57 protein-coding genes (1 of these 57 cut by a window edge) are annotated in these 55,309 nt (G+C 62.6%); 15 read left to right on the forward strand and 42 right to left on the reverse strand.

Annotated features, from left to right (window positions below; translation table 11 throughout):
* Positions 1–159: 159 nt before the first annotated feature.
* On the forward strand, positions 160–1,176 hold the full coding sequence (locus ABK249_RS21580) for a zinc-binding alcohol dehydrogenase family protein (protein ID WP_037157437.1): 1,017 nt from the start codon (positions 160–162) through the stop codon (positions 1,174–1,176).
* Between the two features lie 64 nt (positions 1,177–1,240).
* On the opposite strand, the gene ABK249_RS21585 is transcribed toward ABK249_RS21580, so the two are convergent.
* From ABK249_RS21585 to ABK249_RS21595, 3 genes are all read right to left on the reverse strand, one after another.
* Positions 1,241–1,849 (reverse strand): L,D-transpeptidase, encoded by a 609-nt coding sequence (locus tag ABK249_RS21585; protein ID WP_037157440.1) that lies wholly within the window; start codon positions 1,847–1,849, stop codon positions 1,241–1,243.
* A gap of 158 nt (positions 1,850–2,007) precedes the next feature.
* The gene (locus ABK249_RS21590; protein WP_037157443.1) at positions 2,008–2,523 is read right to left on the reverse strand and encodes an EF-hand domain-containing protein; all 516 of its coding nucleotides are present in this window, start codon (positions 2,521–2,523) and stop codon (positions 2,008–2,010) included.
* A gap of 201 nt (positions 2,524–2,724) precedes the next feature.
* Entirely contained in the window at positions 2,725–4,386 is a 1,662-nt protein-coding gene (locus tag ABK249_RS21595; RefSeq protein WP_037157446.1) for an electron transfer flavoprotein-ubiquinone oxidoreductase, read from the reverse strand.
* A 273-nt stretch (positions 4,387–4,659) separates the two neighbouring features.
* On the opposite strand from ABK249_RS21595, the gene ABK249_RS21600 reads away from it, so the two are divergent.
* The 3 genes from ABK249_RS21600 (at position 4,660) to ABK249_RS21610 (ending at position 6,292) form a co-directional block, all read left to right on the forward strand.
* Positions 4,660–5,448, forward strand: a complete 789-nt coding sequence (locus ABK249_RS21600; RefSeq protein WP_037157449.1) for an SDR family oxidoreductase — start codon at positions 4,660–4,662, stop codon at positions 5,446–5,448.
* A gap of 208 nt (positions 5,449–5,656) precedes the next feature.
* Positions 5,657–6,001, forward strand: a complete 345-nt coding sequence (locus ABK249_RS21605) for a hypothetical protein (RefSeq protein WP_037157452.1) — start codon at positions 5,657–5,659, stop codon at positions 5,999–6,001.
* A gap of 87 nt (positions 6,002–6,088) precedes the next feature.
* Positions 6,089–6,292: a hypothetical protein gene (locus tag ABK249_RS21610; RefSeq protein ID WP_037157456.1), complete on the forward strand. Its 204-nt coding sequence runs from the start codon at positions 6,089–6,091 to the stop codon at positions 6,290–6,292.
* Positions 6,293–6,330: 38 nt separating this feature from the next.
* Here ABK249_RS21610 and ABK249_RS21615 read toward each other — a convergent pair whose 3' ends face one another.
* Positions 6,331–6,528, reverse strand: coding sequence for a hypothetical protein (locus ABK249_RS21615; protein WP_037157459.1), 198 nt, complete (start codon positions 6,526–6,528; stop codon positions 6,331–6,333).
* Between the two features lie 261 nt (positions 6,529–6,789).
* Positions 6,790–7,596, reverse strand: a complete 807-nt coding sequence (gene blaOXA, locus ABK249_RS21620; protein ID WP_037157461.1) for a class D beta-lactamase — start codon at positions 7,594–7,596, stop codon at positions 6,790–6,792.
* Positions 7,597–7,700: 104 nt separating this feature from the next.
* On the opposite strand from blaOXA, the gene ABK249_RS21625 reads away from it, so the two are divergent.
* Entirely contained in the window at positions 7,701–8,585 is an 885-nt protein-coding gene (locus ABK249_RS21625; RefSeq protein WP_037157464.1) for a LysR family transcriptional regulator, read from the forward strand.
* On the opposite strand, the gene ABK249_RS21630 is transcribed toward ABK249_RS21625, so the two are convergent.
* Together ABK249_RS21630 and ABK249_RS21635 are read right to left on the reverse strand one after the other, a co-directional pair.
* Positions 8,582–9,850, reverse strand: a complete 1,269-nt coding sequence (locus tag ABK249_RS21630) for a type ISP restriction/modification enzyme (protein WP_348863966.1) — start codon at positions 9,848–9,850, stop codon at positions 8,582–8,584. The genes ABK249_RS21625 and ABK249_RS21630 overlap by 4 nt on opposite strands.
* Positions 9,751–11,664 (reverse strand): Eco57I restriction-modification methylase domain-containing protein, encoded by a 1,914-nt coding sequence (locus ABK249_RS21635; protein ID WP_348863967.1) that lies wholly within the window; start codon positions 11,662–11,664, stop codon positions 9,751–9,753. The genes ABK249_RS21630 and ABK249_RS21635 overlap by 100 nt, the downstream gene beginning before the upstream one ends.
* Before the next feature lie 226 nt (positions 11,665–11,890).
* On the opposite strand from ABK249_RS21635, the gene ABK249_RS21640 reads away from it, so the two are divergent.
* The 4 genes from ABK249_RS21640 to ABK249_RS21655 all read left to right on the forward strand — a co-directional run bounded on the left by ABK249_RS21640 (position 11,891) and on the right by ABK249_RS21655 (position 14,872).
* A complete protein-coding gene (locus ABK249_RS21640) occupies positions 11,891–13,183 on the forward strand; it encodes an Hsp70 family protein (RefSeq protein ID WP_227702280.1) in 1,293 nt (430 codons plus the stop codon).
* Positions 13,184–13,439: 256 nt separating this feature from the next.
* On the forward strand, positions 13,440–14,324 hold the full coding sequence (locus ABK249_RS21645; protein WP_348863968.1) for a uracil-DNA glycosylase: 885 nt from the start codon (positions 13,440–13,442) through the stop codon (positions 14,322–14,324).
* Between the two features lie 181 nt (positions 14,325–14,505).
* Positions 14,506–14,697 carry a hypothetical protein gene (locus ABK249_RS21650; RefSeq protein ID WP_037157473.1) on the forward strand — a complete coding sequence of 64 codons (192 nt, stop codon included), beginning with the start codon at positions 14,506–14,508 and terminating at the stop codon, positions 14,695–14,697.
* Positions 14,698–14,719: 22 nt separating this feature from the next.
* Positions 14,720–14,872: a hypothetical protein gene (locus ABK249_RS21655; RefSeq protein ID WP_348863969.1), complete on the forward strand. Its 153-nt coding sequence runs from the start codon at positions 14,720–14,722 to the stop codon at positions 14,870–14,872.
* A 3-nt stretch (positions 14,873–14,875) separates the two neighbouring features.
* Here the strand turns inward: ABK249_RS21655 and ABK249_RS21660 are convergent, their stop codons facing one another.
* Positions 14,876–15,823 (reverse strand): DMT family transporter, encoded by a 948-nt coding sequence (locus ABK249_RS21660; RefSeq protein ID WP_227702277.1) that lies wholly within the window; start codon positions 15,821–15,823, stop codon positions 14,876–14,878.
* Between the two features lie 313 nt (positions 15,824–16,136).
* On the opposite strand from ABK249_RS21660, the gene pepN reads away from it, so the two are divergent.
* Positions 16,137–18,785, forward strand: a complete 2,649-nt coding sequence (gene pepN / locus ABK249_RS21665) for an aminopeptidase N (RefSeq protein ID WP_348863970.1) — start codon at positions 16,137–16,139, stop codon at positions 18,783–18,785.
* A 15-nt stretch (positions 18,786–18,800) separates the two neighbouring features.
* Here the strand turns inward: pepN and ABK249_RS21670 are convergent, their stop codons facing one another.
* Complete coding sequence (locus ABK249_RS21670) at positions 18,801–19,520, reverse strand: hypothetical protein (protein ID WP_037157484.1); 720 nt, start codon at positions 19,518–19,520, stop codon at positions 18,801–18,803.
* Positions 19,521–19,650: 130 nt separating this feature from the next.
* Between ABK249_RS21670 and ABK249_RS21675 the strand changes: the two genes are divergently transcribed.
* Positions 19,651–20,115, forward strand: coding sequence for a winged helix-turn-helix transcriptional regulator (locus tag ABK249_RS21675; protein ID WP_348863971.1), 465 nt, complete (start codon positions 19,651–19,653; stop codon positions 20,113–20,115).
* Positions 20,116–20,128: 13 nt separating this feature from the next.
* Here ABK249_RS21675 and ABK249_RS21680 read toward each other — a convergent pair whose 3' ends face one another.
* Complete coding sequence (locus ABK249_RS21680) at positions 20,129–20,701, reverse strand: TetR/AcrR family transcriptional regulator (protein ID WP_415926466.1); 573 nt, start codon at positions 20,699–20,701, stop codon at positions 20,129–20,131.
* 99 nt (positions 20,702–20,800) lie between these two features.
* On the opposite strand from ABK249_RS21680, the gene ABK249_RS21685 reads away from it, so the two are divergent.
* From ABK249_RS21685 to ABK249_RS21695, 3 genes are all read left to right on the forward strand, one after another.
* Positions 20,801–22,000, forward strand: coding sequence for an MFS transporter (locus ABK249_RS21685; protein ID WP_348863973.1), 1,200 nt, complete (start codon positions 20,801–20,803; stop codon positions 21,998–22,000).
* 349 nt (positions 22,001–22,349) lie between these two features.
* The gene (locus ABK249_RS21690; protein WP_348864054.1) at positions 22,350–24,689 is read left to right on the forward strand and encodes a PAS domain-containing sensor histidine kinase; all 2,340 of its coding nucleotides are present in this window, start codon (positions 22,350–22,352) and stop codon (positions 24,687–24,689) included.
* A 187-nt stretch (positions 24,690–24,876) separates the two neighbouring features.
* Entirely contained in the window at positions 24,877–25,317 is a 441-nt protein-coding gene (locus ABK249_RS21695; protein ID WP_348863974.1) for an HIT family protein, read from the forward strand.
* On the opposite strand, the gene ABK249_RS21700 is transcribed toward ABK249_RS21695, so the two are convergent.
* The 31 genes from ABK249_RS21700 to ABK249_RS21850 all read right to left on the reverse strand — a co-directional run bounded on the left by ABK249_RS21700 (position 25,261) and on the right by ABK249_RS21850 (position 54,390).
* Positions 25,261–28,224, reverse strand: a complete 2,964-nt coding sequence (locus ABK249_RS21700; RefSeq protein WP_348863975.1) for a bifunctional [glutamine synthetase] adenylyltransferase/[glutamine synthetase]-adenylyl-L-tyrosine phosphorylase — start codon at positions 28,222–28,224, stop codon at positions 25,261–25,263. The genes ABK249_RS21695 and ABK249_RS21700 overlap by 57 nt on opposite strands.
* A 39-nt stretch (positions 28,225–28,263) precedes the next feature.
* Complete coding sequence (locus ABK249_RS21705; protein WP_037159655.1) at positions 28,264–29,655, reverse strand: sensor histidine kinase; 1,392 nt, start codon at positions 29,653–29,655, stop codon at positions 28,264–28,266.
* Between the two features lie 21 nt (positions 29,656–29,676).
* Positions 29,677–30,354 (reverse strand): response regulator transcription factor, encoded by a 678-nt coding sequence (locus ABK249_RS21710; protein ID WP_037159659.1) that lies wholly within the window; start codon positions 30,352–30,354, stop codon positions 29,677–29,679.
* A gap of 155 nt (positions 30,355–30,509) precedes the next feature.
* Complete coding sequence (locus ABK249_RS21715) at positions 30,510–32,084, reverse strand: Do family serine endopeptidase (protein ID WP_037157496.1); 1,575 nt, start codon at positions 32,082–32,084, stop codon at positions 30,510–30,512.
* A 149-nt stretch (positions 32,085–32,233) separates the two neighbouring features.
* Positions 32,234–32,689: a cytochrome c-type biogenesis protein gene (locus ABK249_RS21720; RefSeq protein WP_227702272.1), complete on the reverse strand. Its 456-nt coding sequence runs from the start codon at positions 32,687–32,689 to the stop codon at positions 32,234–32,236.
* Entirely contained in the window at positions 32,686–34,674 is a 1,989-nt protein-coding gene (locus tag ABK249_RS21725) for a heme lyase CcmF/NrfE family subunit (RefSeq protein ID WP_037157501.1), read from the reverse strand. The genes ABK249_RS21720 and ABK249_RS21725 overlap by 4 nt, the downstream gene beginning before the upstream one ends.
* Positions 34,671–35,141 carry a cytochrome c maturation protein CcmE gene (gene ccmE / locus ABK249_RS21730; RefSeq protein WP_037157504.1) on the reverse strand — a complete coding sequence of 157 codons (471 nt, stop codon included), beginning with the start codon at positions 35,139–35,141 and terminating at the stop codon, positions 34,671–34,673. The genes ABK249_RS21725 and ccmE overlap by 4 nt, the downstream gene beginning before the upstream one ends.
* On the reverse strand, positions 35,138–36,274 hold the full coding sequence (gene ccmI / locus ABK249_RS21735) for a c-type cytochrome biogenesis protein CcmI (RefSeq protein WP_348863976.1): 1,137 nt from the start codon (positions 36,272–36,274) through the stop codon (positions 35,138–35,140). Before ccmI ends, ccmE begins: the two co-directional genes overlap by 4 nt.
* A gap of 154 nt (positions 36,275–36,428) precedes the next feature.
* Positions 36,429–36,863 carry a membrane protein gene (locus tag ABK249_RS21740; protein WP_037159662.1) on the reverse strand — a complete coding sequence of 145 codons (435 nt, stop codon included), beginning with the start codon at positions 36,861–36,863 and terminating at the stop codon, positions 36,429–36,431.
* Between the two features lie 281 nt (positions 36,864–37,144).
* Positions 37,145–38,566 (reverse strand): ATP-binding protein, encoded by a 1,422-nt coding sequence (locus ABK249_RS21745; protein ID WP_037157510.1) that lies wholly within the window; start codon positions 38,564–38,566, stop codon positions 37,145–37,147.
* Positions 38,556–39,227, reverse strand: a complete 672-nt coding sequence (locus tag ABK249_RS21750) for a response regulator transcription factor (RefSeq protein WP_037157513.1) — start codon at positions 39,225–39,227, stop codon at positions 38,556–38,558. Before ABK249_RS21750 ends, ABK249_RS21745 begins: the two co-directional genes overlap by 11 nt.
* 42 nt (positions 39,228–39,269) lie before the next feature.
* Complete coding sequence (locus tag ABK249_RS21755) at positions 39,270–39,536, reverse strand: hypothetical protein (RefSeq protein WP_037157516.1); 267 nt, start codon at positions 39,534–39,536, stop codon at positions 39,270–39,272.
* 116 nt (positions 39,537–39,652) lie between these two features.
* A complete protein-coding gene (locus ABK249_RS21760) occupies positions 39,653–39,865 on the reverse strand; it encodes a hypothetical protein (protein ID WP_037157519.1) in 213 nt (70 codons plus the stop codon).
* Positions 39,866–39,886: 21 nt separating this feature from the next.
* The gene (locus ABK249_RS21765; protein ID WP_348863978.1) at positions 39,887–43,687 is read right to left on the reverse strand and encodes a baseplate multidomain protein megatron; all 3,801 of its coding nucleotides are present in this window, start codon (positions 43,685–43,687) and stop codon (positions 39,887–39,889) included.
* 327 nt (positions 43,688–44,014) lie between these two features.
* Complete coding sequence (locus ABK249_RS21770; RefSeq protein ID WP_037157525.1) at positions 44,015–44,458, reverse strand: NlpC/P60 family protein; 444 nt, start codon at positions 44,456–44,458, stop codon at positions 44,015–44,017.
* Positions 44,455–45,330, reverse strand: coding sequence for a DUF2163 domain-containing protein (locus ABK249_RS21775; RefSeq protein ID WP_348863979.1), 876 nt, complete (start codon positions 45,328–45,330; stop codon positions 44,455–44,457). The genes ABK249_RS21770 and ABK249_RS21775 overlap by 4 nt, the downstream gene beginning before the upstream one ends.
* Positions 45,327–45,965, reverse strand: a complete 639-nt coding sequence (locus tag ABK249_RS21780) for a DUF2460 domain-containing protein (RefSeq protein ID WP_037157533.1) — start codon at positions 45,963–45,965, stop codon at positions 45,327–45,329. Before ABK249_RS21780 ends, ABK249_RS21775 begins: the two co-directional genes overlap by 4 nt.
* A 6-nt stretch (positions 45,966–45,971) precedes the next feature.
* Complete coding sequence (locus tag ABK249_RS21785) at positions 45,972–46,508, reverse strand: phage tail tape measure protein (RefSeq protein ID WP_037157536.1); 537 nt, start codon at positions 46,506–46,508, stop codon at positions 45,972–45,974.
* Between the two features lie 193 nt (positions 46,509–46,701).
* Positions 46,702–46,911, reverse strand: coding sequence for a rcc01693 family protein (locus ABK249_RS21790; protein ID WP_348863981.1), 210 nt, complete (start codon positions 46,909–46,911; stop codon positions 46,702–46,704).
* A gap of 62 nt (positions 46,912–46,973) precedes the next feature.
* Positions 46,974–47,324 carry a gene transfer agent family protein gene (locus ABK249_RS21795; protein ID WP_348863982.1) on the reverse strand — a complete coding sequence of 117 codons (351 nt, stop codon included), beginning with the start codon at positions 47,322–47,324 and terminating at the stop codon, positions 46,974–46,976.
* Positions 47,324–47,731, reverse strand: a complete 408-nt coding sequence (locus ABK249_RS21800) for a phage major tail protein, TP901-1 family (protein WP_348863983.1) — start codon at positions 47,729–47,731, stop codon at positions 47,324–47,326. The genes ABK249_RS21795 and ABK249_RS21800 overlap by 1 nt, the downstream gene beginning before the upstream one ends.
* A 33-nt stretch (positions 47,732–47,764) precedes the next feature.
* Positions 47,765–48,163 carry a DUF3168 domain-containing protein gene (locus tag ABK249_RS21805; protein WP_348863984.1) on the reverse strand — a complete coding sequence of 133 codons (399 nt, stop codon included), beginning with the start codon at positions 48,161–48,163 and terminating at the stop codon, positions 47,765–47,767.
* Complete coding sequence (locus ABK249_RS21810) at positions 48,160–48,492, reverse strand: phage head closure protein (RefSeq protein WP_415926467.1); 333 nt, start codon at positions 48,490–48,492, stop codon at positions 48,160–48,162. The genes ABK249_RS21805 and ABK249_RS21810 overlap by 4 nt, the downstream gene beginning before the upstream one ends.
* Positions 48,492–49,061 carry a head-tail connector protein gene (locus tag ABK249_RS21815; protein ID WP_348863985.1) on the reverse strand — a complete coding sequence of 190 codons (570 nt, stop codon included), beginning with the start codon at positions 49,059–49,061 and terminating at the stop codon, positions 48,492–48,494. Before ABK249_RS21815 ends, ABK249_RS21810 begins: the two co-directional genes overlap by 1 nt.
* 128 nt (positions 49,062–49,189) lie before the next feature.
* Positions 49,190–50,458, reverse strand: a complete 1,269-nt coding sequence (locus ABK249_RS21820; RefSeq protein ID WP_348863986.1) for a phage major capsid protein — start codon at positions 50,456–50,458, stop codon at positions 49,190–49,192.
* Positions 50,455–51,048, reverse strand: a complete 594-nt coding sequence (locus tag ABK249_RS21825) for an HK97 family phage prohead protease (protein WP_348863987.1) — start codon at positions 51,046–51,048, stop codon at positions 50,455–50,457. Before ABK249_RS21825 ends, ABK249_RS21820 begins: the two co-directional genes overlap by 4 nt.
* A gap of 342 nt (positions 51,049–51,390) precedes the next feature.
* Positions 51,391–51,708, reverse strand: a complete 318-nt coding sequence (locus tag ABK249_RS21830; RefSeq protein ID WP_348863988.1) for a DUF6107 family protein — start codon at positions 51,706–51,708, stop codon at positions 51,391–51,393.
* A 289-nt stretch (positions 51,709–51,997) separates the two neighbouring features.
* Complete coding sequence (locus tag ABK249_RS21835; RefSeq protein ID WP_227705081.1) at positions 51,998–52,306, reverse strand: type II toxin-antitoxin system RelE/ParE family toxin; 309 nt, start codon at positions 52,304–52,306, stop codon at positions 51,998–52,000.
* Entirely contained in the window at positions 52,306–52,566 is a 261-nt protein-coding gene (locus tag ABK249_RS21840; protein WP_037157548.1) for a CopG family ribbon-helix-helix protein, read from the reverse strand. The genes ABK249_RS21835 and ABK249_RS21840 overlap by 1 nt, the downstream gene beginning before the upstream one ends.
* A 54-nt stretch (positions 52,567–52,620) precedes the next feature.
* Positions 52,621–53,784, reverse strand: a complete 1,164-nt coding sequence (locus tag ABK249_RS21845; RefSeq protein WP_348864056.1) for a phage portal protein — start codon at positions 53,782–53,784, stop codon at positions 52,621–52,623.
* Positions 53,785–53,919: 135 nt separating this feature from the next.
* Positions 53,920–54,390 (reverse strand): hypothetical protein, encoded by a 471-nt coding sequence (locus ABK249_RS21850; RefSeq protein WP_348863990.1) that lies wholly within the window; start codon positions 54,388–54,390, stop codon positions 53,920–53,922.
* 45 nt (positions 54,391–54,435) lie between these two features.
* On the opposite strand from ABK249_RS21850, the gene ABK249_RS21855 reads away from it, so the two are divergent.
* Positions 54,436–54,960, forward strand: coding sequence for a hypothetical protein (locus tag ABK249_RS21855; protein ID WP_348863991.1), 525 nt, complete (start codon positions 54,436–54,438; stop codon positions 54,958–54,960).
* 27 nt (positions 54,961–54,987) lie between these two features.
* Here ABK249_RS21855 and ABK249_RS21860 read toward each other — a convergent pair whose 3' ends face one another.
* A protein-coding gene (locus ABK249_RS21860; protein ID WP_348864057.1) for a DNA-packaging protein crosses the window boundary here: on the reverse strand, positions 54,988–55,309 show its end. It continues 914 nt past the right edge of the window; 322 of the gene's 1,236 nt are visible here — the last part of the coding sequence; its start codon lies beyond the right edge, outside the window; it ends in the stop codon at positions 54,988–54,990.

Genomic DNA, 55,309 nt, shown 5'->3' on the forward strand with positions numbered 1-55,309 from the left:
GGCGTCGAACCGAAAGTGGCGCTCAAATCCGATGGATGTTCTCGACAGACCAAGCCCGCGAAAAGATGGCAAAGTCTTATCCAATACCTTTGCTCAACGAGTCATAATCTCTGGGACGTCACACTAGTTTCCACGCAACGAAACCAAGGAGATTTTGAGATGCGCGCCGTCGGCTTCAACACACCCCAGCCCGTTACAGCCGAAACTTCCCTGCTCGATATCGAGCTGCCCGTGCCGGAAGCGAAGGGCCGAGACCTGCTGGTCGAGATCAAGGCGGTCTCCGTTAATCCCGTCGACACCAAGGTCCGCGCCTCGGCGACTGTCGAAGCCGGCCAATATCGGGTTCTCGGTTACGACGCGGCCGGCATCGTCAAAACCGTCGGGCCCGACGTCAAACTCTTCAAGCCGGGCGACGAAGTCTATTACGCCGGCGCAATCAACCGCCCGGGCACCAATGCGGAGTTCCATCTGGTCGACGAGCGGATTGTCGGTTTCAAGCCGAATACGCTGGGCTTCGAGGAAGCCGCTGCGCTGCCGCTGACGGCAATCACCGCCTATGAGGCGCTCTTTCATCGCATGAAGGTCGAGGACAAGGTGGCAGGCGCGTGGAATGCGGTTCTCATCATCGGCGGCGCCGGCGGGGTGGGTTCGATCGCCATCCAGCTCCTGCGCGAGCTTTCCGACGTTATCGTGATCGGCACCGGCTCACGGCCCCAGACCCAGCAGTGGATCAGGGAACTCGGCGCCCATCACGTGCTCGACCATTCGAAACCCATGGCGACGCAGCTTGCCGAGATGGCGATCGGCGCGCCCGCCTTCGTCTTCTCGACCACCCATACCGACCAGCACATCAAGGACATTATCGAGCTGATCGCGCCGCAGGGCCGGTTCTCACTGATCGACGACCCAAAGGAGCCGATGGACCTGCGCCCCTTCAAGAGTAAGGCGCTCTCCATCCACTGGGAGATGATGTTTGCCCGGCCCGTCTGGCAGACAGCGGACATGATCGAGCAGCACAAGCTTTTGAACCATGTCGCCGAACTGGTGGATGCGAAGAAGATCCGCACCACGCTTTCCGAGGTACTCGGCACGATCAGCGCCGCCAATCTCAAAAAGGCCCATGCGATGATCGAGAGCAACCGCACCAGGGGCAAGCTCGTGCTCTCCGGCTTCTGATCGCGCAGAAGCCCGCCGTGGCTGAAACGGCGGACTCTTGCCCGGCAGGCCTGCGGCCAGTCGATCAGGCCTGGATCACGACCACACGGGCACCGACCTTGACCCGTTCGTAAAGATCGATGACGTCGTGGTTCATCATGCGGATGCAGCCGCTCGACATGGCAAGACCGATCGATTCCGGCTGGTTCGTGCCGTGAATGCGGAAATGCGTGTCGTTGCCGTTGCGGTATAGATACATGGCGCGGGCGCCCAGCGGATTGTTCGGGCCGCCCGGCACGCCCCCGGCGAGCTTCCGGTAGCGGGCTTCCCGACGCTGCATGTTCAAGGTCGGCGTCCAGCTCGGCCATTCCGCCTTGCGTCCGACATAGGCGTTGCCTGCTAGCGCCAGACCGGCGCGGCCGACGCCGACGCCGTAACGGATCGCGCGACCTTCACCAAGGACATAAAAGGCGCGGCGAGCCGGCGTATCGACGACGACGGTTCCGGCGGGGTGCGCCGTTTCATAGGCCACTTCCTGGCGGCGAAGTTCCGGCTTGATCCTGTCGAGCGACACGGCCTTTAACGGGAATTCCTCGTTCGGCAAAGCCGCGTAATTCGCCTCTGGAACGGTGGAAGCGCAGCCGGCCAGCATCAGCGGCAGACCGACCAGAAAACCGCGACGGGAAATCGACATGAATGTGTCCTTGGTGCGTCGGAACGATGACCCAAGACTTAAGAATATTATGGTTAATAGACGTTTAATTCAGCCCGACGCGCCAGCAAACATCCTGCTCTTATCGCAAACCATGAAGAAACGGGGCACCGCAGTGCCCCGCGGTCCGCCGAGGTCGTTCAATTCCACTGCTGGCTACGCCATTCCCACGGCGTCACTTCTCCGTTCTTGTCGGCATCGGCCGCATCGTAATGGGCCTTGGCGCCGGCTATGAACTCGACCTGGGTCACGGTGCCGTTCTTGTCCTGATCCATTTCATCGAAACGCGTGAGCTTCGCCTTCTCGCGGGCAGCCTGCCGATCCTTGTTCCAGCCCATCTGCGGTCCCATCCGCACGGCCATGTATTCGTCCTTGCTCAGATCGCCATTGTCGTCAGCATCCATCGCGATGAAGACGTCCTCGGCGGCGGACGCAGCCTCCTCCGCAGTCACCTTGCCGTCTCCGTTCGCATCGATCATGGCGAATCGCCCGCGGCCAGGCGCGTGCATCATGGGGCCTGAACCCATGCCCATTCCCCAGCCCGGGCCACCGAAACCGCGCCCCCAGGGGCCGTCACCATAGGCTTGCGAATAGGCCGTACCGGCAAGGAGGCCTGTGCTCGCCACGACGACGATTGCTGTCAGTATCCGTTTCATCTCAGTTCTCCCTAGATCAACAGAACCGCGGCCCGACACCATGGACGACCGCATGCCGATGCTAGTCGGTTTGCGGGAACGGGCCTTGCGGCAGATCAAGGGAAAAGGCGGCCCGTTCCGGAGGCTGCGCAATTCGCCGGCGGGGACAGGCGGCGAGCCTGTCTTCCGCAGGGCAGCGGTCGCGAGAACTACCTGCGATGATCACATATTCTGGTAAAGCGGCCCTTCGCCGCCCTGGGGCGGGACCCAGTTGATGTTCTGGTTGGGGTCCTTGATGTCGCAGGTCTTGCAGTGGACGCAGTTCTGCGCGTTGATGACATAGGTCATCTCGCCATCCTTCTCCACCCATTCGTAGACGCCGGCCGGACAGTAACGCGCCGAAGGGCCGCCATAGACGTCGTGTTCGGAGCGCTTCTGCAGGTCCATGTCCTTGACCTTGAGGTGGACCGGTTGGTCCTCCTCATGGTTGGTGTTCGAGAGGAACACCGAGGACAAGCGGTCGAAGGTGAGCACCCCGTCCGGCTTCGGATAGTCGATCTTCTGATGCTTCGATGCGGGTTCCAGGCTCTCCGCATCCGTCTTGCCGTGCTTCAGCGTGCCGAACAAGGAGAAGCCGAAGAGCTGGTTCGTCCACATGTCCAGCCCGCCGAGCGCAATGCCGAGGCCCGTGCCGAACTTCGACCAGAGCGGCTTGACGTTCCTGACCCGCTTCAGGTCCGTGCCGATCGCGGTCTGCCGCCATTCGGTCTCGATCTCGATCGGCTCGTCATTGGCGCGGCCGGCGGCGATCGCCTCGGCGATCTTTTCGGCCGCCAGCATGCCGGACAGAACCGCATTGTGGCTGCCCTTGATGCGCGGCACGTTGACGAGACCGGCCGAACAGCCGATCAGCGCGCCGCCGGGGAAGGACAGTTTCGGTACCGACTGGTACCCTCCTTCCGTGATGGCGCGGGCGCCGTAGGAAAGACGCTTGGCGCCCTCGAACGTGGTGCGGATCGAAGGATGCGTCTTGAAGCGCTGGAACTCCTCGAAGGGGTAAAGCCAGGGGTTCTTGTAGTTGAGATGGACCACGAAACCGACGGCGACGAGATTGTCCTCCAGGTGATAGAGGAAGGAGCCGCCGCCGGTCTTCATGCCGAGCGGCCAGCCGAACGAATGCTGCACCAGGCCGGGCCTGTGGTTTTCCGGTTTCACCTGCCAGAGTTCCTTCAGGCCGATGCCGTATTTCTGCGGCTCGCGGCCGTCCTGCAGGCCGAAGCGGGCGATCAGCTGCTTGGCGAGCGAACCGCGCACGCCCTCGCCGATCAGCACGTATTTGCCGAGCAGTGCCATGCCGCGGGTATAGTTGGGGCCGGGCTCGCCGTTCCTCTCGATGCCCATGTCGCCGGTCGCCACCCCGATGACCGCGCCCTGTTCATCATAGAGCACTTCGGTCGCGGCAAAGCCCGGATAGATCTCGACGCCCAGTGCTTCCGCCTTTTCGGCGAGCCAGCGACAGACGTTTCCGAGCGAGACGATGTAGTTGCCGTGATTGTTCATCAGCGGCGGCATGGCGACGTTGGGCAGACGGATCGCGCCGGCAGGACCCAGGAACAGGAACTGGTCGTCGGTGACCGGCGTCTTGAAGGGATGGCCCTCCTCTTCCTGCCAGCCGGGCAGAAGCCTGTCGATGCCGATCGGATCGACCACCGCACCGGAGAGGATATGGGCGCCCACTTCCGACCCCTTTTCAAGCACCACGACCGTCAGATCCGGGTTGACCTGCTTCAGGCGGATCGCCGCCGCAAGCCCCGCCGGCCCCGCGCCCACGATCACCACGTCGAATTCCATGCTCTCCCGTTCGGGAAGTTCCTGTTCGTTCATATCCAACTCCGCTCGCCGGCCCCTCCCGGCGTCTGTTCAGGCACCTGTTGCGGCAGGCATCCTGTCTTGGCAAAAGCCGCCCCGCTTGTCGAGGCGGGAAAACGTCTTCAGCCTTGCCATTCGCGCAAATCGCCTTTCCGTTTCTTCAACTTACTTTTACGTTCACGTCAACTATAAGGCGCGAACCGAAGAAAGCAAGTTCGGCCTTTCGCGACCAAATGCCCCTGCTATAAAGGCCGACAGTCCGAAGACAGGAATGGAAGGAACAGCATCATGGATCTCGGTCTTACCGGCAAACGCGCTCTCGTGCTCGCCTCATCGCGCGGCCTCGGCCTCGGAATTGCGAAGGCGCTCGCGGCGGAAGGCGCGAACGTGCTGCTCGTCGGCCGCTCAGGCGACCGCCTCGCGGAGAACTGCAAGGCGATCAATGCCGAAGGCAAAGGCAAGGCCGAATGGGTCTGGGGGGATATTGCCGACGACAATTTCGTCGCAGCCATGGTGAATGCTGTCAGGGAGAAGCTTGGCGGTATCGACATCCTCGTCAACAACACCGGCGGCCCGACACCCGGCACGACGGAGGATATGACGGCCGACAAGCTCGACACCTTCTTCCAGTCCATGGTGCTGCGCGTCATCACGCTTACCAATGCGCTGCTACCGCAGATGAAGGAACAGGGTTTCGGCCGCATCCTGACGGTCGCTTCCTCCGGCGTCGTCGAACCGATTGCCAATCTCGCGCTTTCCAACACGCTGCGTTCGGCGCTGGTCGGCTGGAACAAGACGCTTGCGACGGAAGTGGCCAATTTCGGCATCACTGCCAACATGCTGCTTCCCGGGCGCATCCATACGGACCGTATCGATGAACTCGACGGTGCAAATGCAAAGCGCACCGGCAAGTCGCTCGAGGACGTGCGTGCCGCCTCGCTCAAGACGATCCCCGCCGGTCGTCTCGGCAAGGTGGAGGAATTCGCCGCCGCCGGCGCTTTCCTCTGCTCGGTTCCCGCAAGCTATGTCACCGGCACGACGCTGCGGGTCGATGGCGGCGCCTCGCGCTCGATCTGAGCATCGTCGTTCAATATTGATTCGAATTGAGGCCTTTCTCTTCGGAGGATCTCAATTCCCGTGACGTAGGAGACGAGCCGGCCCTGAAACCCACAGCATCGGCCCGAAAATCGGAATCGATTTTCGGAAAGCACGATGCGTAGATTCAAGGAGATAGAGCGTCCTTTGTGCGTCCATTCGGACGCACGGCGCTCTAGGGATCGCCGGCATGATCGAAAGCGTTCCGGAGGTATGCGAAGATTCTTCGCCGGACAGTTCTTCCGCGCCGCATGCGCCGGTCTCCGCCGCCGCGGCGATTGCGGAAATGCTTGCGGCGGGAGACATGCCGGGACGCGATGCCGGCGACCGGCCGGCGCGGCCGATTTCCGCGGCAGCCACGATCGCCAGACCGGCACCCCTTAACGCGAGGCCGCTCGGTGCCTTCGAGGATGCGGTCATCTTCAACCTGCTCGACAACCTCTCGCCTTCGAGCCGCATCGCCGGCTTCGTTCTGTCCGAAAGCGAGGAGCCGGCGCCAAGATCGCTGATCACGGCCTATTACGAAGACGCCTGATCGCCTTCCGATATCACGCAATCGCGTCTCGCGATCCGCCCGGCCCGGGCCTATGATCCGATGTTCCCTGACCCTCGGAGATTTCCCATGAAATTCGCACGACTGGCGCTTTCCGTGATCGGTGTCCTGCTGATTGCTCTCGGCCTTCTCTGGATCGGCCAGGGCAGCGGCATCTTTCCCTACCCGGCCCGGAGCTTCATGATCAACCAGACGCCCTGGCTCATCAACGGCGCGATCGCCGCCGTCATCGGGCTCCTCGCCATCGGGGGCGCACGGCGGTTTCTCCGATAGCGGCATAGATCCGCCTGTCGCGAGACGGTCAGCCGGGATCAGTCGCGATAATTCGACAACCACTTGACGCCCGCTGCGGCCACAGTGACGAACCCCATGAAGCCCGCCCAGGTTTCAACATAGACCGGTGGTGTGGCCGGCAACGTCCCTTCGATGTTGAAGTAGCCCAGGGTGAGCATGCCGGCGCACAGAACGAAAGCGAACGTCGCCCAAATCCATATCCGCAGGTATGACATTCATCTCCTCCTCCGCTGACGCGCGGCAGAAAAATAAACGAACGGCGGCGCCGGGAAAGTAAGCCAATCGACGTAAGTCCTTCAGGTGAAGCAAGGCGTGAGAGTAACCTTAACGAATAACCTGAATATCGAACTCCACTTGCATCGGCGGCCTCCGATGCCGTTTATGGTTGGCGCGCTGCAGCGCTGCCTAGGCGCTACGGGCGGTCGGGCCTGGGGGGCCCGGCCGCTTTCGGTTTTCAGCGCGAGAACTCTTCGAGATCAGAACCCCGCCGCCAGTTTCGGAAAGTCCTCGATCAGCCCGTCCCGCACCACGAAACTGATCGGTTCCTTCGGATACCGTTTGGTATCGACCAGCAGCCTTGCGAAGATGACGCGCCGTTCATCCTTCATCGCCCAGCCGACGAACCAGCCGAGCGGGCGGTCGCGATCCGTCTTGCCGGCCTTGTCGCGCAACCAGCCGGAACCGGTCTTGCCCTGGATGTCCCAGCCGTCGCCCGCTTCGAAATGCGGGGTGATGGCGAGCGTCATGTCGACGGCATGTTCGGAGATCGGCAGGCCGCCGGTCAGGAAACGGCGGATGAACTGCACCTGCTCGTCGGCCGAAATCTTCAGCGACGACATGAGCCAGGCTTCGGTCAGGCCGCCGGAGACATCGCGATTGCCGTAGCCGAAGCGCTGGATGTAATCGGCGAAGGCGCGTTTTCCGAGCTTGCGGGTCAGCTCCTGCGAATACCAGACGATCGAGTCCTTTTCCCAGATCAACGGATCGACATCTTTCTTCACCCGATCCGGCCCGCCGAACTTCGCCTGGTATTTCCAGCGCGGGTTTTCCGCATCGGTCAGGATGCCGGCGTCATATCCCATCATGGCCAAAGGAAGTTTGAAGGTCGATTGCGGATAAAAGCCCTGGTCGCAGGTGCCCTGACGATAAAGTGTCTCGCCGCTCTGCTCATCGATAATGACGGTGCAGCGGATCGGCTCCGCCGCCCCGGCCGACGCAAAATCGAGGAAAGCTGCGGTAATTCCAAGAGAAAATGCCAGAATAAGGGAATTTCTGAAAGCCATGGTCAAAGCTCCGGTTGATGGGACATGGTTTTCTAGGCCGGCTTGCGAGCCCCAATCAAACGATGATATCTGCGGCGAGCCATAAACTGAATTAGGGCATTGCCATGGTTAGGCCATATTTGCCGCTGAACGCGCTGCGCGCTTTCGAAGCCGCCGCAAGACATCTCTCCTTCACCCGGGCGGCGATCGAGCTCTGCGTCACGCAGGCTGCCGTCAGCCATCAGGTGAAGCTTCTGGAACAGCGACTCGGCGCGACGCTCTTCCGCCGCCTGCCGCGCGGGCTGATGATCACCGAGGAAGGACTGGCGCTCTTACCCTCGTTGCAGGAGAGTTTCGACCGCATGGCCGACATGCTGGAGCGGTTCGAGGGCGGGCATGTGCGCGAGGTGCTGAAGCTCGGAGCGGTCGGCACGCTGGCGGTCGGCTGGCTGTTGCCGCGTCTCCACGATTTTCGGGAAAGATATCCGTTCGTGGACCTCAGGCTTTCCACCAACAACAACCGTGTCGACATCGCCGCCGAAGGGCTCGACTACACGATCAAGTTCGGCAACGGCGCATGGCACGATATCGAGGCGGAGGCGCTGTTCGAGGCGCCGCTTTCCGTGCTCTGCATTCCGGCGATCGCAAAGCAGCTCATGTCGCCGGAGGACGTGACGCACCAGACGCTGCTCCGCTCCTACCGCGCCGACGAATGGCCGGGCTGGTTCGAGGCGGCGGGCGTCGCCTCGCCACCGATCCGGGGCATGGTGTTCGACAGTTCCGTGCTGATGATCGAGGCGGCCTTGCAGGGTGCCGGCGTGGCGCTCGCCCCGCCGCTGATGTTCTCCCGGCAGCTCAGCTCGGGCGCGCTCGAACAGCCTTTCGAGATCTACATTTCCAAAGGCAGCTATTGGCTGATCCGGCTGAAGTCGCGAAGCGTGACGCCGGCGATGGAAATGTTCCGCAACTGGCTTGCGGAACAGGCGGCGGAGACGCGGGGAACGGCCTAGGCGGCGTCCTCGGTCGCCCGGCGGGCGGATTTCATCGCCTCGGTGATCGCCACCGTCTCGACCGAAACGCGGGTGACGCGCATCAGGAGGTCGATGACCTTTTCCTTGTAATCGGCAAAACGGTAGGTGTTGAACTTTTCGCGGATGGTCGGGTCCTTCGGCGTCTTTTCCCGGTACTGGTCGAGGATCCATTCGAGCCCGGAGCGGTTGCCGAGCCGGTAGGTCCAGGCCGCCGCCGGGATGCCGGAAAGCTGGGTTTCGCTGTCGAGGCGGATGATACCGTTCTCCTTGTCCGCCTTGAGGATCGCCTTCGCCGAAACGCCCGCCGCCCTCGCCTTCTCGTCCGGCGTATCCAGACGCTCCAGCGGCCAGGGCTCGACGGTCTCGTAGCCGATATGCAGTTCCATCAGGCGTTTGCCCCAATCGGCCCAGGCCCGGAAATCCGGATAGAAGGGGATGCGGGGAAATTCGCGCTTCAGGTTCAGCGCGTATTTTTCGCGGTAAACCGGATCGTGCAGCACGCCATAGACATAGTGAAAAATGTCTTCCTTCGAAATCTTCTCCGCCTTGCCGTAATGGCTCTGGAACTGTTTCAGGCCCCAGTCGGTGATGTTGTCGACCCGCTCGCCGGAGGATGTGTAGCGGTAGAGGGGAAGACCATTCGTTTTGTCTAGTGTGTCGTGGTGCCAAAGGTCCGCAGTAGCGAGGATTTGGAAAGGTTTTTGACTAGGATATCCCGACAACAAAATAGTCGGGTTTGGTCCGTTCAAAGTTATATGTCCAAGCTGATACCAATCTTCGTTCAGAGAGGAATCGAAGTAGGTGAACTGCTGGCTATATGGGCGGTAGAGCGAGGAGCGAATTGGAGTTCTGGAATACACAAGCTGCCGGTTATCGACGATTAGTCGTTTTAGTTTCCTCGTCCATTTCAAATGATATGAAATTAAGGTGTTCACGTTGAGCCTATTCACTTGGCCCGTAAGTCGATTGCGCTCGGCCTCGTAAGCAGAAATCAGCGCAGATGTTTTCACACCAAGAAGCTCTTGCGAATAGTCCGTCACCCAATCGTCTCGATTAGTTTTCACGCCCAATGAAAAGAGTTTGAATAGAGCTTTTTGCTGTGCTGACGTTTTCGCCGATTTTGTTTTCTTATCAGCAACTGGGGTTAATTCATCCCATTGGTTTTCGGCAAGATTGACCCAATTCCCCTTCTTGTCTGGCTCGATCCTTTCGAACGCGAGCGTCGAGAGTTTCTGCGAACCCATAACGCAAGCTTGTCCTCCGCCGTATCGAATTCCGGCCGGCGGGCGTAGAATATCTTGCAGCCCCTCTCGCGGCGCCGCTTGACCATGAAGGAGATGGCGACGCCTGTCTGGATGCCGAAGACATTGTGCTTCGTGCCGGACAGCTTCGGGTTGGCGCGCACGTCGCCGCCGAGATCCACCACGTAGATCTCATGGAATTCCTCGGCCACAGCCTTGCGGAAGCCGTCGAACGTGCGGCTGTCGATGAAGGAACGGTTGGTGACGAAGCAGAGCACGCCGTCATCGTGCATGCGGTCCGACGCCCAGCGGAAGAAGCGGGCGTACATGTCATAGACCTTGGTCTTCTGCGCCGTCGAAAGCCTGATGTAGCTCGACTTGATCAGTTCGTCGATGCGCTCATATTTCCGGTTCTTATTATTGTCGTTCTCGTTCTGCTGGTTGGCATTATACGGCGGGTTGCCGATGATGACGGAAATCTTGCGCTTGTTCTGGCGCTTCACGCGCTCGATGTTCTCGTCGGAGAAACCCGCGAACATGTCGTGCTGGTGGCCGGCGCGGATGCCGAGGCCCTCCACATTGTCCAGCGTATCGACGAAGCAGAGGTTCGGATATTCGGCGAACTGGCCTGATATCGCCGCATAGGTCGCCTCGATGTTCAGGTTGGCGACGTAATAGGGCAGGATCGCCACCTCGTTGGCGTGCAGCTCGTTCTTGTATTTGTGGGCGAGCTTCCTCGGGTCGCCGCGGAAGTATTCCAAAAGCTCGCAGATGAAGGTGCCGGTGCCCGTCGCCGGGTCGAGGATTTCCACGTGCTCGTCGACGAGGTTCCTGCCGAAATGCTTTTCGCAGAGCCAGTCGGCGCCCTCGATCATGAACTTGACGATCTCGTTCGGCGTATAGACGACGCCGAGGCGATCGGCCTTCTTTTTATCGTAGACCTTGTAGAAATTCTCGTAGATCAGCTTCAGGAAGGTCTGCTTTTCCTGGTGGCCGGTGATCTGCGCGGCATTCGCCCGGATCGCCGCATAATAGGGTTCGAGCCCCTTCAGCGTGTCGCGCTTCACCGCGCCGGTGAAGAACTCCTCCTCCAGCGCGTAGAGTTCGTGGGCGATGTTGTTCTTCTTGTGGAAGTCGCTGTCGTTGAAGACGTGGGCAAAGATTTCCTCGGTCAGGATGTGCTGGATCAGCATTTCCCGGACATCCGCCTCTCCGAGCGTCGGATTGATCGTCTCCTTGCAGGTTTCGAGGAAACGGGCGGCGGCGGCGCGGAAGGCGGCATTCTCCCGGTAGGCCGTATCGATGCGCTGGCGCAGCGCCTCCAGCACGGTCGGCAGGTCGGCCTTGAACTTCTCCACCGCCTTGCGGAACTCGGCGATTTCCGGCCGCTCATAACGGAAGAACAGCGATACCAGCCGCAGCAGCCCGGCCGTATCGGTCATCGAGGCGCGGGTGACCTCCTGCCGGTTCTGGATGAGCACCGCAATCTCGGAATTCTCGAAGATGATATTGTCCTGCGGATAACCGCGGGCGAATTTCTTGCGGATCTCCTCGTCGAGATCGTCCTTTGTGTCCTTCGCCTCCCAATAGCCGTGCGGCACGCGGATATCGTGCAGCACCGTGCCGTCAGGACGAACCGTCGTCTTCATCGTCGTCTCGACCGGATATTCCTCCAGGAAGACGAGCTTTTCGGAGGACGCCCAGGACTCCAGCAGCCGCCCGAAAGCCCGGCGGATGACCTGTTCGTTCGACAGGCCCGAAAACTTCCTGAGCCGGTCGATCTCGGCAAGATACTGATTGATTAGCTGCTGGCTCATGTCACCCCCTGGAGCGGGGACATTAGAACGCGCCGGCTCCGAGCGAAAGCGCGAATTCTCGCACGGTACAACCGTTTTAGGCCGTGGTCCGGGGTTGCCATCCGCCTCCCCTTGTGCGATCACGCGCCCTCTCAAAAAATCCGGGGCGCGCAATCAAGCGCCCTTTTCGCGTTCGGGGCCTCCGGCTTCGGTTCAATGATCTTCGGTGGACAAAAGGAGCACGGCCATGGCACGGGCGCTCGGGCTTGATTTCGGCACGACGAATACGGTTCTGGCGCTTTCGGACGGCGCCGACGCCACGCATTCCATGCGCTTCACGAGCAGCGCCGGCGAGACCGACACGATGCGCACCGCGCTTTCCTTCATGAAGGACCCGGTGATGGGCGCGCAGGCGCTGAAGGTCGAGGCGGGACAGGCGGCGATCCGCCAGTTCATCGACAATCCCGGCGACTGCCGCTTCCTGCAGTCGATCAAGACCTTTGCGGCAAGCGCACTCTTCCAGGGCACGCTGATCTTCGCCCGCCGGCACGTCTTCGAGGACCTGATGGAGATTTTTCTGCGGCGGCTGAAGACCTATGCGGAGGAGAACTGGCCGAGCGACGTCTCGCGGGTCATCGCCGGAAGGCCTGTGCATTTCGCCGGGGCCAATCCGGACGCGAAGCTCGCCACCGAGCGCTACAACGCGGCGCTGACACGGCTCGGCTTTCCGGAAATCCACTATGTCTACGAGCCGGTCGCGGCGGCCTATTACTTCGCGCAGACGCTGAAATCCGACGCGACCGTGCTGGTCGCGGACTTCGGCGGCGGCACGACCGACTATTCGCTGATCCGCTTCGAGCGGCAGGCCGGCAAGCTGATGGCGACCCCGATCGGCCATTCGGGCGTCGGCGTCGCGGGCGACCATTTCGACTACCGGATGATCGACAATCTGGTGGCGCCCGAGATCGGCAAGGGCACGTTCTTCAAGAGCTTCGACAAGGTGCTGGAAGTGCCGGCTGGCTATTACGCCAATTTCGGCCGCTGGAACCAGTTGTCGATCTTCAAGACCACGCGCGAATTCACCGATCTCAAATCGCTGGTGCGCTCGGCGCTCGATCCGGACAAGCTGGAGCTCTTCATCGACCTCGTCGAGCATGACGAGGGCTATCCGCTCTACCAGGCGATCTCCGCCACCAAGATGGCGCTGTCGGGCGCGGAAGAGGCGGAATTCCACTTCCCGCCGCTTGGGCGTGCGGGCCGGAAGGTGGTGAAACGTTCCGATTTCGAGACGTGGATCGCCGACGACCTGGCGCGCATCGAAGGCGCGCTCGACGAGGTGATGGAGAAAACCGGCACGGTGCCGGGAGAGATCGACAAGGTGTTCCTGACCGGCGGCACGTCCTTCGTGCCGGCCGTGCGGCGCATCTTCACCCGGAGATTCGATGCCGGCAAGATCGAGAGCGGCGGCGAGCTGCTGTCGATCGCCCACGGCCTGGCGCTGATCGGCGAAAGCGACAACGTCGCACAATGGGCGGCGTGAGAGGGGCCGGAAGGTTTATCCTCCCTCATCTGTCGGGAATGCCCCTCATCCGGCTGCCGCCACCTTCTCCCCGCTCGGGCGGGGAGAAGGGATATGCCGCACCGGCGTCCCAAAACTCCAGTTGCGATCTGGGCACATCCCCTCTCCCCGCATGCGGGGAGAGGGTTAGGGTGAGGGGCAAATTCCCATACGGGACTGCTGCGCCGTCATCCGAAACCGGTTCCCCCTCCCCGGCGACATGCTATAGGGTAGTCCCATGAACGCCACACAAACCCTCGACGCCCAGGAGCTCGCCGCCCTTCTGCATTTCTATGCGGATTCGGGCGTCGAATGGCTCGTCGAGGATGAACCGGTCGATCGTTTCGCCCAGTTCGCAGCGCAGAAGGCCGCGGAGGCGGAGGCGAAAATGCCGGCATCGGCCCGCCAGCCGCAGCCGCCGCAGAACGGGTCTGCCCCCGCCCCCCGGACGCGAGGCGAAACCGCGACGCAGAACCGCGCCGCTGCGGGGGCACGCCCGGCGGCACCCCCATCGGTCGCCGTGCCGGATAGCGAGGCCGTGGCCTCGGCCCGGTTTGCGGCCGAAAGCGCCCGCTCGCTCGTCGAACTGAAAACCGCGCTCGAAGCCTTTACCGGCTGCAACCTGAAGAACGGCGCCCGTTCCACCGTCTTCGCCAGCGGCGACCCCTCTTCCGGCATCATGGTGATCGGGCCGACGCCGAATGCCGACGACGACCGCGACGGCCTGCCCTTCTCCGGCCGGCAGGGCCAGTTGCTGGACAGGATGCTCGGCGCGATCGGGCTTGCGCGCGAGGCCGTATTGCTCACCAACATCATTCCCTGGCGTCCGCCGGGCAACCGCATGCCTTCCGATGCCGAGCTCGAAATCTGCCGGCCCTTCCTCGAACGGCAGGTGGCGCTCGCCGAACCGAAACTGTTGTTGCTGCTCGGCAATTTTCCGGCCCGCTTCTTCTTCGGCGCCAATGGCACGATCCATTCGCTGCGCGGAGAATGGCGCGACATCACCTTCGGGGGAATCGATGCGGCGGCGATCGCGACGCTGCATCCGCAGGAGCTTCTTGCAGCACCCGCCAACAAGGCGCTTGCCTGGCAGGACCTTCTGACCTTCAAAAAGCGGCTTTGAGGCCATCGACTGCCCGCATTTCGGGCAGAAGCTTGCGGAATTGCCACAAGATTACAAAAATATGAAAAACGCCATGCGCCTGACGCATGGCAGTGCGGCGTTCTGCTGCATTGCAGAATCAATGTTGCGCTGCAATATTGGCATCATGTCTTGGGAGGAACAGGTTTAAGGAACCAAGGCAATGACGACGCGCTTCCGCCCGATCCATTCGGGCTTCGAAACCCTCCGGATCGCAGGCCTTCAGCCGCGCTCGACGCAGGGTTATCACCGTTTCGGCTCAGCGACGAACGAGCAGATGACGTCCCGCGCGATGGCGCGCCCAACCGGCATCACGCGTCCGGCTGCCGTCTTCGCCGATTTCCGCGAACGCTGATAGCCAGGACAAGGAAGCAGCCATGACGGCCATCCTCCACCCGATCCGCACGCTCCGGGAAAACCTTTCTCACATCGGCATGGCCGTGAACGCCTCGCGTGAACTGAGCCGCGCGGGTGCCGCCCGGCACAGCTCCGAAAAGATCAACCCGGTCACGGCGGCCATCCCGCTCTGATTTTCAGGTGCCCGCCCCTGGCGGCGATGCCTTGCGCGCCGCCTTCCGCTCCAGCCCGAGCTGGTGTTCGCGGTAGATGATGAAAATTCCCGCCGAGACGGTGATCGCCGTTCCGATGAGCATGCTGACCGTCGGCACATCCCCGAACAGCACATAGGCAATGCCGATCCCGAGCAGGATCGACGTGTATTCGAACGGCGCGACCGTCGAGACGTCGGCATTGCGGTAGCCCTCGGTCAGAAGAACCTGTCCCACTCCGCCGCAGAAGCCGGCACCGATCAGGAAGAGCTTTTCCGACGTGGACAGTTCCACCCAGCCGAAGGGCAGGCTGACCAGCGAAAACACCGCCCCGCTCAGCGAGAAGAAAAGCACGATCGTCGCCGTTTTCTCTGTGCGCACGAGCTGGCGTGTCTGTATCATCGCAAACCCGGCCAGCACTGCCGATATGATGACGGAGACCGCGCCGATCGCCTGTTCGGACTCCATGCCGCCCTGTTCGAACATGGTCAGCTTCGGCCAGGAAATGATGACCACGCCGATCATGCCGATCAGAACCGCGGTCCACCGATAGACCCGCACCGTCTCCTTCAGGAAGATTGCGGCAAAGACGACGGCGAGCAGCGGCGTGGAATAGCCGATCGCGATCGCATCCGGCATGGGCAGATGCACCAGTCCATAGAACCCAAAACCCATGGAGAGAATGCCGAGAAAACCACGCTTCAGGTGCCCGAACGGACTGTCCGTGCGAAATGCGCCCCGCAATTCGCCCTCGAACGCGAGATAAGCCACGATGGGCACGATTGCGAAGGCAGAGCGGTAAAAGGTGATCTGGCCGGCTGGAATATCAGACCCCGCGGATTTGATGCAGGTCTGCATCATCACGAAAATCACCACGGAGGAGACTTTGAACATGATCCCCCGAAGGGGATTCAAGGCATCGGCGGCGGCCATCAACAACTCATTGAAATCTTAGGCCGCATCGAAAACGGAGCCTGCAATGAAAAGGAGGGGATTCAGTTTGTCGGCAGAGTAACGGAAAAGCGCTGTGCGCGGGATCAAAACTGATGATGGGTTGATCAATATCCGTGACCTGATGAAAACTTCCGCGAAATATACCGAAACAAAATGAGGTTTAATTTAGCCAAAGTTTCAACAATCGTTTAGCATTGCATGCAAGTATGCGCGCGGCGTCGGGCAAATGCCAGTGAACGGGAGCATTCATCACTCCCAATGCCATTTTTGAAGAGCCGGTTCAGGAAGCAACATGCGAACAGATACGGGCCAGATCGTTCATCTGGCAGATTACCGCCCCACCGATTTCGTCCTGGAACGCGTCGATCTGACTTTCGAGCTCGACCCGACCAACACCAAGGTGGAGGCGCGGCTGATCTTCCACCGGCGCGAAGGTGTCGATCCCTCTGTACCCCTCGTCCTCGACGGCGACGAACTCACCCTTTCCGGGCTGTTGATTGATCAATCCGAAGCGCCAGCCAGCCGGTATGACGCGACGCCGGAAAGCCTGACGATCCGCGATCTGCCGGCCGAAACACCCTTCGAGGTCACCGTCACCACCTTCATCAATCCGGAAGCCAACAGCCAGTTGATGGGGCTCTACCGCACCAGCGGCGTCTATTGCACCCAGTGCGAGGCCGAAGGCTTCCGCCGCATCACCTATTTCCCGGACCGTCCCGACGTTCTTGCGCCCTATACGATCACCATCATCGCCGACAAGGCCGCCAATCCGGTTATGCTGTCGAACGGCAATTTCCTCGGTGGCGGCGATTACGACGAAGGCCGGCATTTCGCCGCCTGGTTCGATCCGCATCCGAAGCCTGCCTATCTGTTCGCGCTGGTGGCGGGCGACCTCGGCGTGGTCGAGGACACGTTCACCACCATGTCGGGCCGCGACGTCAAGCTCCGGATCTACGTGGAGCACGGCAAGGAGCCGCGCGCCGCTTACGCCATGGATGCGCTCAAACGCTCGATGAAGTGGGACGAGGAACGCTTCGGCCGCGAATACGATCTCGACATCTTCATGATCGTCGCCGTCTCCGACTTCAACATGGGGGCCATGGAAAACAAGGGCCTCAACGTCTTCAACGACAAATACGTGCTCGCCGACCCCGAGACCGCAACCGATCAGGACTACGCCAATATCGAAGCGATCATCGCGCATGAATATTTCCACAACTGGACCGGCAACCGCATCACCTGCCGCGACTGGTTCCAGCTCTGCCTCAAGGAAGGGCTGACGGTTTATCGCGACCACGAGTTCTCGGCCGACCAGCGCTCGCGCGCCGTCAAGCGCGTCGCCGAAGTGCGGCATCTGAAGTCGGAGCAGTTCCCCGAGGATGCAGGCCCGCTCGCCCATCCCGTCCGCCCGACGAAATATCGCGAAATCAACAATTTCTATACGACGACAGTCTACGAAAAGGGCTCGGAAGTCACCCGCATGATCGCGACCCTGCTCGGGAGCAAGGATTTCAAGGCGGGCATGGACCTCTATTTCGAGCGCCATGACGGTCAGGCGGTCACTGTCGAGGACTATCTGAAGTGCTTCGAGGATGCGAGCGGTCGCGATCTTGAGCAATTCTCGCTCTGGTATCATCAGGCAGGGACGCCGCTCGTTACGGCTTCGAGCAGCTACGACCAGAAAAAGGGGACATTTACGCTGTCTCTGGAGCAGATGCTTCCGGCCACGCCCGGCCAGTCGAACAAGGAGCCGATGCACATTCCGCTCTCCCTGGCGCTGATCCTCGACAATGGCCAGATTGCAGCGCCGACAGCCGTCAAGGGCGGCGAAATGACCGGCGATGTTCTGCATCTTACAGAGCGCAAGCAGACCTTCACGTTCTCCGGCATCTCGTCCCGACCGGTTCTGTCGCTCAACCGCTCGTTCTCGGCGCCGATCAACCTGCATTTCGACCAGACGCCGGCCGATCTTGCCCATATCGCCCGCCACGACACCGACCTCTTCGCCCGCTGGCAGGCCCTCACCGACCTTGCGATGCCGAACCTCATGCAGGCGGCACGCGACGCCCGCGAGGGCAGGGAGATCACCTGCGATCCGGCGCTCACCGCAGCCCTTCTCGAAGCCGCCGGTGACGAGGCGCTGGAGCCCGCATTCCGCGCGCAGGTGCTGACGCTGCCGAGCGAGGCCGATATCGCCCGCGAACTCGGCGGCAACAACGACCCGGACGCGATCCATGCCGGAAGGCATGCGATCCTTTCGGCGATCGCCAGAGAGGGGAACAAGACCTTCCTGCGCCTCTTCGATGAGATGAAGATTGCAGGTCCCTATGCGCCGGATGCCGCAAGCGCGGGCAAGCGGGCGTTGAGGAACAGCGCGCTTGCCTACCTGACCTATGCGGAAGGGACACCCGCCCGCGCGGCGCAAGCCTTCGCCGCTGCCGACAACATGACCGATCTGGCGCAGGCGCTGACGCTGCTCGCCCACCGGTTCCCGGACTCTGCGGAAGCGCAAGGCGCGCTCGATACGTTCCTGAAGCGGTTCGACGGCAATGCGCTCGTCATCGACAAGTGGTTCTCGATCCAGGCGACGATTCCGGGCGCGGGCGCACTCGCCCGGGTCAAGGCCTTGATGGAGAACCCGCGCTTCGTATCGACCAATCCGAACCGCGTACGCTCGCTGATCGGCACTTTCGCCTTTGGCAATCCGACCGGCTTCAACCGACCGGATGGCGAGGGCTACCGGTTCCTCGCCGAGCAGATCCTTTCGATCGACCCGAAGAACCCGCAGCTTGCCGCCCGCATCCTCACTTCGATGCGGTCCTGGCGGTCGCTGGAGCCGCAGCGTGCGGACCATGCCCGCTCGGCGCTGGCAACCATCGAACGGGCCGAAACACTGTCGACCGACGTGCGCGACATCGTCGAACGCATGCTGAAAGGGTGAACCTGCGGCGCCAGGCTATTCCACATCGATGCCGTTGATGTCGATGGCGACCGCGACCCGGTCGAGGACGGGCCGGTTATCGGGGCCGATGGAATAGACGCGGCGCCTGGTGGGGAAGACGAGCCCCCCGAAGGTCCTGGGTTCGGTCGCATAGTTGGCGCTGGACGTTCCGCCCATGATCTCGACGCTGTAGTCATGCCGGCGCAAGATTCCGGCTGCATCGAAGTAAAAGATCTGCTCGGTGGAATGGCTGGCGACATCCGGCGGGAAGGTGACCCTCAGCCGTCGCCACGTCTCCCCTTGCTCATCCCAAGGCTCCATTTCATCGAGAATGAAACCGGGCAGCCCCAACAGGAACGGCGTCGTCAGATATGTCCACATCGCATATCCCGAAAAATAAGCGAGGTGCTGTGCGTCCCAGGGGGTCTGGATCACGTGCCCCTCGAAAGCCGACCGCGGGCGCTCCCGTTCTTCGAGAACCTCGTTCCGATCACCGAGGATGGCCGTGCGGGCAGGCTCATATTGGCTGTGATGACCCGGCTCGATGAACGGCGAAAACTCGGCATGCTGGCGATGCGGATCGATCGAAACGGCGACGTCCGACAGGACGCCCGGCCACCCTTTGAGATGCCACATCGCTCCCGCGACAGAAATCCTGGCCGTCAGCTTCCTGACTTCGCGCCAACGCTCCCACCCGCCATGCGCCGCAACGGCAAATTCCAGCAAATCGCTCATGCCCGTCTTCTCCTTTTAACAGCAAACCCGCGGATTCCGGTTTAATTTTGAAACCTGTCGACACATAATCCCATTTGGTTTAAATTTGCAACCAATCTTGCATGGTACTGCAAGTATCCTGGAGACGCAGATGAAGGGCAGGAAAACCAATTTGGAAGGAGCGGATTGCGGCATTGCACGCAGTCTTCAGATCGTTGGAGACTGGTGGACGCTTCTGATCGTTCGGGACGCCTTCCGCGGGCATCAGCGTTTCGGGGAGTTTCAAAAGAATCTCGGCCTCGCCAAAAACATCCTGTCGGCGCGGTTGAAAAAACTCGTCCAGGAAGGAATCTTCACCATCGAGGTTCACACGAATTCCCCATCGAGCCCGCGCTACATCCTGACGCCTAAAGGTGAGAAGCTCTACACCCTGCTTGTCGCGCTGTGGCAATGGGGAGAGGAAAACTGTTTTGAACCGGGTGAACTGGAGACCGAAATGGTGGACACGATCGATGGCGCACCGATCGAGAGGTTGCAAGTCAAGGCGGCCGACGGACGTCTTCTAGGCCCCCGCGATTTCCGCCTCGCCTCCAGGCCGTCGTCGGTGGGAGCGTAAGGGGCAGGTAGGATCACTTTCCGAAAAATCGCGCGACGAGCGCCCGGCAGTAGTCGGGCGTCGGCTCCCTGTCACCGAACAGGATGTGATAGACAATCGGCGCCACCACGAAATCGACAGCCTCGCCGAGATCGAAAGGCGTCTCGCCCCTTGCCGAGGCCATTTTCCGCAGGGTCTCCAGATGATGATAGGTATATTGGCAGCATTTTACCGGAGCATTGCCTTCCAGGCTTCCGAGCACGTCCGCGAGCAGTGCGCGTCCTACTCTTGAGGACATTTCCTCCGCATATTGCAGGATGAAGGCTTCGAAATCGGAAGTCATCGCTCCCGTATCTTCAGGATCGGCGACCGGTCGCATGCGGTCGACAGCTACATCCGCCAGAAGTTCAGAAAGATCACCCCAGCGGCGATAGATGGTCGACGGAGTGACGCCCGACTTGTCGGCGATCATCGGCACGGTGATCTCGCCCCGGTCCATGTTCTTCAGCAGTTCCTGAACCGTGCGATGCACCGCCTCCTGGATCCGCGCGCTACGCCCGCCCTGCCGCAACATCTCCCTCGCCACTTTTCTTCTCCTTGCCGGCATTCCGCCGGAAAATCGTTCTTATTAATGCAAAGATATTGCATTAGTGTGGAAATGCAACTAAATGCCGTTAACGCTAAAGATTTGCGTTTAGGTGAACCTATGAGCAGTATCCTCCCCTCTGCAACGTCTCCATCCGCTTTCCGGATGACGGTCTACAGCTTCACATTCGCGGTGCTGATTTCGGTCTGCAGCAGTGCGCCAACTCCGCTCTATCACCTCTATCAGGAACTTTTTGACCTCTCGCCAGCGATGATCACACTGATCTTCGGGTCCTATGCCTTCGCGCTCCTTGCCGCGCTTCTGACGTTCGGCGGACTTTCCGATTACGTGGGGCGCAAGCCGCTGATCCTCGCTGCCCTTGTTATCAACGCCACCGCGCTGGTGATCTTCATGCTGGCCGAATCCGGCGCCATGCTGATGGTCGGCCGCATCGTCCAGGGCATCGCGACCGGCCTCGCCTTTCCGACTTTCGGCGCCACGATCCTGGACGCCGACAAACGGCACGGGCCGATCCTCAACAGCATAACGGCCTTTCTCGGTCTGATGATCGGCACGCTTGCGGCCGGCACGCTCGTGGCCTTCGCGCCTGCGCCGACATATCTCATCTACGCGATCCTGTTCGTCGCGACCATCGCCGGCACTATCGCGCTCGCCTTCATGCCTGAAACCATCACCAGACGACCTGGCGCGCTCGCCGCAATGCGGCCGCGCATCAGCGTGCCACCCCGTGCCCGCGGAGCGCTCATCAAGGTCACGCCGGTCAATGTTGCCAGCTGGGCGCTTGCCGGCTTCTACCTCTCGCTTATGCCGACGCTGGTCGCGGTCGCGACCGGCATTACCTCGCCTTTCGTCGGCGGCGCAGTCGTCGCCACCTCCATGCTCAGCGCCACGGTCTCTGTCTTCGTTTTTCGCGCGCTCGCGCCGCAACGGGTTCTGTTCTCGGCTACGACCGGGCTGATGATCGGCGTTCTGATCACGCTGCTCGGCGTGGAGGAACGAGCCGTCGGGCTTCTCTTTCTCGGTACGGCGGTCGCTGGTCTCGGTCTTGGATCGATCTTTTCAAACATCCTGAAGATCGTTCTGCCGCTCGCTGAAAGCCATGAACGGGCCGGCCTGTTTTCCGCCTTCCTGGTGGAAAGTTATCTCGCCTTTGCGGTTCCCGCTATCATCGCCGGCCTTGCCGCACCGGCACTGGGTCTCTCCGCAACGGCCTACATCTATGGCGCGGTCGTCATCCTGCTTGCCGCGATTTCCATCGCGGCCACCCGCACCGGCCTCATCGAAAACCCGGCTGTCTGACCTGACAGCCGGTTCGCTCACCCGAAGAGGGACTATACTGGTTTTGACCGGCCAGCCTTTTTGTTCGATGAGATCATCGGCGCCATATTGGCCGGCCTGCTTCCGATTGCGCTCAATGCCGATGACAAGGGCTGATCGCTCCGCCCGGCGCAGGTGATTTGCCCCTCCGTTTGACAGGCAACCATACAGCGAACCGCCCGGCCGGCATGGGTCTCGTCCGATTCGCAATTGAATCAAAGTGTTAAAAAAATATTAGCAACCCTCTGGACACGAAGAATCACTAGTGATTCATTAGGTTAGATTCGGGCGAGCGGCGCCTCGAATCACACGAGGGACCACAATGAGGACGATGTCGGGCGTGCAGCGGGCAACCGCGGCCGAGGGGCGGCTGCGTTTCAAATTTCCGAGCTTCGCAGGTTTGGGGCGCATCTCTCCGGAGGAGGTGCGGCTTTCCGTCAAGCCCATCTCGCGGCAGTTGCCGCGGGTGGAACTGGTTCTGAAGCGTTCCATCCCCCTGCTCATCGTCGCCTTCCTCTCCGTCGTCGCAGCCTCGCGCGTTCTCGGCATCGTGGCGGAATACGGGCGGATGGAAGATTCAGCCCGGCAGTCGACGGCGCTGATGGCCGCCGCGGCACGCGCTGCCTTCTCCGGTGAGCCGGCCTTTTCCAGCCGTGACCGGGCCACGGCGGAAATGCGCCTCGCCTCCTTCCTGCCGCAGCAACAGCTGAAATCCGACACCTTCCTTCTCCTTGTCGACGAAGCCGGGCGTGTCTTTGGCGGATCGGGCGAGATCGCGGCCTATATCGGGCGCCGCCTCACATCCGTGCTGCCGGAAACCGCCGCGTTGCGCCGTTTCGGCGGAGACGATGGTGTGATCGAAACCTATTTCGGGGAAATTCCCCATTATGCGGCGATCCAGCCGCTCGGCAGCGAAGGAGCGCTCATCGTCGCAGCCCAATCGCTCGACGGCATTCATCGCTTCTGGCGGCGGGAAGTATCGCTCAACGTCACGCTTTTCACCGGCATTTCGGCGATCCTGCTCATCATCCTCTACGCCTACTACATGCAGGTCAAACGCGCCCGTGACGCCGACGATATCTTCATCGAATCCAATCTGCGTATCGAAACCGCGCTGTCGCGAGGCCGCTGCGGGCTTTGGGATTTCGACGTCACCAACAAGCGCCTCTTCTGGTCCGGCTCCATGTACGAGATGCTCGGCCTGCCGCCCGGCAGCAATGTCATCTCCTTTGCCGACGCAGCACGGATGATGCATCCGAGCGACGGCAATATCTGCACGCTTGCCCGGGCCATAAGTCGCGGCAATGCCCGGCAGGTGGACCAGGTCTTTCGCATGCGCCACGCCGCGGGCCACTATGTCTGGATGCGCGCCCGCGCCCAGGTGGTGAAGACCGCCGCCGGCCGGACCCACGTCATCGGCATCGCCATGGACGTGACCGAGCAGCATCGTCTCGCCCAGCGATATGCCGAAGCCGACCAGCGGCTCGCGGACGCGATCGAATGCACCTCGGAAGCCTTCGTTCTGTGGGACAAGAACGACCGGCTCGTGATGTGCAACACCCATTTCCAACAGGCTTACGGGCTGCCGGATAGCGTGTTGGTGCCGGGCACCGAACGTGCCTCCGTCAACGCGGCGGCCGCCCGGCCGGTCATCGAACGGCGGGTCGCCGACCCGGACGGCAGCGGCCTTTCCCGCACGACGGAAGTGCAGCTTGCCGACGAACGCTGGCTGCAGATCAACGAACGACGCACCCGTGACGGCGGCCTCGTCTCGGTCGGCACCGATATCACGCTCCTGAAGCGCCACCAGGAGCGGCTGCGCGACAGCGAGCGCCGGCTGATGGCGACGATCGGCGACCTCTCCTCTTCGCAGAAGAAGCTGGAGCGCCAGAAAGCCGAGCTTTCGATCGCCAATGCCAATTACCAGGCGGAAAAGGAACGCGCCGAGGCCGCCAACAAGGCGAAGTCCGATTTCCTCGCCAACATGTCGCATGAACTCAGAACGCCGCTCAACGCCATCCTCGGCTTTTCGGAAATCCTGATGAACGGCATGTTCGGGCCGCTCGGTTCGCCGAAATATTCGGAATATTCCAAGGATATCTACGACAGCGGCAAGCATCTCCTGAACGTCATCAACGACATCCTCGACATGTCGAAGATCGAGGCGGGCCACATGCGCATCCAGTGCGAGGCGGTCGACTTGAAATCACTGATCGAGGAAAGCCTGCGTCTGACCTCCATCTCGGCTCAGGACAAGGCGATCATCATCCGCCAGCGCCTGTGCGACAGCCTCGACATGGCCGGCGACCGGCGCGCGCTGAAACAGGTGCTGCTCAACCTCCTCTCCAACGCCGTCAAGTTCACCAACGAGGGTGGCAAGGTCGAATTGCGCGCCCGCAGGCTTGAAAAGGGCACGGTGCTGACCATTGCCGATACGGGCATCGGCATCCCCAAGGAATCGCTTAGCAAGATCGGCCAGCCCTTCGAGCAGGTGCAGAGCCAGTATGCCAAGAGCAAGGGCGGCTCAGGGCTCGGGCTTGCCATCTCCCGCTCGCTGATTTCGCTCCACGGCGGCACGATGCGCATCCGTTCCCAGGTCGGCAGGGGAACCGTGGTTTCGCTGCATATCCCCGACCGGCCGCTCCAGGCGGCACGGAAACGGTCGGCGTGAGACTCACATAATCCTCGATATGGCGGACGTGCGGCGTCCGTGCATCAGGCTATGTTGCAGGTTGTGGCTCAAAAGAATTCAGGGGCAACCGTGCGGAAGCGAATCCGTCTTAACGCCACCTGTTATCTGTCTGTTGTGGACTCCAGCTAACATTACAGCAAGACAAGGAATTGAAGCGAGGGGGAGTATGTCGCCAGAATGTCCGTTCTGCGTGGCAAACCGAAGCGGGAAGGACCAGCCCGTTTTCGCCAACGAAACCTGCTTCTTCCTCAAAAGTACAGATGAGGTTCTCCAGCATTCTGGCATGATCATCCCCTTCAGGCACGTCAACTCGCCATTCGATCTCACTCCTGCCGAGTGGATCGACACCTTTGATCTCCTGATTAGAGCCAAAGCCCATTTGGACCAGACAGAGCCTAGCGGCTTCAACTTGGGATGGAATGTAGGGCACGCAGCAGGGCAGGCAGTCGATCACGTGCATCTGCATGTAATTGCGCGCTTCGCCGACGAACCGCTCACAGGTCAAGGCATACGCTATCACCTCAAGCAGTTGAAGAACCGCCGACAATCGTCACTTGACGGCCCGGGGAGTAACAGTCCTCCCGAACACCTCCCGCACCGCCTTTGAAAGCCTCTTGATCTCCCCTTCCAGCGTCCCGATGTCCGGGCAGCCCCCTGCCCGGCAGACACGCTCCAGGAGACCTGCCGGCGCGTCTTTGGGATCGAAGGGACCGTCAACGCAGAGCCTTATGATCTGGGAAAGCTCGGTGAAGAGGCGCAGCGCTTCGAGGCAAGCGTCGAGATCGCCGGGCGGCATCAGCTTGCTGCCCAGCGTCTTCAGTGCCTCGGCCGTACTGAAGCCATAGGTATCGATGGCGACGCCGCTCGCCGGCGCGATGAGGCGCAGATATTGCGCAATGAACTCGATGTCGATCAGACCGCCGGGGATGAGCTTGAAATCCCAGATGTCGCGCGGCGGCTTTTCCTTTTCGATCAGCGCGCGCATCTCGGCCACATCCTTGGCGATCTTGCCGACGCCCCGCCTGGCCGAAAGCACTTCGCCGATCACATCCCTCGCCTCGTTCACAAGGCTTTCATCGCCGCAGACGAGACGGGCACGCGTCAGCGCCATATGTTCCCAGGTCCAGGCTTCCTCGCGCTGATACTTGCTGAAAGCGTTGATGCGCGTGGCAACAGGCCCCTTGTTGCCCGACGGCCTCAGACGGAGATCGACCTCGAAGATCACGCCTTCCGCCATGGGTGCGGAAAGTGCAGCGATCAGCCGTTGCGTGATGCGGGTGAAATAACGGGTGGAATCGATGGGCTTCGGCCCCTCGCTTTCCATTGCGTCTCCGTCGTAGTCATAGAGAAGGATGAGGTCGACGTCGGAACCGGCGGTGAGCTCGAAACTGCCGAGCTTGCCCATCCCCATCACCGCGACACGCCCGCCGGGATAGGCGCCATGCGCGGCCGTAATTTCCGCAGTGACCGCCTTCAGCGCGGCCTCGATCAGGAGATCGGCAAGATGAGTGAAGGCGCACGCCGCCTCGACGCCTGAGATCGCTCCGGTGAGCAGCCTGATCCCGATCAGGAAACGCTGTTCGGCAGCGAAGATGCGCAGCCGGTCGAGCAGTTCCTCGTAAGCCCTTGCACCGCCGATGAAGGTCGTCAGCCGCTGCGAGAGATATCCCCGGGTCGGCAGCTCGGCCATCAGGCCGGGGTCCAGCATGCCGTCGAAGACATGCGGCTTGGAGGCGACGATATCCGCCAGCCTTGGTGCCGACGACATGATCGTGACGATCAGTGCCAATAGCGGCGGGTTGTTGCCGATCAACGAGAAGAGCTGGATTCCGGCCGGCAGGCCTTTGAGAAAATGATCGAAGCGCAGCAATGCCTCGTCGGCCCGCTTGCTTTCCCCAAATGCCTTGAGCAGCGCCGGCATGAGCTCCGTCAGCCGCTCGCGCGCCTCGACAGATTGCGTGGCGCGGTATCGGCCGTAATGCCAGGTGCGGATGACGCGGGACATGTCGGCCGGCCGTTCGAAGCCGAGCGAAGCGAGCGTCTCAAGTGTGCCGGGATCATCCTGCTGTCCCGTGAAGACGAGGTTGCCGTCACCGCCCGAAAGCTTCGCCTCCTGTTCGAAGAGCCGTGCGTAGCGTCTTTCGACCGTCCGCAGCACCTCTTCCAGCCTGGCCGAAAAGCTCGCCGCATCGGCAAAGCCCAGCATGAAGGCGATGCGCTTCAACTCGGCATCCGTCTCCGGCAGGTTATGGGTCTGCTCGTCATGCACCATCTGGATGCGGTGCTCGACATCCCGCAGGAACCAGTAGCATCCGGTGAGTTCCGCGGCGATCTCCGGCGCGATCCAGTTCGCCTCGGCAAGGGCGGCAAGCGCCGCCTCCGTCTCCCGGGCGCGCAGCGGCGGCATGCGGCCGCCGGCGATCAATTGCTGGGTCTGGGCGAAGAACTCGATCTCGCGGATGCCGCCGCGGCCGAGCTTCACGTCATGGCCCTTCACGGCGATCGCGCCATGCCCCTTGTGGACATGGATCTGCCGCTTGATCGAATGGATGTCGGCGATCGCCGCGTAGTCGAGATATTTGCGGAAGACGAAGGGGATCAGAAGCCGCAGGAAATTGTCGCCGGCAGCAATGTCGCCCGCAACCGGCCGGGCCTTGATGAAGGCCGCCCGCTCCCAGTTCTGCCCCCTGCCCTCGTAATAGATCAGCGCCGCATCGAGCGAGACGGCAAGCGGCGTCGAACCGGGGTCGGGGCGCAGGCGCAGATCGGTGCGGAAGACATAGCCGTCCGCCGTGCGCTCCTGCAGGATGCGGATCAGCCGCCGCATCATCCGCCCGTAGATTTCCGAAGCGTCGAACGGATCGTTCAGGATGCCCGCTTCCGGATCGTAAAAGACGACGATGTCGATGTCGGAAGAATAGTTGAGCTCGCGGCCGCCGAGCTTGCCCATGCCGAGCACAATAAGGCCCGAGCCCTTGCTCGGTTCAGCAGGATCGGCAAGCTTCAGCTTGCCGCTCTCATGGCCGGCGAGCAAAAGATGGTCGATTGTTGCCGCGACGGAAGCATCGGCAAAGGCGCTCAGCCAGCGGGTCGTGTCCCGAGCGGAAAAGATGCGCGCAAGATCGGCGAGCGCGACCAGAAAACTCAAACCCCGCCGAGCCGTCCTGAGTGTCGTCATCACCTCGTTTTCCGAGGGTGCCTTGCCGTCTTTCGGACGCCATGAATTGCGCGCCGAATCGATCAGTTGTTCCAAAGCCGGCTCAAGCGGCTCACCTATCGCTGTAGCGAGAAACGCGGGAGAAATGACGGCCGTGTCGCGCAGATAGGGCGAAAGCGTGAAGGCTGCGGCGATGAAATTCCTGAGCGGGCTTTCCTTCGCGAGCAGATCGGCAACCGCCGGCTCGGTCTTGCCCATATCCTTCAAGGCGGCCGTCGCCGCCTTCAACTCCGCCTGGTTCAGCGGGCGTATCACATCCGCCTTGACCGCATCGAGCCGGCTCAGTTTTCCCGACACCGAAATCCTCCTCGAATCTCTCCCTCGCTCTATACCCACTTAGGGCTTCGGGACCGGAAAGACCATGGTGACGGTCAGGCCGGGCGCTTCCGTATTCTCCTTGTGCGTGGAGGAAAGTTCGAGCGAACCACCATGCAGTTCCATCACCGCCTCGACGAGCGAAAGGCCAAGCCCGGTGCCCGGCTTGGAGCGGCTTTCGTCAAGACGGACGAACCGCTTCAGCACCTCGTCGCGCTTTTCGGGCGGAATGCCCGGCCCGTTATCGCAGACAGAGAGCCGAAACGTGCCGTCTTTTTTTGCAAGCTTCACGCCGACCTTCGGCTCGCCCTTGCCTCCGGCGGCATATTTGATCGCGTTGTCGAGCAGATTAAAGATCGCCTGACCGATGAGCTCGCGGTTGCCGCGCACGATGAGGCCCGGCTCCAGCGCGGTCGTGAGAGAAAGGCCCGCCTCCTCCGCCACCGGCTCATAGAGCTCGGCGCTGTCGGCGGAAATCGCCGAAAGATCGACGTCGGACATTTCCGCGGCGATCGACCCGGCTTCCACGCGAGAAATCATCAGCAATGCATTGAAAGTTCGGATGAGCTGGTCGGATTCCGCGATGATGCCTTCCAGGGCGGAGCGGCGCACGTCCTCGCGCTTCTCGGCCAGCGCATCGGCCGCCTTGTTGCGCAGCCGCGTCAGCGGTGTCTTCAGGTCATGGGCGATGTTGTCCGAGACCTGACGCAGGCCTTCGTTGAGTTTCTCGATGCGGCCGAGCATGGCGTTCAGCGAATCCGACAGCCTGTCGAATTCGTCGCCGGATTTTCCGACCGGCAGGCGCTGGGAAAGGTCGCCGGCCATGATCTTCTGGCTTGCCGCCGACATGCGGTCAATGCGCTTCAGCGCGTTGCGGCCGATACCGAACCAGATCACCAGCGCGCCGAAGCCCATGATCGCCAACGCCACCATCAAGGCCCGCCGCACGAGACCGCGGAACCGGTTCGGATCCCCCAGATCGCGGCCCACCATGACCCGGAGGCCATTGTCGAGGAGCAGCACATTGGCCACGGCCAAGTGCCTCCGCGAACCGGCGGCCTCCGAATAAGGTTCGTAGCTGAAAGGAAATTTAGTCCAACCCTGCTCGTCAAGCACGCCCGGCTGCACGGAGGCGACATTGCCCGCCAGCATCTCGCCGTTCGGACCGGCGATCACATAAAGATTGGCACCCGGCTGGCGTGCGCGGCGCTCCATCATCCGCAGCAGAAGATTGATGCCACCGCGCTCATAGGCGCGCTCGATATCCTGCACCTCCTCCTGTAATGTCTGACGCGTCTGCTGCGCGAGCAGCCGTTCGGACATCGCCGTCACGTAAAAGACGAGAAAAGCGGCGCATAGTGCGAAGAGCAGAATATAGAGCGCCGACAGCCGCACGGCTGTCGAGCGAAACATCAGGCGGGCACGTGCGAGCAATTAGGCCTCGTCCTTGATCATGTAGCCGGCGCCGCGGATCGTCTTCAGAAGCGGCTTGTCAAAGTCCTTCTCGATCTTCGAGCGAAGCCGCGAGACATGCACGTCGATGACGTTGGTCTGTGGGTCGAAATGATAGTCCCAGACGTTTTCGAGCAGCATGGTGCGGGTGACGACCTGGCCGGCATTCTTCATCAGATATTCGAGCAGGCGGAATTCGCGCGGCTGCAAAAGCACTTCCTTGCCGGCGCGCTTCACTTCGTGGGAAAGGCGGTCGAGTTCCAGGTCGCCAACGCGGTAGACCATGTCCTGTTCGGGCGTGCCTTTCCGACGTCCCAGCACTTCCACCCGGGCAAGCAGTTCGGAAAAGGCATAGGGCTTCGGCAGGTAGTCGTCGCCGCCGGCGCGCAATCCCGTCACGCGGTCATCCACCTGGCCGAGGGCGGAGAGGATCAGCACGGGGGTGTTGATGCCACGCTTGCGAAGCTCGCTGATGACCGACAGACCGTCGCGGCGCGGCAGCATGCGGTCAATCACCAGCACGTCGTAGGAATTTTCCGTGCCCATGAAGAGGCCGCTTTCGCCGTCGCTTGCATGGTCAACCACGATCCCGGCCTCGCGAAAGGCCTTGGTCATGTAGGCAGCCGCCTCCAGGTCGTCTTCGATCACCAGAATCTTCATGTGCGGAACAATAGCGTCACCGCCCGTTTTTGCACCATTGGATTCGGCAGTTTCGGCAGAATAACGGACGCTCGTCTCCATCTCTTTTCCCTTCCAAAGGAAAAGGGCGCCGGCCGTTGCCGGCGGCGCCCCGCTTCAATACGACCAAAAAGGGATCAGCCCTGATCGATCGGCAGGGCGATGAAGCGGCTGTTGCCGCTGCCTTCGACCTGGAACAGCGCACGGGTGCGGCCGTCCTTGCGGGCCTCCTCGATCACCTTGCCGATATCGGCGGCACTCTCCACCTTGCGATTGTTGACCGAGACGATCTTTTCGCCGCTCTTCAGGCCGCGGGCGGCAGCCTCGGAGTCAGGATCCACCTCCGTCACCGAGAGGCCGGAACCGTCCTCGGCCGGGGCAACGGTGATGCCGAGATCGGCAAGCGCCTTCTCGCTGGACGGGGCCGGAGCGTCGGGCTGCTTCGGTTCGGCGGCGGCAGCTTCGTCGCTTGCGAGGTTGCCGAGCGTGACCGGGATCGTCTGGGCCTTGCCGTCACGCCACAGTTCGACATCGACCTTGGTGTTCGGACCGAAGGCCGCGACGCGTTTGGCGAGGTCACGGGCATCCTTGATCGGCTGGCCGTTGACGGCGGTGATGACGTCGCCTTCCTTGATGCCGGCCTTCTGGCCCGGCGAACCTTCCTGCGGGGCGACGACGAGGGCGCCGGAGGCTTCCTTGAGGCCAAGCGATTCGGCAATGTCCTGATTGACCGGCTGGATCTGGACGCCGAGCCAGCCACGCTCCACCTTGCCGTCCTTGATCAGGTCGTCGACGACGTCCTTGGCCACCGAGGCGGGGATTGCAAACGCGATGCCGACATTGCCGCCGGAAGGCGAGAAGATCGCCGTGTTGATACCGACCACTTCGCCCGAAAGGTTGAAAGTCGGGCCACCCGAATTGCCACGGTTCACGGCCGCGTCGACCTGGATGTAGTCGTCATAGGGACCGGAGCCGATGTCACGACCGCGGGCCGAGACGATGCCGGCCGTTACCGTGCCGCCAAGGCCGAACGGGTTGCCGACGGCGACGACCCAGTCACCGACGCGCACCTTCGAATCGTCCGCGAAGCTGACATAGGTGAACTTGCGGCTGGAGGCGTCGACCTTCAAGACCGCGAGGTCGGTGCGGCTGTCCTTGCCGACGAGCTTGGCTTCAAGCTCGGTACCGTCGTTCATGACGACCGTGTAGGCCGAACCGTCGGAGACGACGTGGTTGTTGGTCACGAGATACCCGTCTTCGGAAATGAAGAAGCCGGACCCCTGGGCGGTCGGGCGAAGACGGTGCGGGCGGTTGCTGTCCGGGCCGCGCGGGCCGCCCCGTTCGGCGCGGTCCTGGTCGCGGTCGCCGGGGCCGCCCGGCATCTGGCCGCCGAATTCGCGGAAGAAGCGTTTCAGCGGATGATCGTCCGGAAGCTGGTCGAAACCGCGGCCGCCGAAATTGAAGGAGAAATTGCTGCTGTCGTCGGAAGCGACCTGCGTGTCGGACTGGACACGGACGGAAACGACGGCGGGCGAAACGGCGGAGACGACGTCCGCAAAGCTCGGTGCCTGCGGCGCGGTGACGCTGACCGGAGCCGCGAAGGACTGCACGACCTGAGCCGGGATGCCGCTCGACAGCATGACCGCTGCAAGACCAGCCACGGTGGAGGCCTTCAAAACGGTCTTCAGGGAGGGACGTCCGATATTGCGCATCTTTAGAGTTACCTTCTTTTCTTCAGTCGTGATGTTGGCCGGAGGTCTGGCCAGGCGGTGGATGACGAAGATATAGGCGGCAACACGTTAACTGCACGTGGCGGACGAATGAAATATTGGTAATGTTCGCCCTTGGCTGTGTCAGGCGGCTATTTTTTCAGGAACTCTTCGAGTTTCGACTGCTCCTCCGGCGTCAGCGCCGCAACCGTCCGCTGGCTGGGACGCGTGCGGACGAAAACGAAAATCGCAGTGGCGCCAATGAGAAGCAGCAGGATCGGCGTTGCCCAGAGGATCATTGTCTTGGTGCTGAAGCGCGGCTTCAAAAGCACGAACTCGCCGTAGCGCGATACGACGTAGTCGATCACTTGGCTGTCCGTATCGCCGTTGCTCAAACGCTCGCGCACCAGCACGCGCAGGTCGCGGGCAAGCTCAGCATTCGAATCGTCGATCGACTGGTTCTGGCAGACCATGCAGCGCAGTTGCGCCGAGAGGTTCCTCGCCCGCTGTTCGAGAACGGGATTGGAGAGAACCTCGTCCGGATTGACGGCAAAGGCTGGCAGCGCATTCAGAAACAGGAAAAGCGCGATGAAAAGCCTGCGCATCACTCCGCTGCCTCCAGTGCCGGTTTCACCGGCTTCGCCTTCCGCCTTGGAGCCCCGACCCGAAGCCTGCGGTCCGACAGCGACACGAAGCCGCCGAACATCATGATCAGCGCGCCGCCCCAGATGCACAGGATGAACGGCTTCCACCAGATGCGCACGACGATGCCGCCGCCTTCCATCGGATCACCGAGCGAGACATAGAGTTGGCTGAGCCCGAAAGTCAGGATGCCCGCCTCGGTCGTCGGCATGCGCCGGGCCGTATAAAGCCGCTTCGACGACCAGGTATCCGCAACCTGGACGCCACCGCGGCTGACCGTGAAATGCCCGCGTTGCTCCGTGAAGTTCGGGCCGACCGCGTCTCGCATGCCGTCGAAGGTCAGCGAATAACCGCCGGCATCGACAGAAGCGCCGGGTTTCATCTCGACCACCGTTTCGGTGCCGAAGGTCGTCGCGGCGAAAATCCCCAGAACCGTCACGCCGAGGCCGAAATGGGCGATCGCCGTGCCGAAGACGGAACGCGGCAGGCCAGCAAGCCGCCGTAGACCGACCGACAACCCGACCTTCGAAAAATTGCCTCTATACCAGAGATCGGCGAGCGCGCCGAACATGCCCCAGAAGCCAAGCGCGAGCCCGAAGATCGCCATCACCGGACCGCCGTTGTGAACGTAATAGAAGGCAAGGCCTGCGAACAACGCCAGCGCGGCAAAGATCCAGAGCCTCTGCAGCGCGCCGAGCAGGTCGCCCCGCTTCCAGGCGAGCATCGGCCCGAAGGGCACCACGACCAGAAGCGGCAGCATCAAAAGCCCGAAGGTCATGTTGAAGAAGGGCGCGCCAACCGAGATTTTTTCGCCGGTCAGCGTTTCGAGCACCAGCGGATAGAGCGTGCCGGTCAGCACGGTTGCGGTCGCGACCGTCAGGATCAGGTTGTTCAGCACCAGAGCGCCCTCGCGCGAGATCGGCGCGAAAATCCCGCCCGCTTTCAGCATCGGCGCCCGCCAGGCAAACAGCGTGAAAGCGCCGCCGATGAAGATCGCCAGGATGCAAAGGATGAAGATGCCGCGCGTCGGATCGGTCGCGAACGCATGCACGGAGGTCAAAACGCCGGAGCGGACGAGGAAGGTGCCGAGCAGCGACAGCGAGAATGTCATGATCGCCAGAAGCACGGTCCAGATCTTCAGCGCCTCGCGCTTTTCCATGACAAGCGCGGAGTGGAGCAACGCCGTGCCGGCGAGCCAGGGCATGAACGAGGCGTTCTCGACCGGGTCCCAGAACCACCAGCCGCCCCAGCCGAGCTCATAATAGGCCCAGTACGAACCCATGGCGATGCCGGCCGTCAGGAAGGTCCAGGCGGCGAGCGTCCAGGGCCTGACCCAGCGCGCCCAGGCGGCATCGATGCGTCCTTCCATCAGGGCCGCAACAGCGAAGGAGAAACAGACGGAAAAGCCGACATAACCGAGATAGAGAAGCGGCGGATGCACCGCGAGCCCGAAATCCTGCAGCACCGGATTGAGGTCCTGCCCCTCGGCAGGGGCGGGATCGAGGCGCAGGAACGGGTTCGAGGTCAGCAGGATGAAGAGCAGAAAAGCGCCGGCGATCCAGGCCTGCACGGCGAGCACATTGGCTTTCAGACTGTCCGGAAGGTTCCGCCCGAAGACCGCCACCAGCGCGCTGAAAAAAGTCAGGATCAGCAGCCAGAGCATCATCGAGCCTTCGTGATTGCCCCAGACACCGGAATATTTGTAGATCAGCGGCATCAGCGAATGGGAATTCTCCCAGACGTTCTTCACCGAAAAATCCGAGACCACATAGGCCCAGGTCAGCGCAATGAACGACAGGGCGACGAGCGCGAAGACCGTCAGCGTCCCGGTTGTGCCGAGCGCCATCATCGCCGTGTCGCCACGCCGGGCTCCAATCGCCGGCAGGACCGAAACAATCAGGGCAGTGGCAAGCGCGAGCACAAGCGCGTAGTGGCCGATCTCGATGATCATCGGGTCGCCGCCTCCTTGCCCTCTTTACCTTGGCCCTCGTTCCATACGCCATCGGCTTTCAGCCGGTCAGCGACTTCCTTCGGCATGTAGTTCTCGTCATGCTTGGCAAGCACGCTGTCGGCAACGAAACTATGCGTCACCGCGTCGAAGGTTCCCTCGGTCACCACGCCCTGCCCTTCGCGGAAGAGGTCCGGCAGGATGCCCGTATAGGTGACGGGCACGTCGCCCGTGCCGTCCGTCACGGTGAAACTCACCGTCGAACCCTGGCCGCGCTTTACGGAACCTTCCGCCACCAGCCCGCCGAGCCGAATACGCGTGCCCGGCTTGACCTCCGTCTTGGCGAGGTCGGCGGGCATGAAGAAATAGGCGACCGACTGGCTGAAGGCGAACATGACGAGCAGCACGGCGACGATGATGAAGCTCATGCCGCCTGCGATCACCGCAAGCCGTTTCTGTTTGCGCGTCATTGGGTCGTTCCTTCCACGGCGAGCCCCATCTCGTTCGCCAGCGCCACCAGTTCGCCGGAGGATGGAAACTGTTTAAGCCCGCTCTTCAGCGCTTCCTGGGCTTTCTCCTTGTCGCCAAGCACGGTATAGGAGCGTACCAGTCTCAGCCAGCCTTCGAGATTGTTCGGATCCTCTTTCAGCCGCGCCGCAAGGCTGTCCACCATGCCGCGGATCATCGCCTGCCGGTCATCCTGAGACATGGTCCCGGCTGCGGCCATGTCTTCCTGCGTCGGATTGCCGGGCGCCTGCGCCGTACTCTGATCGGGCGCGACCGTGCCGCCATTCTTGGCAATATGCTGGTTCACGAGCTCGAGCCATGGCGCGCCGGCCGGCGAATCCTTGGCGATCGCCTCGAACACGCTCCGCGCCTCTGCCGCCCGCCCCGCCTGTTCGAGCCCGAGGCCGACATAGAAGCGCGACCGCGGATTATCCGGTTCGAGCCTCACCGCCTCTTCGAACGCAGAACGTGCATCCTCCGTGACGATGCCGTCGTTGGAAGCCACCAGCGTCTCGCCGAGACCGGCCAACCGGGTTGCGCTGGGGCCAAGCAGGCGGATCGCATTGCGATAAGCCATTTCGGCGTCACCCAGCCGCATGGAGCGGAAGTAGATCGGCGCGAGCAGATCCCAGCCCGCCCCGTCGTTCGGGTTCTGGGCGAGATGGCGTTCCGCCTTGGCTACGAGCAGGGCGACATTGTTGCCGGGATTGGCGAGGCGCGCTTCGAGCGGCTGGTCCGGAAGCCCGGGGCTGCCAAGCGTCAAGTAAAGACAGAGACCGACGACCGGCAGCACGAGCGTTACCATGGAGGTCACGAGGGCATATTTCCCCGCCTTTGCCGCGCCTTCCTGCCTATCCGCATTCGCCCCCGCCGCGGCAAGCAGCCGGCGGCCTATTTCGGCGCGGGCATATTCGGCCTCCTGGGGCTCGATGAGACCCTGGGCGCGATCCCGCTCCAGCTCGTTCAGCTGATCGCGATAAACCTCGACCTCACCGGTACGATCGGCAGGCGCCACCTTGCCGCCGCGGGCGAAGGGCGCGATCAGCACTGCCGCAACGGCTGCCGTCAGAAGCGCGAGGATAATCCACAAAACCATAATGGCCCATTACTGCAACGGCGCTAGCTTTCCAACTGCGGCGCCGGCGTTGACGCGAATTTGAGGCGTTTCGCCGCAAGTCGCGGCATTCATATGGTGTCTGAAGCCGTATCCGGCCATGACATAAGTCAAAGCGTCGCAGACGTATCAAACTTCACGTTAACGGCGTCCACGTCCCGTCGGAATTGCGGCATGCCGCACCGCGTGCCGTCACGTCGCGTCCGTCGGCGGTTACAGTATGACGATATTGACGGCAATTCTGCGTTCCGACCTGATAAGGAGCATTGGCGACCACCTGGCCGTTTGCGTCATCTCCCTTCCAGGGTACGGTCTGGCCGACGGCGGCTCCTTCCAAAGCCCGGTATTCCGCCTCCAGGGCGCGTGAACGGTCGCTCGCCGAAAGCGTCACACCCGTGCGGCCGACGATACCGCCCTGCAACGCGGAAATATAGGAGGCGGACGCGGAAGGCTTCGGCGAAAGAAGGCCACGCGGTCCACCCATCCCGCTACGTGACGCTGTACCGCAGCCGGCAAGCATGCCCGCTACAAGAAACAATGAAACGGCATTTCGGAGTTTCGGGGATCGCATCTTGTCAAAAACCGGGTCGCGAGTTGTCTTTGCTCGGTCATCTCTGCCGAAATTGCTTCCGTCTCGGCATGGCATCATTATGGCGCTACTCGAAAAACACATGGATCCGATAATGGCTCAATCCTCGCATATCAGCAGGCTGCAGCAATGACGCTGTTTCCGGAAAAGATATAGCAGGCGATCCATCCGTCCATAACCGGAGGAACGGATCAATCCCATGTTGCCCTTCCGCCACATCTGCTCCGGTGTTGTCATGGCTCGCCTCGCAGCCTTCGTCGGGTTCACGCCACACTCTTCGTCACGCCCGGCAGGAGAAGCCGGGCCATCAATCCCCCGCGCGGTCCGCGCGTCAGCTCGAACATACCCTGATATTCACTGGTGATCTCGCGCACGATCGACAGACCCAGACCTGCACCCGGCTTGCTCTCATCGAGCCGCGTACCGCGCTTCATCGCTTCGCGGATCTGGTCGGGTTCGAGCCCTGGCCCGTCATCCTCCACCGTCATCTCGACCCAGGTGCGCCGCAGCGCATCCCCGTCCTGTTGCGGCCCGGAGGCCGGCGTTGCGGTGATCCAGACACCCGTCTCGCAGAAGCGCGCGGCGTTTTCGAGCAGATTGCCGATCGTCTCCTCCACATCCTGCTGCTCCATGGCAAGTGCTGCGCCTGGCGGTGAGACGGAAAGATGGAATTCCTTGTCCGGATTGAGCCGGCGCATGACTCGGACCAGACGCTCCAGCGCCGGCTCGATATCCGTGCGGGCGAGCAGGGATTCGCGCTGGGCGGCGATGCGCGCGCGGCTGAGATAGGATTGCACCTGTGCCTGCATGGCTTCGGCCTGCGAACGCACGAGTTCGGACTGCGGCTTGTCAAGCAAGCGCGCTTCGTTGAGCAGCACGGCGATCGGCGTTTTCAGCGAATGGGCGAGGTTGCCAACCTGCATGCGCGCCCGCTCGACAAGGCGGCGGTTGCTTTCGATCAGCGCATTGATGTCATTGGCAAGCGGCATGATCTCGCGCGGGAACTCGCCCTCCAGCCGCTCCGCCTCCCCGCGCCGCACCCTTTCGAGCGTCCGGCGGGCCCCGTCGAGCGGCAGCAAGCCATAGAGGATGGCGAGGCCGTTCACGACGAGACTGCCCAGGCCGAAGACGGCGAGCGCGATATAGAGGCTGCGGGTAAAGGCCTGGATATCCTCCTCGACGACCGCCAGATTGCCCGACACGCGGAAGCGGGCAGCCCGCCCCTCGCCGTCAAGGACAACCTCGGTTTCCGCAACGAGAACATGGTTCCCGAAGGCGTCAGTTGCAGGATAGAAGCGCTCGTAGCGGTTGTTGAAGGGTACCGCCAGGATCGAGGGCACGCTGATGTTCGAAGTGCCGAGAGAGGAGGAGGATAGCGGCCTTGCCGCAAAGGTGCCGAGCGGTTCGATGATCCAGTACCAGCCCGTCTCCGGCTGGGAAAAGCGCAGATCGCCGAGTTGCGGGCTTCCGGAGAGCTGGTTGTCGCTGCCGATCGTGATCGAATTGATGACGTTGTAGAGTTGAGCGCGCAGAAGGTCGGTGAAGGCGCGCTCCGCCGATTGCCGGTAGAGCTGCGAAATCACGATCGAGATCACCACCAGGGCCAGCGCCGACCAGGCGGTTGCGAGAAGCAGCACGCGGGCTGTCAGCGATCTCGGTCCGATGGTGTGAAACCTAACGCGCATCAGTTGGCGCTTGCATCCTGTAGCCGAGGCCGCGGACAGTCTCGATGAGATCGACGCCGAGCTTCTTGCGAAGCCGGCCCACGAAAACCTCGATCGTATTGGAATCGCGGTCGAAATCCTGGTCATACATATGCTCCACAAGCTCGGTGCGGGAAACGACCTGGCCCATATGGTGCATCAGGTAGGAGAGCAGCCGGAATTCGTGCGAGGTAAGCTTGAGCGTCACGCCGTCGACGCTCGCCTTCGATGCCTTGGTGTCGAGCCTGACCGGCCCGCAGACGATCTCCGAAGAGGAGTGCCCGGCGGCACGGCGGATCAGCGCACGCACCCGCGCCAGCACTTCCTCCACGTGGAAAGGTTTTGCGACATAATCGTCGGCACCGGCATCTATTCCCGCCACCTTGTCGCTCCAGCGGTCGCGCGCGGTCAGCATCAGCACCGGCATGCCCTTGCCGCCGGCGCGCCATTTCTCGATGACGGTGATGCCATCCATGGCCGGCAGGCCGATATCGAGGATCACCGCGTCATAGGGCTCGTTGTCGCCGAGGTAATGGCCTTCCTCGCCATCGAAAGCCTGGTCGACCACATAACCGGCCTCTTTCAAGGCATCGGAAAGCTGCCGGTTGAGATTGACGTCGTCTTCGACCACCAGAATGCGCATGCACCGTCCCTCGAATGATATGCCGGCAGATTGGCCGAGAGCTTACATCGGAACCCTTACGGTGACCTTACGCGGCCTCTCGCTGCCGTTGCCCTGGACGAGCACCGTGACGACACAGGTCTGGCCGTCGGAGGACGGCTGAGCAGAAAGAAGCTGGCCGCCGGTTTCCCGCACAACGCGAGATGCCGCCGAGCCGCAATCGCCCGCAACGAGCATGAGATAATCACGCGCGGAGGCCTTTTCCGGCTGCAGGCCGGAAAAACCGGCAATGCCGGCAGCCAGTATCGCGATGATCGGCAGTCGCGCCATGGTTACAGTTTCCACTCACAAGACAACAGGATACATGCCCGAAGCATATGACGGAGTATGTAACCAAAGGCGGCTGAATGGCAAATGAATGGTCCGTAATGCTTTCTTTCAGGAGGCTATTTTCCCCTGATTCCGGTATCGGCAGAAATCCGCCCATAGATTGCAAGAAGCCCGCCGGCCGCCCCCGCCAATGTCACCGCGATGTCCGCAAGATCGGCCTGCATGTCGGCGCCGAGCTCGATTCCCGCCACCTGCAAAAGTGATGCACCGACTGCAATCAGTGCGCCCCAGACCGTTTTCGACTGATACCAGGCCTTCATCCCGTCCATGTTTCATCTCCGTTTCTTGAGCTAAAGTAAAATGGTCGTTCCAACCGGCACACCGAGCGGCACGGCGCGGCCCATCTGCCGTATGCGCAATGAAAGGCTCGTCTGCGCCGCGCCGAAGTCGGCAGTCTCATCGGCCGCCGGATAGGTGAAGGCCGGTTCCGTCACCTCGATCACGCGCCGGACGATTGCTCCGTCCAGAACCTCGATGCGGTAGCGCTCCGTCGGTTCGTCCAGCGGGATATCCGCTCCCTCCCAGTCGTCCGCTTCCACCCTGCCGCGTCTCACCCAGGTCACCCGGACGTCGCCCGCTGCCTGTCGCTCCCCGCGGACATGCACGGGCGACAATGGCGTCTCCGCGCGGATGCCGCCTGCAAAGACATGCGGGCCTGAGCGGCCGCCAGCCTGGCCAAGGCTTTCCGCCAGCCAGTTCATGCTGAGACCACGCTCTTCCGCCGTGAGCCCCAGCGACACCACCGCCTCGTCGAGAACCACGACGGCAGCGCCCTGACCCGCGCCGGCCAGCATCGCATCTTCCGTGCCGCCGAGACCGCGCAGCAAGCGCCCGAGGCGCCAGCGGTTCGGACTGATCTCCTCCGCATCCGCATAACCGATCACTTCCCAGACGCCGTTCGCCGCCTTTACTGCGATCCGGTTCTCGCCGTTCAGCACCGCCCGCTCATCCGCAGAGGACAATCCGCCGAAGAAGAGGTCGAGTTCCGCCATACCGCCCCTATCGAAGCGCCCGGTCATGCCGGGACTGAGCGGCGCAGCCAGAACGCCCACTCTAGCGGGTCGGTCGAGCACCGTCCGCGTCCGGTAGCCCTGGCTTCCGGTTGACGACGACAGCGCCATGCGTCGCCACGGCCGGCAGTGACCGGCAATGCGCGCGAAGCCTGGCGCTTCGCCCGACGAAAAACGGGGCAGGTCGAGGAAGTGCAGGACCGGCGCAAAGGCATCGGAAACGATGCCGCCCCCATTCCTGCGTTCCGGCTCGCCGGCGTAATTCGCCGGTGCAAGCGGCGCGTGATGGCGTGCCTCGATCCGCCGTGCGGCCCCCTCCTCGATCCGCTCGACGATGAAGGTCCCGTCCGGACCGGCGATATCCGGCAGCGCCAACCGCACCGCATCCCCCGGCTCGACCCCGATATCGGCAGGTGAGAGTGAAAAGGTAACCGTTCTCCGCCCGATCCGCTGCGTGCGCAGCAGCGTCTCGACCGCGCCGAGTGCCGTCTCCTGCGCAAGCACCGCCGGCAGATCGTAGCTCAGGGTCCGCTGGCTTGCGGCCCGCGTCCGGTGGGAGCGCACACTGGCCTGCTCATAATCGAGCCGCGGATTGTATGATGTCAGCACCGCTTCCGCTGCGAAATCGCTGTCGTGACTGCGGTTCTCGGACCAGAGCGGCTCGCCCTCGATATCGGCGACGACCGAAACGCTCGCTGGCGCCAGGCTCGCACTCAGCCGCGACCGAAAGCGCAGTTTTCCGGCATCCTCGGTGACATCCACCTGAAAGACGTCGAGCAACGGCTCAAGGAGTGCGCGCGCCGAGGTCACCTCGCCCTGCACGTAACCTGTCAGGTCGCCGCTCACTTCGGAGACGTCGAAATCCATGAACCCGTGCTCGGTCAGGATCGCTGCGATCGCATCCGCCAGCGTCGTGCCTCCCAGGCGCCCGTTCAGCCAGTGGCCGGCGCGCCAGTTGCCGCCGTCGCTCCAGATCGACAGGTCGTCGGGGAAGGCTGGCATGGGCCTCGCATCCCAGGTCCAGACGAATATGTGGTCTGCATCGACAATGCCGGTCGATGCGTCTTCGCCCTGCCACCGGCCATGATGTGCTTCGAGAAACCGTCGCTGCATGCTGTCGGAACGGGCGAGGCTGGAGAAATAAGGTGCCGCGCTTTCCGCCGATTTCGGATCGATGAAGACGTTCGGCTGGTTGGCGCCTTTGTCCACGGCCGGGCAGCCGAGTTCGGTGAACCAGATTGGCTTCATGCCGGGCGTCCAGGCTGTCGGCGTCGCTTTCTCGATACCATCCATCCGGTCGTAATGTCGGTTCGACCACCAGCCGGAGAGATCCTTGGTACGGAATACCCATGGTTTTCCGGCGAGCCCATCGGTGATCGGCGAGCGCACCCGGTTCTCGCGGTCCGTATCGCTCGCATAATACCAGTCGAAGCCTTCTCCGGCGGAGATCTGCCCCGCCATCGCCTCGGCATCGTCCGCCAGCCGGAATCCATCCGGATTGTCCGCAAAAAGGTCCTCGTCCCTCCAGTCGGCCAGCGGCATGTAATTGTCGATGCCGACGGCATCGATATCCGGCGAAGCCCAGAGAGGGTCCAGATGGAAGAACACCTCGCCCGAACCATCCTGCGGGTGAAAGCCGGAATATTCGCTCCAGTCCGCGCCGTAGGTGAGCTTCGTTGCCGTGCCGACGATCGCCCTTACGTCCGTCGCCAGCCCGACCAGTTCCTGCACGAAGGGAAAGGCATCCGTCTCGTCGCGGAGCTGCGTCAGCCCGCGCAATTCCGAGCCGATAATGAACCCGTCCACGCCACCCGCAGCCTCCGCCAGACCGGCGTAATGCAGGATCATCCGCCGATATCCATCGGCACCGTTCGAGAACGCCTCGACCTGCGCTCGCGCCGCCGCCGTCCTGTCTGCAGTTCCCGGCTGCCCCTGCGCCGGAAAGCAGGTGATCCGACCGCGCCAGGGAAAGGCCGCTTGCTCCGCATTGCCATAAGGGTCCGGCAGGCTGTTTCCGGGCGGGATATCCATCATCACGAACGGATAGAGATAGACCTTCAGCCCCCGCGCCTTGAGGTCGGCGATCGCCTGCCCCACGCTCGCATCGCTCGGCGTGCCGCCGAAGGCCGGTCCGCCATCCCGGCTCACCAGATGCGCTGCCGAACGCGACATCCCGGCCACGGACCACTCGGTACTCTCCTCCCTCCTTGCCGCGACTTCCACGCCCGGCACGATCCGGCAATGCCCGGCCCTGAGATCGGTCCCGAACCAGGAGACCACCAGCGCCACACGCTGAAGGTTCGGGCAGAGCGCCTGCAACTCGTCCAGCGAAGCCTGCCAGTCCGTCGCCGCCGTCAGCACATTGCGGTTCAGGATGCGCGCGCTGCCCTCGCCGGTCTTTTCGGTCACCGGCACCGTCGAATAACCATGTTCAGTCGCGCCAGGGATGATCGTGACGGCACGGATCTGCCGCTCCAACGCGCCCACCAGCCGCAACACCTCGAACTGCATGAGCGGAATGCGGTTTCCGAAACTGTCGAGCGGCAATCGCTCGAACACCACGTAAGCAAGGCCGCGATAGGCCGGCGCATTATCTTCGCCTTGCTTCGCTTCGACCAGCGGATCGGGCAACTGCCCCTTGTCGCCGCGATAGACCCGCATCTCGATCGCTGTCAGGCTGAGTTCGCGCCCGTCGGCCCAGACGCGCCGCACGCCCGCAATCGGCCCTTCACACAGCCCGACCGCCAGGTTGGCGAAATACCGGAACGTCTCGACCCGCTGCCCCGTCGCCTTGCCGCCGGAACGTTCACGCGTCACCTCCTCCTCGAACCGCGTCGCCCAGATCAGCGTGCCGCCGATCCTCGCCGTGCCGTAGACGCGGTTGATCGCCGACCCCTCGTCCGCACCCGGAATGCGCGCAGTGGCCAACCGGGCGCCTGAGACCGTCGTGCTGCCATTGATCAGAGCGCGATCGACCAGGCCGCCGGCCAGCGCCCCCGCCGCGCGCCCGAGGATCGCGCCGACAGGACCGAACACACCGCCGAGCGCCGCACCCGCTGCCTGAAAGAGAATGGTGGCCATGAAAATACCTCGCGGCCATCCTGCGGATACCACTGGATGCGCGCTTAGATTGTGATAGCGTGTGGAAATTCGAGAGCAGAAGCAGCAGGCGCCGCGCCAGCCGGCGCATCAGTGGAGATAGGCTACACTGACTCAGGCAGGAGCCCTGCCCTCAATGATGGAGGTGATGTTATGAGGCTTAGGCCGATTGGCATTGCGCTTATATTGAGAATGACCCGGACGAGCTGGTCACTGACCGTCCGGGTCGTATTCAAAAGATAAGTCCACGGTGGGCGGGGTTGCCGCCTCGCTCACCACTCCATCAATATACGCCAAACGGCATGTTTTTCAATCGCGCCCTATCGCCGGAAACCGATGCACGGCTGCAATCCGTCGCCTCCACGAAGGCACCAGCGCCGAGCGCGTCACCGCCGTCTGCTCATAGGCATGAATGAAGTGCTCCGGCTCGGCGAGGATGCCGGCATGCTTGGCGGCGCAATCCGGCCGCCAGCGGAACAGCAGCAGGTCACCCGGCTGTGCCTCACCCATCGGCACTGGCTCCCCGAACAGCCGCCGCGCCGCGTCCACCAGACGATCCTCGCCGCTCCGCTCTGCCCAGTCTGGCGCATAGGCCGGCACCGCCTCCGGCTCCCCACCGTAGAGCTCGCGCCAGATGCCGCGGATCAGCCCGATACAATCGCAGCCGATCCCTTTGGCCGCGCCCTGATGACGATAGGGCGTGCCGATCCAGCTCTCCGCCAACACAACGACCTTGCCGCCTATCCCGCTCATTCGAAAATCGGGCCGCCGTCATGGACCCGCTCCCCATCGGCATAGGAATAGGCGAAGTCGGCGCCCGGCATATGCGGGAAGCCCCGGAAATTCAGGTGGTTGGCAAAGCGCGCCCTGCAGGTCGCAAACGACTTGTCGCAGCCAGCCGTCACCGTGAACGTCTCGCCCGCTGCAATCGGCTCCTCCAACGGCAGCCAGAAGGTCAGCTCCGCCGTGCCATCCGCTCTCCGCTCGTGCGTTTCGACATCGGCCGCCCCGTCGCTGGAGAACGTCAACGCGCCCTGCCGGAAGAACCCGCTCTCGAAACCGCCGAGCCCGGAAACGACGATCCGGCTTGCATCCTTCACCTCGATAACCGCTCCTTCGCCGCGCCAGGACGAAAGGTCCAGACCGCAGCGGGCATCACCCAGCACGGCATCGCAGCGGCGGCTGTAGACACGCCCCTGCGGCTGGCTCAACCGATGCGCCAGGCTGCGCAGCTCCGCCCGGAACTCACCGCCGGCGCGTGAGACCTCGCCGATCTCGCGAACGTTCAGCAGCATATGCTGATCGGGTGCCGCCCAGTTCACCAGAAACTGTTCGACGCGCGCGCCGTCGTAACGCCCGGCCGCCAGGTCTTCCTCGCGGATCGCCGCGCTTGAAAAACCGCCGGACACCTCGTCGGCGCTGATGGAAAGTCCGGCGGCCGCTTCCGCTTCACTCGCTGAAAAGCCGCTCGCAGCCAGGAAGGCCGTGCCGCCGAGGGCGAGATCGCGATCGTGGTCGGTGAAACCGAGCACCACGCCGTCGCGCCGGGTCACCCGCCAGCAATGGCAGGTGGTGGTGGCCTCGCCGGCCAGATGTGCGGCAAGCGCCGCCGGTGCCGTTCTCATGCCAATATCTCCGTCAGTGGAATGGTCTGGATGCGCCCCGCGTCGAAGTGCGCGAGATTGACGTCGATCCGGTCGGTATCGAAGCGCACCGGCACGTCGAATTCGAAACCTGCCCGCACCACCGCGCCGGCCATCGGGATATGCTCGGCCACAAAAGTCACGATTCCGGTCGCCGGATCGACTTCGAACGAACCCGCCGGCTTCTCGATATCGTCCACCGAGACGACCACCGTCCCCGCCACCGGTTTGGCGATCCGCCGTATCCAGCTCCCGCCGCTGTCGGCATAGGTCTTTACGAGCTGAAACTCGGCTGCTGCACCATCCCCGGTGCCGATCACCTGATCGCTCGCCGACACCGCCTCGCCCGGCCCGCAGGACTTCCAGTCGACCGGATCGCGGAAGCGGAATCCGTAAAGCTGTCCGCCGCGCGCCTCGAAGAATTCCAGCACGGCATAAAGGTCGGCCAGCGATTTTACGCCCGATCCGGCATCATAGCTTCGCCGGGAATCCCGCCAACGCTGGTTGCGGCTCTCGCGGCCATTGGAAAGATTGACGATATCGGTGCGCCGCACCGGCCCGCCCGTCGCGCCGAGCGCCAGCCGCAGCGGGAACCGTACATCATGAAAACCGCTCATCCTGTTTCAAAGTCCTCTTCGTCCGCGTGCGACGCTGCGCGCCAGCATGGCGGAAATCTGTCCTTCGCTTTTGCGGAAACTTGCGGCATCGGTCGCGGTAACATTGAAGACGATCTGCGGCTCCGCCCCGCCTGCGGCCGCGGCCACGCCGAGCGCGCCATCCGGCCCGCGCCGGAGCGGCAGGATCGCCTCGGCGCCAGCCTCGCCCATCAAGCCCATATTGCCGCCCATCGGGAAGAAGCTTGGCGCGCGCACCACCCCGCCATCGGCAAACGGCGTCACAGCGCCGACCAGACCACCCACCGCATTGCCCAACATGCTCTCCAGCGGTTTCAGTCCGGCGGCAAGCGTGATATCGGCCAGTCGATTGCCAAGCCCCCGCAGCACGTCCTCCAGCCCCTTGCCGCCTCCGGCAGCGGACTTCAACGCGCCCGTCAATGCGGCGCCGAAACGCTGCGACCGGCTTTCCAGCTCGGCCATCACGCCGGCCAGCGCCTCGGCATTGGAGAGCGCGCCGGCAAATGTGTTCTCATCGTCTTCCATGATTGGTCTCCAATTGCCCCTCATCCCTGGCCCTCTCTCCGCCGGCGGAGAGAGGGCGCGAGCCAGGGTGGCATGCTCCCACCTTTCCCTTGAGGGGGGAGGTCATCGCGAAGCGATGGGGGGTGACATCTTCAGGGCTAGGTCACCCCACCCCGGCACGGCGTGCCGACCCTCCCCCTCGAGGGGAGGGTACTCACCCATCCGGAAACGCCCTCATCAGCGCCTCCAGCCCAGCCCTTTCCATCGCCGCGCCTCGCGATCGCAGCCCTCCGGTCATGGCAAAGAACTCGACGGGCGTCAGTGCCCAGAAGTCTCGCGGTACCAGCCGCAGCAGGCAGAGGCCGGCATGCATGACCGTTTCCCAGGGAAACGGCTCCGCCTTGACCTCTTTTTCCTCGATCACAATTCCGGACGGAAAACCGCTTCGCACGTTCCCGGGAGTTGCCTGACCGCCTGCCGCGGCCCTCAAGGGTTTGCCGTGGCTTCCCCGCTGGCCTCGCCGAACGTCGCCAAAAGCAGGTCACCGACGATCCTGGCGGAACCGGCAACCCCGCCATCGACGTTCATCGCCGCCACCTCGTCGTCGGAAAAGAGATTGCCACCGCCTCTCAATCCGGCGCCGATGACGCGGATCATGTCCGCGGCCTTCAAGCGCCCGGAAGAGAAGCGTTCCGCCAGTCCGTTGAGGTCGCCGGCGGCAAAGGCCGTCTCCAGTTCCGCCAGCGCTCCCAATGTGAGGCAAAGGATGCGGCGTTCGCCGTCGATCATCGCCTCCACCTCGCCGCGCCTGCGGTTCGCCCGCCCGCCGCCGAGCATCACAGCGCTCCGAATGCCAGGCTGCCGGCCGATTCCAGCGCCAGCTCGAAACGGATCTCGCCATTGTGCTCGCCGGAATATTCGAGCGCCGTCATCTGGAAAGGACCCGTGATCGTTCCGAAAGCCGGAATTGAAATCTGCCAATCCAGAATGCTGCCGGCGAAGAATGCCGTCCGCACCAATGCGTCGCTCGCCTGATCCTTGAAGAGGCCGGCGCCCGTCAGCGAGGCGCGTTGCACGCCGGCTCCCCCCAGAAGTTCCCGCCAGCGCCCGGCGCTTTCCGCGTCCGTGATATCGACGGTCTCGGCATTGAAGGCGAGCCGTTTCGAACGCAACCCCGCGACGGTCAGGTACGTGCCGCCGTCGTCGATCTTCAAGAGCAGGTCCTTGCCCTTCTGTGCCACCATGTCTCAAATCCTTTCGTTGAAGAGGATGCGAACCTATTCCGTCACCGCCCGGAACCGCATTTCGGTCAGATAGATCTTCGTCTTCGGCTCACGACGCGTGCGCATGCTCATCCGCAGGAGACTGACCAGCACGGCGCCGTCCAGTCCCAACGCCGCATCATGCAGCAGGTCATGGACAAGCCCGGCGATCTGCTGCGCCTCTCTCCGTCCCTCGCCGTCCGACCAGACCTCCAGCGTCAGAAAATGCTCTTCACCGCTCTCCGTCGAGGTCGAATAATCCCGCGCCTCCAGCTCGCCGAACACGATGCAAGGCAGCTTGGGCCGCGACGACAACCGGTCCCGGACACCGTCCGCCCCGATGATCGCGGTCAAGGCGGCATTGCCGGAAAGTCGCTGATGAATCGCGACCAGAAGCGCGTTCGCCGCCGTCATCGGGTCTCCTCCTCGCACTGGCAGACGAGATAGCGCCGCGTCTCGTCGGGATCGCGGGCCAGCTTGACGACGAACACCCGCGTGCCCTTGCGGAACCGCTGGCCGGCTGTGATATCCTCGCGGAACTTCACCCAGATGCGATGGCTGATCGTGCCCCGCTCGGAGGCGGCTTCTTCCGTCACCAGGAAGGAGACGGGCTCGATCCGCGCCCAGAGCGAAGCCACCACGTCGAAGGACACGGTTGCACCGCCCTGCCCGTCCGGCACGGCCTGCGGCGCCTCCAGGTCGAGCCGCGCCGTCATCTGGCCGGGATCGAAGAAGACGACCATCAGAGCCTCCGCATCCTGAACGGCGCGATCAGCCGCTCGTAACCGTCCGGAATGCCGGCTGGCTGCTGATCCGGCGAGATCGCGCCGCGGAAGGCGAACATATGACCGATATGGATCGACATTGCCCGCTTCAGCGTATCGGGCACGTCCGTCCCCGCCTCGCCATATCCGGCCGAGAAGTCGATCTCGATGCCGTTCACCGCCTGCCCCGGCTCTGGCGGGTTTCTGAGCCACAGCCGCGCCGGCCGGCCCACGCCGTCGAGAAGATGATCCTGGAGCGGAATGTCGACGGCGGTCCCGTCCGCTTCGTAAACGGTAACGGTTTCAACCGATTGCACCGGAAATTTCGAGATGTGGATGATGCCGTCCTTCGGCCAGCGGTCGAGATGGAGCCGCCAGGCTTGAGAGATCAGGCAAAGCCCGGTCTCGCGTTCCAGATGCTCGCGGGCGGTCCGGATGAGCGAGGCCAGCAAGGCATCTTCATCCGCACCGTCGAGACGCAGGTGGGCCTTCACCTCGGCAAGCGTCAGCGGCTCCGCTGCGGGCGGAGTGGTCAGGGCGTAGGTCATGGGGTTTCCAAGCGAATAGCGAATAGTGAGTAGCGAATAGAAAGAGATCGCCGAGCGAAGGGAGTAGCGAGCGCACAGGTGGCCGTCAGGACAACCTCTATTCGCTATTCGCTACTCCCTATTCGCTCTTATGCCGCCGCGAACTTCACCACCTTGATCGCCTCGAAATTCTGCACCCCGCCGCCGACGCGCTTGGTCGTATAGAAGAGCACATAGGGCTTGGCGCTGTAGGGATCGCGCAGGATGCGCACGCCGGCCCGGTCGACGACGAGGTAGCCGGAGCGGAAATCGCCGAAGGCAACGGACAGCGAGTTCGCCGCCACGTCCGGCATTTCCTCGGCTTCGGCGATCGGAAAGCCCATCAGCGAGGCAGGCTGGCCGGCGGCGGCCGGCGGACGCCAGAGATAGTTGCCGTCGGCATCCTTGAACTTGCGGATATCGGCTTGCGTCTTGCGGTTCATCATGAAGGTGCCGTTCTGGCGGTGCCCGGCCTTCAGCGCGTAGACGAGTTCGATCAGCGTGTCGGAAGGGTCCGTCGATTGCCAGGCGCCGGCGGCACCGGAAGCGACATAGCCGATATTGCCCCAGCTCCAGGCGCTGTCCGCGACTGTCGGATAGGACAGGAAACCTTTCGGCTTGTTCACGCCATCGCCGCGGATGAAGGCATCGCCCTCCTGTTCGGCAAAGACGATATCCACCTCGCCGGCGATCCATGACTCGATGTCGACCGCCGCGTCGTCCAGCAGGCCTTGAGTGGCGGCCGGCATGGCGTAGAGTTCCATGGTCGGGAAGGAGAGTTCCGCAAGCTGCGGCGTGTTGGTCTGCGGCCTGGCCGCCGTCTCCGCCACCCAGCCGGTGGCAAGGCCCGTCGTCGCAAATGGCTTCTTCAGCACAGCGGAAGAGACGGTGCGCACGGTCGAAAGCGCCCGCATCGGCGAAACCACGGAGATCCGCCGGCCGATCTCGGTATCCGTCTCAGGCGGCACCAGATATCCGCCGTCCGTGCCGGAACCGGACGAAAGGGCCTTGGCCTCCAGCTCGCGAAGCCCCGCTTCCTCGCCCCGGCGGATATAGGCGTCGAAGGCGGCCTTGTGCTCGACCGTTTCGGCGGAAAGTTCGCCGCCACCCCGGCCGAGCTGCGGACGGGCCTTCTTCAGCACCAACTGGTCGAGCACCTTCTTCTGGTCGTCCATCGCGCGGTTGATGCGGTCCACCTTGTCGCGCGTCACCACGTCGGCCGTCAGTTTCTGCTCGATCTCGCCGAGCCTGCGGTCGTTGACGTCCTTGAACGCCTCGAAGGCTTCCATGAATTCGTCGAAGGCGGCCGTCACCGTTTCCGGCACTCCCTTGACTTCCGGGGCCTTCACCTCAGGCGCCACGCTTGCTGCATTCGTCATATCGCTTTTCCTTTGAAGGTTGACTGCATCATCATCTTCGCCGCCCGCCGCATCTGGCGGACGAGCTCGGTTTCCCGGTCACGGAAGAACCGCGCATGCTTGACGTCGGAGACCCGGGCCGACGGGAGCATCGGGAAGGTCACGACGGAAATTTCCCATAGATCGGCCTCGAGGATTTTTCGGACGCCCGTCTTTGCATCGGTACGGGCCTTCACCGTCCGGAAGCCGATCGACAATCCGTCGAGCGCGCCCGATTTCATCAGCGCCAGCACCTCGCGGGCGCGGGCCACGCCCGGCGACAACACGCCCTCGACATAAAGACCGCGGGCATCCTCGCGGATCGTCTTCCAGGCGCCGATAGGCTCGTTCGGATCGTGCTGGTAGAGCATGCGCACACCCGGCGCGCCGCGTTCGACGAGCGAGTGCCTGAAGGCGCCACGTTCGATCGTGTCCTTGCCGAGATCGACCTCGCCGAAAATGCTGGCATAACCTGAGAAGGTCCCGTCGCCGGCAACGCCGGCAAGTTCCAGATTGGCGAATTTGCGCCCACTGGGGCGTACGGACGGGCGCGGCCCGCGATAAGCGTGCATGGGTAGTCTCCTGAAATGTCTTTGGATTCTCGGCTCCTCTCCTCCGCGAAACGGAATTTGGAGCATGGACTGCGCGGCAGGCGCCTATCTCCCCCTTGGCGGGGGAGAATGGAATTTCAGCACCTTAGCGGAGCTAAGTGCTAGAAATTCCAAGAGAGGGGGAAGAGCGGGCTGCGAAGCTGAACAATTGATCCCGTAAATCGATTGCAGTGATGAACGCCTTGAGAGCGAAAGGCCGGACTGGATGGAGACGAATTAGCCCCTCTCCTGAAAAATCTAGCACTTAGCCTCCGGCTAAGCTGCTGATCTTTCTTCCTCTCCCGCAAGGGGAGAGGCGGGCCTTCACCCAACCCGTCTCCCATACCTGTCCGCCACCCGCGCCAGCACGCCCAGCACCCACCAGGCGGACAGACTGGCCGTCGCCGCGCCCGCGAGCATCACCTCGGCGCCTGAAAGCTCGCCGCCGATCCCCAGCCTCGTCTCGAGCCAAAGCCCGGTCGGACCGCCGAAGATCAGCCCGAAGCTCACGCCGGTCAGGAAGCGGCTCGCCGCCTCGCGACGGCTTTTCGGCACGAGGTAGATCAGCGAGACACCGGCTCCCGCCATCGAGCCCAGGACCTTGGCGATCCCGACGCCCGGATCGCTTCCGAGGTCAGACATTTTTAATCTCTCTTTTTTAGAATTTGCGCATAAAGAGCCGCCAGGGCTCGGCTGCAGTGCCACGCGCCGTCAGGCGAAAAGGATACCGCAGCTCTTCAAGATGCCGCATGTCCGATCACAGCATGCAGCAGCCATAACGGCTCACTCGGCCTCCCTTCGGGGCGGCCGCTTCTGTTTTCGTCAGTCTTCGGAATCGCTTGGACGTGCTTGTTGCGAAGTTGAGTCCGGGGCTTGAGAGGTTGAGCCAGGTTCTTGACAAACCACGCGAAGGCGATGCTTGCCGATTGGCTCAGCCTTCTTCGCCGGGTTCGCCGTCCTTTTCGAGTTCGAGCGGCTCCTGGCGACCGTGACGGATATGCGAAACGTAGACGGCTGACTTTTCAACCCGATAATGGATGATGTAGGCTCCCGATACGAGACGGCGGCGCCCCTCCAGAGCCTGAAGATCACCGCCTGCCCTCGAAAACTCCCCTAACAGCCGCAAGGACGCCCGCAACTGGCGCATCACCGCCATTGCGGCGCGTGGATTGAACTGCTCCAGATAGGCGCGCTCCTGCCGGAGGAACCGGCCCGCTTTCTTCGACAGGATCACCTTCATCACGCAGCGTCGCTTTTGCGCTCATCCAGAAGCTCGTCGAAAAGCTCCTCCATGTCGACCGTCTCGCCATCGCGGATCTGCTCTTCGCCCTTGCGGATCTGCAGGATATCGTTCCCCTCCGCCATCAGATAATATTTCAGCGCGCGCACGATCACCCAGGATCGGCTGCGATCCGCGGTCTCAGCGATCTTCTCGACGTCTTCCAGAATGTCGAGCGGCAGGCGCAGCGTGATCGGATCGGAAAGAACAGGCTTGGCCATGGGAGCCTCCATTTGTAATACGGCGTATTACAAATTACACCAATTCCGCTCCTGTTAATACCCCACCGCTTCGCGCTTCTCATCATCGCTCAGGAAGGCCGCGGCCCCCACCCTCGCCCAGAGCGCCTCACGTTCTGCGGAAAGCCCGGCGATCCGGTCGAGGTCGGGCTCCAGCCGCAACCCGCCTCCATAGGCATCCGACAGCCAGGCGGAGAAGCTTGCGGCGGTGCGGGAAATCAGCGGCAGCACGGTCAGGCGGTAGAAGGCGCGGTTCGCCTCCTGGTAATTGGCATAGGTGTTGTCGCCCGGAATGCCGATCAGCATCGGCGGCACGCCGAAGGCGAGCGCGATGTCGCGCGCCGCCCCGTTCTTCGCCTCGATGAAATCCATGTCCTTCGGCGAGAGCCCCATCGATTTCCAGTCGAGACCGCCTTCCAGAAGCAGCGGCCTGCCGGCATTCACCGCACCGGAATAGCCCGCCTCCAGCTCATCTTTCAGCCGCTCGTACTGGTCGGCTGAGAGATTGCCGCCGTCCTTCGGCTGGTAGACGAGCGCGCCGGAGGGTCTGGCGGAATTGTCGAGCAGCGCCTTGTTCCAGGAAGCCGCCGCATTGTGCAGGTCGAGCGCCGCACCCGCCGCGCCGATCGGCGGAAAGCCGCAATGGTCGTCGAGCGGATGAAACAGTTTCAGATGCAGCAGCATTATGCCGTCCCCATCCGCAGCCAGCCGCCGCGTGACGCCGCCGGCGCGGTAGTCGTAGCCCGCCACCCAGCCGTCGCGCCCCTCGACCACGCTCACCCGGTCGGGGCGCAGGAGATGCAGTTCCCGCAGGGTCCCGCCGATCAGAAGCGGCTCCACATAGGCATTGCCCGAGAGCAGCAGATGCCCATAGAGCGCCTCGAAGAAATCCGGTCCGCCCTGCCGCCCGTTCGGCCGGGAGATGAGCGCCAGCGCCGGATGATCCGCCACCTCGCTTCCGCCTTCATAGGCAAGCCAGGGCACCGCCGCTGCCGCCTCGGCAATCATCCGCATGGCACGGTAGGCGACCGGGTTCCTCATGAAGCCTGCACGCGACAGCGCCGCATAGGAACGTCCGGACCAATAGGCCGCGCCCTCGCCGGAAACGATCGTAAATCCTGACGCAAAGCCCGTTGCCGTTTTGGTCTCGGGCTGGGCAGCAAAAGCGCCTGCAACCTCGGATGCCCGGGCTTCGCGCATGGCCTTTCGTCCGCCGGCGGAAAACCCCTGAGGGAACCACCGGCGCCGGAATGGAGATTTCATGGAATAATTCCTTCGGCTCTATAAGGATCGGGCGGCTCTGTAGAGATCGGGCCAGGTGCAGCGGCCGCGCCTTCAACCCGTGGTGTAGCTGATGCAGCTATAGAAGGCCCTGCCATAGTCGGCGAGTTGCGGCGCCCGCTCGATACCGTTGATGATCCGGCGTCCGTTCAACCAGTCCTCCTTCGGTCCCAGGAAGAACTGCTCCAACCGGTGACCGGTGAAAATGCCCTGCTCCATGCCGAGGAACATGATGCGCAAGGCGACATCCATCCGCATCGTCACCGAAGGGTCGGTCACAAGATCCATACCGGTCACCCGGCTTAATTTCTCGTAATTGCGGCGGTGCGTAAGCTGCACCAGCCCGCGGCCCAGCCAGGTCTGGCCGCCCGGATCCCGTCGCCAATAGGGATTGCTGACCCAGGAGAGCCGTCCGCGCCGCCAGGCGTTTTCCAGTATGGCGATGGCCTTGTCGTCCGTCGGTGCCAGCGTTTCCCGCACCGGCTGCATCGTTCGGGCCGTCTCGTGGAATGCCGTCCCGAGCATATAGGCGAGCCAGCGATCGTCCTTGGCAGGACTCGTCTGCTCCCAATGATCAAGAATCGCCTCCAGCCCATGGACCTGATGCTGCTGAAACCGTCCCCCGAACAGCCGCTGACGCGCGTTCTCGAAGAAGAAACGCCTGTTGATCCCCATTCCCAACCCTCCCGTTTCGCGATTGATAATTATCACATTCTCGCAAAAATTGCATATGCGACCTACATCTTCAAGGGGATTCTTTTCTTCGCCACGCCTATAGGGTGCAATGCTGCGAACGAAGGTGCGCCGGGGAGGCATCCCGCCGATCCTGGTCCTCAACATTCAATCGGTTTAGAAAAACTAAATCGTTTTAAGCTCTTAGGCGCCACTTTACTTTTCATTGACGCTATGGAACCAACGGTGCCGCAGGACGTTCATGTCTGCCTTCTAATGAACAAGGAGATCATGATGATGCAGCAGCCGATGCAGGCCGCCCCTTCCAAGCAGATCCCCCAGCATATCGCCGAGCGCATGGAATCCGAATGGAAAGAGATGCGCGAAAACGCTCCGCCGAAGCCGGCAAGCCAGCAGCGCTGATCACCACGATCCAATCATCGAGCCGCGTCAGATGCCCCGCACGCGCGGCTCCCCCGAACCTTCCAGCAGAAGCGCCGTCAGCGCCCAGACCAGTGCGTCGAGCCGGTCTGGCGAACGGCCGGAAGACAGCCCGTCCGGACCAAAATCGCACATCTGGTCCTCCAGGTCCGCGAACCGTCCGGCATGGCTGACCCGCCCCTGCTCGTAGAGTGCGGCCACCGGTTCGGCCCGCAGGAATTTTCCCCGCGTCGCGCGCACCATGGTCACCGGCAGGACCGAATCGACGCTTTTCAGCATCGCCGTCACCATCTCGCCGCCTTGGTTGACCTCCGCCACCACGCGGTCCGCC

The sequence above is a fragment of the Neorhizobium phenanthreniclasticum genome (assembly GCF_040066075.1).
Taxonomy (GTDB): domain Bacteria; phylum Pseudomonadota; class Alphaproteobacteria; order Rhizobiales; family Rhizobiaceae; genus Neorhizobium; species Neorhizobium petrolearium.

Excerpts from the sequence above, each read along its gene's own strand:
- ABK249_RS21580 (WP_037157437.1), top strand. The coding sequence starts at position 160 with ATGCGCGCCGTCGGCTTCAACACACCCCAGCCCGTTACAGCCGAAACT.
- ABK249_RS21585 (WP_037157440.1), bottom strand. The coding sequence starts at position 1,849 with ATGTCGATTTCCCGTCGCGGTTTTCTGGTCGGTCTGCCGCTGATGCTG.
- ABK249_RS21590 (WP_037157443.1), bottom strand. The coding sequence starts at position 2,523 with ATGAAACGGATACTGACAGCAATCGTCGTCGTGGCGAGCACAGGCCTC.
- ABK249_RS21595 (WP_037157446.1), bottom strand. The coding sequence starts at position 4,386 with ATGAACGAACAGGAACTTCCCGAACGGGAGAGCATGGAATTCGACGTG.
- ABK249_RS21600 (WP_037157449.1), top strand. The coding sequence starts at position 4,660 with ATGGATCTCGGTCTTACCGGCAAACGCGCTCTCGTGCTCGCCTCATCG.
- ABK249_RS21605 (WP_037157452.1), top strand. The coding sequence starts at position 5,657 with ATGATCGAAAGCGTTCCGGAGGTATGCGAAGATTCTTCGCCGGACAGT.
- ABK249_RS21610 (WP_037157456.1), top strand. The coding sequence starts at position 6,089 with ATGAAATTCGCACGACTGGCGCTTTCCGTGATCGGTGTCCTGCTGATT.
- ABK249_RS21615 (WP_037157459.1), bottom strand. The coding sequence starts at position 6,528 with ATGTCATACCTGCGGATATGGATTTGGGCGACGTTCGCTTTCGTTCTG.
- blaOXA (WP_037157461.1), bottom strand. The coding sequence starts at position 7,596 with ATGGCTTTCAGAAATTCCCTTATTCTGGCATTTTCTCTTGGAATTACC.
- ABK249_RS21625 (WP_037157464.1), top strand. The coding sequence starts at position 7,701 with ATGGTTAGGCCATATTTGCCGCTGAACGCGCTGCGCGCTTTCGAAGCC.
- ABK249_RS21630 (WP_348863966.1), bottom strand. The coding sequence starts at position 9,850 with ATGGGTTCGCAGAAACTCTCGACGCTCGCGTTCGAAAGGATCGAGCCA.
- ABK249_RS21635 (WP_348863967.1), bottom strand. The coding sequence starts at position 11,664 with ATGAGCCAGCAGCTAATCAATCAGTATCTTGCCGAGATCGACCGGCTC.
- ABK249_RS21640 (WP_227702280.1), top strand. The coding sequence starts at position 11,891 with ATGGCACGGGCGCTCGGGCTTGATTTCGGCACGACGAATACGGTTCTG.
- ABK249_RS21645 (WP_348863968.1), top strand. The coding sequence starts at position 13,440 with ATGAACGCCACACAAACCCTCGACGCCCAGGAGCTCGCCGCCCTTCTG.
- ABK249_RS21650 (WP_037157473.1), top strand. The coding sequence starts at position 14,506 with ATGACGACGCGCTTCCGCCCGATCCATTCGGGCTTCGAAACCCTCCGG.
- ABK249_RS21655 (WP_348863969.1), top strand. The coding sequence starts at position 14,720 with ATGACGGCCATCCTCCACCCGATCCGCACGCTCCGGGAAAACCTTTCT.
- ABK249_RS21660 (WP_227702277.1), bottom strand. The coding sequence starts at position 15,823 with ATGGCCGCCGCCGATGCCTTGAATCCCCTTCGGGGGATCATGTTCAAA.
- pepN (WP_348863970.1), top strand. The coding sequence starts at position 16,137 with ATGCGAACAGATACGGGCCAGATCGTTCATCTGGCAGATTACCGCCCC.
- ABK249_RS21670 (WP_037157484.1), bottom strand. The coding sequence starts at position 19,520 with ATGAGCGATTTGCTGGAATTTGCCGTTGCGGCGCATGGCGGGTGGGAG.
- ABK249_RS21675 (WP_348863971.1), top strand. The coding sequence starts at position 19,651 with ATGAAGGGCAGGAAAACCAATTTGGAAGGAGCGGATTGCGGCATTGCA.
- ABK249_RS21680 (WP_415926466.1), bottom strand. The coding sequence starts at position 20,701 with ATGCCGGCAAGGAGAAGAAAAGTGGCGAGGGAGATGTTGCGGCAGGGC.
- ABK249_RS21685 (WP_348863973.1), top strand. The coding sequence starts at position 20,801 with ATGAGCAGTATCCTCCCCTCTGCAACGTCTCCATCCGCTTTCCGGATG.
- ABK249_RS21690 (WP_348864054.1), top strand. The coding sequence starts at position 22,350 with ATGTCGGGCGTGCAGCGGGCAACCGCGGCCGAGGGGCGGCTGCGTTTC.
- ABK249_RS21695 (WP_348863974.1), top strand. The coding sequence starts at position 24,877 with ATGTCGCCAGAATGTCCGTTCTGCGTGGCAAACCGAAGCGGGAAGGAC.
- ABK249_RS21705 (WP_037159655.1), bottom strand. The coding sequence starts at position 29,655 with ATGTTTCGCTCGACAGCCGTGCGGCTGTCGGCGCTCTATATTCTGCTC.
- ABK249_RS21710 (WP_037159659.1), bottom strand. The coding sequence starts at position 30,354 with ATGAAGATTCTGGTGATCGAAGACGACCTGGAGGCGGCTGCCTACATG.
- ABK249_RS21715 (WP_037157496.1), bottom strand. The coding sequence starts at position 32,084 with ATGCGCAATATCGGACGTCCCTCCCTGAAGACCGTTTTGAAGGCCTCC.
- ABK249_RS21725 (WP_037157501.1), bottom strand. The coding sequence starts at position 34,674 with ATGATCATCGAGATCGGCCACTACGCGCTTGTGCTCGCGCTTGCCACT.
- ccmE (WP_037157504.1), bottom strand. The coding sequence starts at position 35,141 with ATGACGCGCAAACAGAAACGGCTTGCGGTGATCGCAGGCGGCATGAGC.
- ccmI (WP_348863976.1), bottom strand. The coding sequence starts at position 36,274 with ATGGTTTTGTGGATTATCCTCGCGCTTCTGACGGCAGCCGTTGCGGCA.
- ABK249_RS21740 (WP_037159662.1), bottom strand. The coding sequence starts at position 36,863 with ATGCGATCCCCGAAACTCCGAAATGCCGTTTCATTGTTTCTTGTAGCG.
- ABK249_RS21745 (WP_037157510.1), bottom strand. The coding sequence starts at position 38,566 with ATGCGCGTTAGGTTTCACACCATCGGACCGAGATCGCTGACAGCCCGC.
- ABK249_RS21750 (WP_037157513.1), bottom strand. The coding sequence starts at position 39,227 with ATGCGCATTCTGGTGGTCGAAGACGACGTCAATCTCAACCGGCAGCTT.
- ABK249_RS21755 (WP_037157516.1), bottom strand. The coding sequence starts at position 39,536 with ATGGCGCGACTGCCGATCATCGCGATACTGGCTGCCGGCATTGCCGGT.
- ABK249_RS21760 (WP_037157519.1), bottom strand. The coding sequence starts at position 39,865 with ATGGACGGGATGAAGGCCTGGTATCAGTCGAAAACGGTCTGGGGCGCA.
- ABK249_RS21765 (WP_348863978.1), bottom strand. The coding sequence starts at position 43,687 with ATGGCCACCATTCTCTTTCAGGCAGCGGGTGCGGCGCTCGGCGGTGTG.
- ABK249_RS21770 (WP_037157525.1), bottom strand. The coding sequence starts at position 44,458 with ATGAGCGGGATAGGCGGCAAGGTCGTTGTGTTGGCGGAGAGCTGGATC.
- ABK249_RS21775 (WP_348863979.1), bottom strand. The coding sequence starts at position 45,330 with ATGAGAACGGCACCGGCGGCGCTTGCCGCACATCTGGCCGGCGAGGCC.
- ABK249_RS21780 (WP_037157533.1), bottom strand. The coding sequence starts at position 45,965 with ATGAGCGGTTTTCATGATGTACGGTTCCCGCTGCGGCTGGCGCTCGGC.
- ABK249_RS21785 (WP_037157536.1), bottom strand. The coding sequence starts at position 46,508 with ATGGAAGACGATGAGAACACATTTGCCGGCGCGCTCTCCAATGCCGAG.
- ABK249_RS21795 (WP_348863982.1), bottom strand. The coding sequence starts at position 47,324 with ATGCTCGGCGGCGGGCGGGCGAACCGCAGGCGCGGCGAGGTGGAGGCG.
- ABK249_RS21800 (WP_348863983.1), bottom strand. The coding sequence starts at position 47,731 with ATGGTGGCACAGAAGGGCAAGGACCTGCTCTTGAAGATCGACGACGGC.
- ABK249_RS21805 (WP_348863984.1), bottom strand. The coding sequence starts at position 48,163 with ATGACGGCGGCGAACGCGCTTCTGGTCGCGATTCATCAGCGACTTTCC.
- ABK249_RS21810 (WP_415926467.1), bottom strand. The coding sequence starts at position 48,492 with ATGGTCGTCTTCTTCGATCCCGGCCAGATGACGGCGCGGCTCGACCTG.
- ABK249_RS21815 (WP_348863985.1), bottom strand. The coding sequence starts at position 49,061 with ATGACCTACGCCCTGACCACTCCGCCCGCAGCGGAGCCGCTGACGCTT.
- ABK249_RS21820 (WP_348863986.1), bottom strand. The coding sequence starts at position 50,458 with ATGACGAATGCAGCAAGCGTGGCGCCTGAGGTGAAGGCCCCGGAAGTC.
- ABK249_RS21825 (WP_348863987.1), bottom strand. The coding sequence starts at position 51,048 with ATGCACGCTTATCGCGGGCCGCGCCCGTCCGTACGCCCCAGTGGGCGC.
- ABK249_RS21830 (WP_348863988.1), bottom strand. The coding sequence starts at position 51,708 with ATGTCTGACCTCGGAAGCGATCCGGGCGTCGGGATCGCCAAGGTCCTG.
- ABK249_RS21835 (WP_227705081.1), bottom strand. The coding sequence starts at position 52,306 with ATGAAGGTGATCCTGTCGAAGAAAGCGGGCCGGTTCCTCCGGCAGGAG.
- ABK249_RS21840 (WP_037157548.1), bottom strand. The coding sequence starts at position 52,566 with ATGGCCAAGCCTGTTCTTTCCGATCCGATCACGCTGCGCCTGCCGCTC.
- ABK249_RS21845 (WP_348864056.1), bottom strand. The coding sequence starts at position 53,784 with ATGCGCGAAGCCCGGGCATCCGAGGTTGCAGGCGCTTTTGCTGCCCAG.
- ABK249_RS21850 (WP_348863990.1), bottom strand. The coding sequence starts at position 54,390 with ATGCTCGGGACGGCATTCCACGAGACGGCCCGAACGATGCAGCCGGTG.
- ABK249_RS21855 (WP_348863991.1), top strand. The coding sequence starts at position 54,436 with ATGATCAAGAATCGCCTCCAGCCCATGGACCTGATGCTGCTGAAACCG.